Source organism: Halomonas sp. AOP43-A1-21 (assembly GCF_052376775.1).
Classification (GTDB): domain Bacteria; phylum Pseudomonadota; class Gammaproteobacteria; order Pseudomonadales; family Halomonadaceae; genus Vreelandella; species Vreelandella colorata.
Window position 1 is genome coordinate 1 of record NZ_JBQSWC010000014.1, and the last position, 57,358, is coordinate 57,358.

Consider the following 57,358-nt stretch of genomic DNA (forward strand, 5'->3'; position numbering starts at 1 on the left):
CTAGTTTAAATTCGATAGTTAATGCAATAAATGCATCGAGCCAAGACAACCTTGATAAAATTTACGAAGGGCTGATTGCTTTACTTGGTGAATCTAATGCAAGTAATAATCTAATGAGCATCGTTGGGCGTTGGAAGGAACCGTTAGCGGCTAAGATTTTAGGTGATATGGTAGTTATATCTACGATAGACCAATATAAAATTGACGGATTTATTCTTTTTTTTGGCTTGGATACCGAATCCCTTATATCGGCCTCTTATGACTTTGGGTTAGGGATTCAAGCAATAAAAGTTTTTGAAACAAAGCAATCATCACCTGAGTATTTAGTAAGCGTAAAATACATGACCCAAAGTGGTACTGGATTATATGGTGAGTCAGTCAGAATTTACGCATTAGGTAACCAGATAGTCACTGAAGCACTTGACAAACCATACTATGAATACATAGATGGTTCGTGGGGGGCTTATAAGTCAGATGTCAAATTCGAACAAAACAATAAAATAATAATGGATGGTGTTTTTCCAAAATTGACCACTATAGGGCGAGTTACGTATACAAAAACAGATAATCAAGAAATGCAGGTTGAACTACCAAAAGAAGAATATACGTGGGATTCTAATAGATCGATATTTAAGCAAGTATCTGGAAGGCAAGCAGCAGACCGAAAAACGATGTCAGGGATGTATGCCGACTATGCTGAGCCGAATGGTGATTGGTTTGAGGTGCCTCGTGATTCCAATGAAACCGATTTTAGCCCGGAGCAATGGTAGGTGAATTGAGATTTAACAAAGCTCTGCTGTCGGACCAATTTTCCGTTGTGCTCCAAATTAGCCGCAGAGCGCAATGTTAGGCAGCGTCCATAACGGAGATGATTATGAGTGAAACTGCCTCAACAATAATTAAACTTCTTTCAGCATTAACTTCACCGAAAGCGGCAGTGAAGTACCTTTCAGTTTCTGTGTCCATTGTCATATCTTGGAAATACTTTAGTGAGCTTGCGAAGTCCTTAGGAACGCCAGAGGAAAATATCTCTATCGTAGTCTTACTTGCAGGCGTAGGTTTAGGATCAATAGTCGGGCAAATCATTATCTGGTTAGGTGAGATGGTCTGGAGCTTTGTGTCAGGAAAGCTGGAGGCTAGAAAACATACTCAGAAAGAAATTAAGCATAAAGCTGAAAGCGACCTAAAAACGGCCAATGATAACGAGGCGCTTTTGCGAAAATATACAGAGTCATTTGAACATTTGGGTTGGGAATCAAAAGAAAAACTGCGCGAATTGACTCTACGGGACATCACGCTAGATTTTTCAAATTTGGCTTTTAAAGCATTACTCGAAAATAAATACGTCAAACTGATTTCACAAATATCAAATAGGAATTATCTAGTTGCTCTTAATCCAGTTATTGTTGAGGTAACGAAGGCCACCTGGGAGCAAGAGATTAAAGCGAACGTAGATGACTATTTCCTTGAAATGACGTCAGAAAAGAGCAAAGTTTTGGAACTCATGGAATTCAGGAAAGCAGATGATGATTCGCTAATAGATTTCGACATTAGCTCTACGATCTTTCCGTATTATTCTTGCATCAGGAGAGAGGCTAAAGATGAGAACGGGTTCTGGTTGTGCTTCCGTTCATATTATCTCGATGAGTTCTCAAACAGAACGGGAAAGGAGTACCAAGAAGAAACTTGGATCGACAAGGGTAGAATTTTGCCCTCAGCAGAAAGCGAGGCTGAGAGTGCCTAACAAAGCCAGTCAGAGGAACCAAAAAACTGTCGCTTGCTGTGGTCTTTCGGCACCTGCTGGCGGCGTTATATCAGCATTCCCTCAATGGCCGCTCTTGGCCGAAACCAGCCATTTAAAACTTATGCTTATTCACCCCGTTTCCCCTCCAAAAGCCTGTACCTACGCTTTCTTATGGCAGTAGCTGAAAACTGTTCTGTCCCATGTTGTACCCGCCGCTAGCATCCTGTATTTCTCTAACACCTTGGCGCAATCAGCCCATAACCCCTATGTTGTTGTAAAGACAAAGGGAACGCACATGCTCAATAATCTCGCCAAAAAGCTTGGACTTCGAACAGATCCGACCATTTTTTTCACTTCCGCAGGCATCATGGTGCTGTTCCTGGTGGCGCTGTTAATTGCACCGGACGCGATAGGTAACGCCTTTGGTGCGGGGCGAGAGTGGGTGGTTACTAACCTTGGCTGGTTCTTTATTTTAGGGGTGACCAGTTGGGTGGCGTTTTTGCTGTGGGTAGCGATCAGCCGTTACGGGGCGATTCGCCTGGGCGGCAATGATGCCAAGCCGGCTTATAGCAATATCTCCTGGTTCACTATGCTGTTTGCGGGCGGTATCGGCACCGTGCTGATGTTCTGGGGGGTTGCCGAGCCTATTTCCCACTTCTCTACGCCTCCTAGGCCGGGTGTCGAGCCTTTTTCGGTGGAAGCCGCCGACGATGCCATGAGCTTTTCGATCTATCACCTGGGGCTGCATACCTGGGCGATTTTCGCCATGCCGGGGCTGGCGTTTGCGTACTTTATCTATCGTTACAACTTACCGATGCGTTTTAGCTCGGTATTCTATCCGCTGCTGGGCGAGCGCATTCACGGGCCTATCGGTAAAACTCTGGATATCTTTGCCATTCTGGGTACGTTGTTTGGTGTGGCAGTCTCCCTTGGCTTGGGCACGCAGCAGATTAATGCGGGGCTAACAGAGCTGTTGGGTGTGCCGGATTCGGTGTTTATCAAAGTGACCATTATCGCTGTGCTGACAGCCGTTGCCGTTGGATCGATCGTGGCGGGGCTGGATTCCGGCGTCAAGCTGCTTTCCAATATCAATATCGGCATGGCCGTTGGCCTGCTGATGTTTGTGCTGTTTACCGGCTCGACCGTTTTTCTGCTGCGTGCCGTGGTCGAAACCTTTGGCCTCTACATTACCAACCTGCTGCCGATGGCGTTCTGGAATGACACGCTGGCGCGCTATACCAATACTGATGGCAGCGGTTGGGGATGGCAGGGCAGTTGGACGGTGTTCTATTGGGCCTGGACCGTCACGTGGTCGCCTTTCATCGGCATCTTTGTGGCGCGAATCTCCCGCGGGCGCACCATTCGAGAGTTTGTGCTCGGTGTACTGTTCGCGCCGTCTATCTTTACGCTGGTGTGGTTTGCAATCTTTGGCTGGTCGGCCATGGAGATTGATGGGATTGGGGCTGCCGCACGGGAAGCAATGGGGGATCAGGCCGGGGTTTTGTCCACCGCCGTGGCGGAAAGCATCCCGCTTGCCATGTTCGCGTTTTTTGATAACTTCCCGGCGGCTACGTTAATCCAGGGGTTGGCGGTAGTGGTCGTGGCGATCTTCTTTGCCACCTCATCGGATTCTGCGTCGTTGGTGGTCGATATGCTGTGTACCGGCAGCGCAGACCCTGGCCCATGGCAACAGCGTGTCTTCTGGGGTGTCTCAGAAGGCATGCTGGCGGCCATGCTGATTGTGCTGGCGGGCGATGCGGGGCTTACCGCCTTGCAGGAGGTGATCACCGTTGTTGGCCTGCCGATGTTTATTCTGGTGTTTATAATGATGTTCTCACTGTTGCGCGGCCTGTCTCATGAGGATCTCAGCGAAGTGAGAGTAGGTGCCCCACCCAAACCCGAGAAGCTGAACGAATAGTTGGGTAAGCGAAAAGGCCACTAACCAAAAAGCCCGCTGAGAAAAAATCAGCGGGCTTTTTTGGTGGGCGTAGGAATTCGAGTCTTCCCATCCGCCGCGTGTCATTTACCGAGTAGAAGTGGCGGCCATGGCGTATAGCCACTATTCAGGCTGGGACAGGATCGCCTCCAGCAGGCCTGGGAATCGGCTATCCACATCATCTTTACGCAACGAGTTCATATGGGTCGTGCCCACGGTCTGGGTGTTTACCAACCCGACATCGCGCAATATCCGGAAATGATGCGACATGGTGGATTTCGGGCGGCCACCGTCCAGCTCGCCGCAGCTTGCCTCACCTAATGTGGCAAGGCGCCGTACAATCTTCAGACGAACAGGATCACTCAAGGCGTAAAGCAAACGCTCAAGAACGAACTCGCTAACGGGGGGATGTTTGAAAGGGCGCATGGATAAATCATACACGAATTTGCCCTTTGCCCATAGTTCGAATATTATCGAACTTAAGTAATAACCCCTTTGGAGAAACCTTAATGTCTGCGCTGTTCCAACCCTTCACACTTAAAGACGTCACCCTGCGTAACCGTATCGCGATTCCTCCCATGTGCATGTACTCAGCGGAAGATGGCCTGATTAACGCCTGGCACCGCGTGCATTATGCTTCCCTGGCTCGCGGTGGAGCGGGGCTGGTGGTGGTCGAGGCAACTGCCGTGTCGCCGGAAGGCCGTATCACTCCCGGCTGCGCCGGTATCTGGAATGATGACCTTGCCCAGGCCTTTGTGCCGGTAGTGCAGTCGATCAAGGCGGCGGGTTCCGTGCCGGGTATCCAGATTGCCCACGCCGGGCGCAAGGCCAGCGCAAACCGCCCGTGGGAAGGCGATGACCATATTAGCGAAGATGATCCGCGTAGCTGGCAGACCATCGCCCCGTCAGCGGTTGCCTTTGGCGCCCACCTCGATAAACAGCCGAAGGCCATGACGCTTGAAGACATTGCCCGGGTGCGCGAGGACTTCGTGGCGGCCGCTCGTCGTGCGCGCGATGCCGGCTTCGAGTGGCTGGAGCTGCATTTCGCCCATGGCTATCTGGCCCAGACGTTCTTATCTGATCACTCCAACCAGCGTGATGACGCCTACGGCGGCAGCTTCGACAACCGTAGTCGCTTCCTGTTGGAGACCCTGGCCGCGGTTCGCGAAGTATGGCCGGAGCACCTGCCGCTGACCGCGCGTCTGGGGGTTATCGAATACGACGGGCGCGACGAGCAGACCCTGGGCGAGGCTATCGAGCTGACGCGTCGCTTCAAAGATGGTGGGCTGGATCTGCTTAGCGTGAGTATTGGCTTCACCATTCCTGATGCCAACATCCCTTGGGGCGCGGGCTTTATGGGCGATGTTGCCCAGCGGGTAGGGCGCGAGGCGGGAATCCCCGTGGCCTCCGCATGGGGCTTCGGTACGCCGAGTGTTGCTGAAGAAGCCATCAAGAGTGGCCAGTTGGACTTGGCGATGATTGGCCGGTCGCATCTGGTTAATCCTAACTGGCCCTACCTCGCTGCCCAGGAGCTGGGGGTAGAACGTGCTTCCTGGACCTTGCCAGCCCCCTATGCTCATTGGCTAGAACGCTACAAGTGATGCGTTGAGTCGCTGCTTCTTCGGAACCCGGCGATTTAGTACTCATCGAAGCACCGCTTCTACGAAGAAAAGCAAAAAGCCCGCTGATTTTTTTCAGCGGGCTTTTCTTTTGTAGGCGGGGAAGGTTGGAGTCTCTCCCCGCCTTATAAACCTGATTGTTGTCGATTGCTTAGAACGGCAGGCCGCCGCTGAAACCGATACCCAGTACGGCAATGACGACAACAACAACGACAATAACGGTAGTAGAAGGCATTTTACATTCCTTGTAAGTGGCTTGGATGATCTCTCAGCTTAGCGCATCGGGTTCGTTTTCGCACGATAGCAAAGTGATATCGTTCAAGCGCCGTGAAATGCAGGGGGGATACCTTAAAAAGAAAGCGCCCGGCAGAGGCTGCCGGGCGCGATCGCTTAACGAATAAAATTGCTTTGCTAAGCGGTTACTTACCGCAGCTGCAGTTATGGCCACAGCCTGTTGAGCCATCCGTATGGCCAATGGCGCAGGACTCGGAACAGAATTTTTGACCATTTTTCTCTATGGCTTGGCTATCCACTGCGCAATCGCACTTGGGGCAAGCACACTGTTGCTGAGACATATTGCACCTCCTATGTTGGTACTCATCAGCATAGACCCGACCCCCAGTGTTATGTAATTGCGTTGTCGGCTTAGCTATAGCTTTAGCTTGGCGTAGCGTTCGGCCATGAAGTCCAGCAGCACGCGAACAGAGGGAAGTAGCTCCCGGCGGGCCAGATAAACTGCGTGAATCACTTCCTGGCGAAGTTCCCATTCCGGTAACACGAGCACCAGCTGGCCGGATTCAATGGCGCCGGGGAGCACCAGCTTGGGCAGCTGCACAATGCCCACGCCTGCCAGCGTGGCATGGTATAGGGCGGTCATATCGGTGGTGATTAAACGCGGCGAATGCTCGATCACCTCAATTTGCTCATCGCGCTGCAATCGCCAGGAGTGTTGCTCGATGGGCCTTGCCCGGCTAATGCTTGGGAAGCGGGTAAGGTCGCCAGGCGCTTGCGGGGTGCCATATTGGCTAAGCAGTTTGGGGCTCGCCACCAGGCACTGGCTGCTATCAGATAATACTTTGTGAAATAGATCGCTATCTTCAAACGGCAAAGGGCGGGCACGAATGGCAATATCGACCCCTTCGGTCAGCGGGTCGACATGGCGATTGGCCGCTTCTAGATGAATATGTACCTGGGGGTAGAGCACCATGAACTCCGCCAGCATGGCACTAACATGGAAGTGGAGTAACCCTGTGGGGCAACTTAGCCGAATGGTACCGCAGGGGCCTGTCTGGCTCTCTTCAATCACCTGCTGGGCGGCCTCGACCTCTTTCAGCATGGCTTTACAGTGCAGGTAATAGCGCTGGCCGATATCGGTCATGCGTAAATGTCGCGTCGAGCGGTGCAGTAATAACACGCCTAGCTGTTTTTCGAGCTCTCCAACGTGCCGGCTAAGGTTTGACTTGGCAATACCCAGGGCGCGACCCGCCGGTGCAAAGCCTTCGTGGTCCACCACTTGTACAAAGTAATAAAGGTCATTGAGATTGGGAATTGTCATTATCGTTCTCAAAATGAAACGGTGTGTCGTGATTTTCCCATCTAATCATCGGGCTGGCGACCGCTTACACTCAGTTTCGTAAGTCGCAAGGCCAACCGGAGCTGCCAATGCTGATGGCTCCATTAACTGAGTATCAGGAGTGGATCATGTCAAAACCTTACGTTCGTCTCGATAAAGATAACGCTGCCGTACTGTTAGTTGATCATCAAGCAGGCCTGCTTTCACTGGTTCGTGATATTGAACCTGACCGCTTTAAAAATAACGTGCTGGCCCTGGCCGATATGGCCAAATATTTCAACCTGCCGACTATTCTCACTACCAGTTTTGAAAATGGCCCCAACGGCCCGTTAATGCCCGAGTTAAAAGAACTCTTCCCGGACGCGCCTTATATCGCCCGCCCTGGCCAAATTAACGCCTGGGATAATGAAGATTTCGTGAAAGCCGTAAAAGCGACCGGTAAGAAGCAGCTGATTATTGCCGGTGTCGTGACGGAAGTATGTGTTGCCTTCCCAGCCCTTTCCGCCCTGGAAGAAGAGTTTGACGTGTTTGTGATCACCGATGCCTCGGGCACTTTCAATGCCATGACGCGTGATGCCGCCTGGGATCGTATGTCCAACGCCGGTGCGCAAATGATGAACTGGTTTGGCGCTGCGTGTGAGCTGCACCGCGACTGGCGCAACGATGTTGAAGGCCTGGGCACCTTGTTCGCCAACCATATTCCCGATTATCGCAACCTGATGAACAGCTACAGCACGCTGACGAGCAAGTAATCACGGAGAGCCACTGGCGGCGCGTGTTTCCGGTGGCTTGTTTTCCGTTGGGGCAGCACGGTGCGTTTATCTGCACCGATAACGGGAGCTTCATAATGTCACAAGAGCCTGTTTCAACAACTGTTTCAAGTACGGGTTCAAGTACGGGTTCCAGCCCAATCCAAGCTGCGAACAGCGTTACGCTGAAAATTTGTCATCGCGTCAAGCCCAGCGCGCGAAGCGAATATGAAGCCTGGCTACGAAGAATCATCCAGGCGGCTAGCCAGTACCCTGGCCACCAAGGGGTACATATTTTAAGGCCCACCGAAGGCCAGCACGATTTCGAGATTGCCTTGCGCTTTGCGTCTTCCGAAGAGGCTGCACGCTGGCTTGAATCGAAAGAGCGTCAGGCATTGGTGCGCGATATCCTGCCGGCGTTTCGTCAGGAAGAGGAAATCGAGATCAGTAGCGGGATCGATTACTGGTTTCATACCGCTGGGGCGGCCCCAAGCAAGCAGCCGGTTCGCTGGAAGCAGTGGGTGGTAACGACCGCGGTGATCTGGCCGCTGACCATGTTAGTGCCGTTTTTATGGGCGCCTATCTTTGAAGCGTTTCCACTATTGAGTACGTGGGGAATCCGGCACGGATTTGTGGCCGCCACGATTGTAGGGCTGGTGGTGTATGTCGTCATGCCACGCGTTGTGCGACTGGTAGCGCCATGGATGTTTCGCTGAGCCTGGCGTAAGAAACAAGTAATAAGCAATCACTAAAAAGCCGGGCCGCCTTGCCCACGCTATCATTGAGGAGTGCAGCACATGAGTTGGATGCCGACGATTGAACCCCAATGCCCATCAGCGGGTAACCTTAAGGATATCGAAACGCTGATTATCCCTCGCGCGCGTGATCTGGGCGGCTTTGAAGTGCGCCGTGCGCTGCCTGCACCCAAGCGGCAGATGGTGGGTCCGTTCATCTTCTTCGATCAGATGGGACCAGCTGAGTTCTTGACCGAAGGCGGGATCGATGTTCGCCCCCATCCGCATATTGGACTGGCCACCGTTACGTATCTTTATAAGGGGGAATTTCAGCACCGCGATAGCCTGGGCACCAACCAAATGATCTACCCAGGAGAGGTCAACTGGATGGTGGCTGGCAATGGCGTTACCCATTCAGAGCGCACGAGCCCCGTCACGCGTCAGCAGTCACCGCATTCACTGTTTGGTATTCAAACCTGGGTGGCGCTACCTGAAGAGCATGAAGACAAGCCTGCCACCTTTGAGCATCAAGGCCAGGAAGCCCTGCCGCTATTGCAAGGCGAAGGTAAAGAGGTGCGTTTGATTCTGGGCACGGCCTGGGGCGAAAAGGCCCCCGTACAGACCTTCTCGGAAATGTTTTACGCCGATGCCACCCTGATGCCGGGCGCTAAATTACCGCTTCCTGATGACCATGAAGACCGCGGGATTTACATTACCTCGGGCAGCGTGATCATTGCAGGTGAAGTCTTCGAGGAAGGCCGGATGATGGTGTTCCGCCCAGGCGACCCGATTACCGTCACGGCAGGCGAGCGCGGCGCGCGGTTGGTACTGCTGGGTGGCGAAACGCTCAACGGCCCACGCTATGTGTCCTGGAACTTCGTCGCTTCTTCCAAAGAGAAGCTTGAAGCCGCCAAGGAGGCTTGGATTGAAGGCGATTTTGAACATGGCCGCTTCCAGCTTCCGCCTGATGACAATGCCGAGTTTATTCCTTTTCCAGGCCAGCCGGGCAATTAAGCGGCTGGTTGGCCCCGTTGTATTTCAAGCGGTTCAAGGCACTGCCCAACTGGCTAAAATACTCTTGAAAAGCTGTATTGATAGTCTTGCGGGCGCTGCCTTGTGGATAAAGGCCAAGCTCGGCCTCTGGCGTGGCTTTGGTGCCCTTGACCAGAAAGTGATTCTTGATTGGGGCATCCTGCACAAAGGCTTCAAACGCTCGGGCGCATAGCTCTTCGGGTTTGCTGTAATACACTTGCCCCAGTTTGCGATCCATCGCAGCCGAGTGTTGGAAAAGCTCGCTGGGCTGTTTGCCGCCGGGCTGTAGCAGAATGGCCGTAAAGCAGTCCATCAGGCGTTGGTTAAGAGGGTGGGGAATAGGAGGGGCATCAGCCAGCCAGGCGGTCGAGGCAAACATATCGCGAGATAGGCCCTTGAAACACTTCTGCGCAATGTAGTGATCAAAGGCGTGGAACCACTCGTGCGCGATGCTCCCTGGGCCTGCATTTTTCGCTAGCGCAAAGCTGCGCTGGCCAGGGGCATAGTGGGCCGCGACCCCTGGCCGACCGCCGCTGCCATATTGCAGCGCGAGCGAGCCGCGTAACGACACCAACGTCTCTGGCCCCTGTAGAATCAACATCAAATCGCACAATGCATCATGAAACAGCGTTGCTGCGCGGTCGCGCTCATTAGGCGTTACCCAGCGGCCAATCTCGATGGAGCGAAAATCAAACTGGCGCCGAATAAGCGCAAAGTTGCTGGGCTCATGCTGACGATGGGCTGGCCCGTTGCGATAAAACGTTCGTGCATCGATGTTCACGGCACGCTCACTTAATAGCTATCAATCAAAGCGGCCATGATAGCGCAGATCGAGCGTTTTTTTGCTTTTGGGAGAAGGGCGGCAGATGGCTACGCACAAAAAAAGCGCCCTCAGCTGAGGACGCTTTTTTGTTACCTTGCTCTTCCCTGATGTTGCGTTGCTCTTCCTGAGCCGTCATTCCCTTGTGTGCGGTTTCCTTGCCGCGAACACTACAAACAATAGAGAATAGTTAAACAATGTACAAGTAAAAATTGTAACATTGTTGTACGAAAGCGTTGCGATACTGCGTCAAAGCGAAAATAGGGCGTATCATTTGCAAAATATGATCCTTATCTGTGGGGGGGATTTTTTGTTTGGCCTCACAGCGCTCTATGATACCAAAGCATAGGGTGCTGGGCGGTGCGAGGGGCAGTGCCGATCAAAGAAATGAGGCGTTTTTATAAACAGGCGGATACATCCGCAAGTCAAGAAAAGCCGTTACAAAAATTAATTTACGGATACCTAACTATATTGCAGATATTCATTATAGCTAGCATTCAAACGCTGGTTTGATTGCTAATTAGTTGATTGAACAACTTTTTAATGAGTCTTTTAATATACCTTGACTTTTGGTAATTATTTTTTAATATGTAACTGTATGACTAAGCATAATGTTAGTTTTACCTAGAAAAAAGTATTAAGTTGATTTTTCTAGTTAGTTGTAAGATCAAAAAGATATAAATTTTAGCTATCTTTTTTTATTTAAATAATTTTAGCAATGTTGGCTTAGCTAATGGGTTTTGTTTCGAAAAACAAACTAGTTAGAATGTGAATTATATTTTTGTAAAAAATTATTATTTTTAACTTTTCATAACCTGGGTTAGATAACTTAAACGCTTTAAGGTCCATTGTAAGCACATGACGCAAGGAAAGCGTATGACGGAAGAGCAGATAAGGATATTTGCGGTACACAGGGAAGCATGAACAGGATGTTCATGGAGCAGGATTAAGGACGAACTAATCACCCCCGGCCAAGCATGGCCGGGGGTTTTTTTTGCAGTTAAAAAATTGTAAACCGTACCCTATTATTTAAGGCGAAGGCAGTAGTAGCGGCATAATAAAATAAACAAACAGCGTAATAGCAATGGCGCTTACTATATTCATGGCAAAGCCTGCTGTGGCCATTTGCTTAATAGTAATACGCCCTGTTGAGAAAACAGCCGCGTTGGGTGGCGTTGAAATGGGCAGCATAAACGCACAGGTCGTCGCCAGCGCAACCGCCACCATTAAGCCTAATGGGTTGCCGGTAGTAATGGCCGCGGCCATGCCTGCGGTGATAGGTAGCGCCATATTGGCAGTCGCTGTATTCGAGATAATCTCGGTCAGGAACAGCATCAACAGCACCATAATCAACAGTAGCCAGAAGTAATTCACCCCATCCAGCAGTTGAAGCTGATTGCTGATCCAGCCGGTTAAGTCGCTTGCGACAAATGCCGCGGCCAGCGTCATGCCTCCACCCCAGAGAATGAACAGCCCCCAGGGCAAGCTTTTCATATCGTCCCACACCAGCAGGGCGCGCTTTTCGTTGTGAGCGGGAATTACAAACAGCGCAATGGCGGCAGTTACCGCGATCAATGTATCGTTAATGGGTAAATCAAAAAACGGTGCCAGCCAGCCGCGTAACGCCCAGGCAAGGGCGGTTACCACAAATACGCCTAAGACGCGTTTTTCTTCCTGGGTCATGGGGCCTAGAGACGCCAGTTCCTGAGCGACAAAATCAATCTCAAGCGGCGTATTAGGCACCTTGGCATACAGCCGGGTGAGATAGACATACAGCACCGCCAGTAGAATCAGGGTTAACGGCAGCGCAAATATCATCCACTGTAGAAAGCTGATTTCCACGCCTTCAAAAAACTGGGGAATCATAGCTACCACGATGGCATTGGGTACCGAGCCGATAATCGTTGCTAGCCCACCAATGGAGGCGGAGTAAGCAACGGTTAGCAGCAAAATACGCGCAAAACTATCGCGCTGATCACGATCAAATTGGTCGCGTTCGTCGAGCTCATTGGTAAGCGCGACCGCAATAGGCAGCATCATAAGTGCCGTAGCGGCGTTTGAGATCCACATGGATAAAAAGGCCGAGGCAATCAAAACCCCCAGTACAATGCTGCGCAGGCTGTTGCCAATACGATTGACAATGGCCAGCGCAATGCGCCGGTGTAGGTTCCAACGTTCAATGGCAATCGCCAAAATAAACCCGCCCATGTACATATAGATAACCGGGTTGGCATAGCCGACGACGGCTTCATCCAGCACCATCACGCCACTTAGGGGCAGTACTAGCATGGGTAAGAACGATGTAATGGGAATCGGGACGGGTTCGGTTACCCACCAGGTGCCCATCCAAACCGTTAAGGCGAGAACTGTCCGCGGCGCTGGATCAATCAGCGTGTCGGGCAGTATTAGCTGAATCAATATAAAAAGGAGTGGACCTGCTAGTAATGGTACCCAGTGGCGCCAATTCGATAATGACATTCCCATCCGCCTCTCCTGGCGCTACAGCATGAATTTATTAGCAATTTGCTAATCATAAGGAGAGAGCATGCTACCACTTTCGTTTATAAGCCGTTGGTCGTATGCTGTAGACTTTAGTATGAATTGGCGGCGCGCAGACCGCCTCGGTTTTTTAGCAAGCGTGGGGATAAAAAAGCGAAGCTAGCTGATTTAGCGGTAGCGATAATACGGTTTGGCAATTTAAACAGCGTACGGTGGTGGTGTTTTTGCCGGTGCCTTCCAAGCGGAAACGCTTAAAATAAGGTGTAGTAGGTGACTCTGAATTACCGCAGCGCCTGCACATAATATCTAAACCGTTGACTTTATGGCTCACCATAATAGTGTGCATATTGACGTCCTCCCCTGGGGATTATTGTCGTTGGGTAGGTAGTGACATCCATGTGGTGTACCAATAGTGGGTACGTTAAAAGTATAAGTAGTAAATTCTATCTGCGCTATTCATTAAAGATTAATTAGATAATTTGTCTTGTGCTCAGTTTGGCTTATCTGATGGCGCTTTTTTTTTAATTTATTATCCTGCATTAATGTGTTTGACACATTTAAGGTTCAAGGTAGGTAGTACCACAAGGAAGGTACTCAGGAAGAACAAGCAAGGATTGCTTGAGTTGCCCAAGGATGCACGAACAGGATGTTGGTGAGGAAATATTAAGGAGGACCTGATAAAGCCCCGGCCGGTGATTGGCCGGGGCTTTTTTTTATGCTAGAAGCACTGACGTTAAAACATTCTTATTCAATATAAAACGCTTATTTCTCGTCACTGCTTTCAGTCTTTACGTCCTCAGGTTTTGCATGACCCTGATGGCTAAGCGGGCTTGCTTGATCAAGACGCGGGTGGTTATCCAAAAACTCACGCTCAAGGTTAGGCAGTTTGTCCAGCGCCAACAGCGTATGGGTAAGCGCATGGATCGCCGCCAATACATCTTTCGTGTTGCCGGTTTCCGAGATGGTGTGCATGTTACGAATCGGGAAGCCGATAGAGGTGGCGGCGCTATCAATAGAGGCCAATACGCCCGCCATGCCGTCAGTACCCGTATCTACCCCCACCATATCGCGCTGAATGGGAATATCCTGCTCTTTGGCGGCACTGGCGATGATGCGATTCAACTGCTCGCTGGCAATGGAGCCTACTGACATCGTAAAGCCTTTGCCCATTTCCAGCGGCTGCATACGCTTATCGCCGATACCTGGGGCGGCTACGTAGTCGTGGTTCACGTCCACGCCAATCAGCGCATCCGGTTTTAGCTCACCGGCCATAACTCGGCTACCAAAACGGCCAATCTCTTCGTAGCTTGCAATGGCGAACATAACGCGCACCTTATCAGTGCCGCCTGCTTCGGCAATCAACCGCGCGACTTCAGCGGCCACAAAGCAGCCCAGGCCGTTATCCAGGTAGGCGCCGTAGAAGGTATCGGGGCTGAAACCGGGGCGAATAGGGCGATCAAAAATAATCGAGTCGCCCGGGCGCACGCCTAGATTAAGCACTTGCTGCTTTTTGTTCTCGCCGTGAATTTGCAGGTCCAGATAGATCTGCTCTTTCTTGATGCCCTTGTCGCCGGTGCGCGCCGCCGGATCGGAAAAGTGAATGGCGCCTAGCGCTTCAACGGTACCGCCTTCAATCGAACGGTAGCTGCCGGGTTTTTCAGGGTCTTCACTGAAAAGCTTCACTTCATGGCCAATCAGTACGGAAGGCAAAAACGAATCGGTGTTGATCCAGATTTTGCCGTCTTCGCCAATTGAGCGTACCTGCATGCGTATCTTGTCTGCATGGCCGATAATCATGACCTTGAACATATCATCGCGGTCAGGGTGGGTATCCAGTACCACGCCTGCATTGCCCTTAAACTGGTGAAGGTGCCAGCTGTCAGGAGCAAACGTCTCGAAGTAAGGCTTTAAGACGCCGTAGGTCATTGCCCCTTCCAGGCCAACCGGGCTAGGGGCGGCCAGAATGTCGCGCATCAGCTTGAACTGTGCTTCCGGCATGGACTGCGTCCAGGGTTTTGCAGTATCGCTCATTTAAACTCTCCAAATGGTCATCTGTGTGTCTAGTCTGCCAGATTAATAAGGTTGTTCCACTATTAGACGATGTGGACCTGGCTATGCACACGTAATATGCAGGCTAATCATTTAGAAACAACGGCCAGCACCGTAATAAACAATACGTAATAAACAACAGGATCAGGAGAGAGCATGGTCACGGCATCGCTACGCGTTCAGCGCTATAAGGTATTGCTGGCGGGCGTTTTCAGTCAGCTTTTGTGTGTAGGGATCGCCCGCTTTGCCTATACGCCGTTACTGCCGGTCATGCAGCAGCACACCTGGATGGGCGATGCCGATGGTGGCTGGCTGGCGGCGCTTAACTACGCGGGCTATATGCTGGGTGCGGTGCTGGCGGCCTCTATCCGCAATATCTATCTCAAAGACACCCTGTATCGTATTGGTCTGGTGCTCGCGGTGCTGACGACGGTGGGCATGGCGCTGACGGATCACTTCTGGCTATGGGCGGGGCTGCGCTTTTTCGCGGGCCTTTCAAGCAGTGCCGCCATGCTCCTGGCGTCTGGGTTAATCCTTCACTGGCTGATGCATCACCAGCAGCGCGGCGAGCTGGGCATACATTTTGCCGGGCTAGGGTTGGGCATTGTGCTGGCTGCCGTAGCGGTAGAACTGATGCTTGCGCTCTCGCTTGACTGGCAGGCCCAGTGGTGGATTTTTGGCTTGTTGGGTGCTGTGCTGCTAGTGCCCGCCTGGCGCTGGCTGCCGCGCCCGGTCAAACCGGTTGCTGGTGCTCGTCAGGCTGAATTGCCTACCGCCATGCCGCCTTCACGTACCTTTATGCGCTTAATGTTGCCCGCTTATTTCTGCGCCGGATACGGCTATGTAATTAACGCCACGTTTATCGTCACCATTGTTGAGCGCGAACCGCTGCTTTCAGGAGCCGGTAACTGGACCTTTGCGGTGGTCGGTTTGGCGGCCGCTCCCGCCGTTATGCTGTGGGATTTGGTGGCGCGGCGGATAGGTTATTTAGGCGCATTGATTGTGGCCATGTCGATACAGGCGGTGGGGATCGTTTTGCCTGCCATTTCTTCAAGCTTGGCCGTTGTGCTGCTCAGCGCGGTGCTTTATGGCGGCACGTTTTTAGGTTGTGTGAGTTTAGTCCTGACCATGGCGGGAAGGCTTTACCCGTCAAGTCCGGCGCGTTTAATGGGCCAGATGACCTTGGCGTATGGGGCTGCGCAAATTTTTGCGCCTGCCTTAACCGGCGTACTGGCCGAGGCTTCGGGCCACTATACTGTGGGCCTTTGGCTGGCCGGGGGCTTTGTTGCTATGGGCGTGGTGCTATTGGCATGGTTACGGCGCGTAGATCAAACCGCGCAGCGTCTGGATGCCGAGGCAAAAGCGCTATCCGTGACGCGCTAACGGGGCAAGGCAAAGAAGCCGGGCAAACATTTTCAAAACTGTTAACAAGAGTTTTGTGCTTTTTAACCAAAATCCTCTAGGATAAGCGCTTTTTTTCACACCAGAAGGATCGTCATGGCGTCTTCCGAGCAACCTCGCGTCCAGTGGCTGGGCCGCTGGGGATTTATGCTAGCGGCAACGGGCTCTGCCGTTGGGCTAGGCAATATCTGGAAATTTCCGTATATCACCGGCGAGTATGGCGGCGGCGCGTTTGTACTGGTGTATCTGGCGTGCATTTTTGCCGTGGGCGTACCGGTAATGATGAGCGAGATTGCCTTTGGGCGGCGCGGACGCGGTAGTCCCATTGATGCGATTCGTCGGGTGGTGAATGAGTCCGGGCGTTCATCGGCATGGTCGCTGCTTGGCTGGATGGCCATGCTGTGCGGCTTTTTGATTCTATCGTTTTACGTGGTGGTGGCGGGCTGGTCGTTTTCCTACCTGTGGAAGATGCTAACCGGTGGCCTGGCGGGTACCAGCGTTGACGATATGGCCACCGTGTTTGGGGCCAACAACGACGATCCGCGCAATCTGGGCTTTTGGAGCACCCTGGTCACGCTGATCACCATGGTGATTGTAGGTAAAGGCGTTCAGGAAGGAATCGAGAAAAACGTCGGCTGGATGATGCCGGGCCTGGTTATCATGCTACTGCTATTGATTGTGTTTGGCATATTTTCCGGTGGCTTTGGCGATGCTGTCAGCTTCTTGTTCTCCTTTAAAGCCGGTAGCCTTTCAAGCGAGGGCATGTTGGCCGCCCTTGGCCATGCGTTCTTTACCCTGTCGCTTGCCTCCGGCGCTATTCTTACCTACGGAAGCTACCTGCCCAAGAGCGCTTCCATTGGGCGTACCACTATCAGCGTAGCGATTGCGGATACGGCGGTTGCCCTGATGGCCGGGCTTGCAATCTTCCCGGTGATTTTTGCCAACGGTATGGACCCAGGCGAAGGTCCGGGGCTGATCTTTATGAGCCTGCCACTGGCCTTCCAGGCGATGCCGTTGGGAACGCTGTTCGGGATCTTGTTTTTTGCCATGCTGTCGATGGCGGCGCTGACGTCTTCTATCTCGATGGTCGAAGCAACCGTTTCCTGGCTGTGCGATAACAAAGGGTTCTCGCGTCGCGGTGCCGCGTGGAGCACGGGGATTGTGCTGTGGTTGATCAGTACTGCGGCCATGCTGTCATTTAACCTGGGGGCGGATTGGACGCTGGCGGGTAAAACCTTTTTTGACTGGCTGGACTACATCACCTCACGCTGGATGATGCCGCTGGGCGGTTTAGGCACGGTGGTGCTGGCAGGTTTTGTGCTCAAGAATGAAACGTTCCGTGCTGAGCTGGGGTTGTCACCCTTGGCTTATACGCTGTGGCTTGCCATGGTGCGCTACGTAAGCCCGCTGGGCATTTTAGTTATTTTTGCCGATGCTTTAGGCCTTTATTCCGTTACCTTTTCAGCCCACTGGCCGTGGTTACTGTTGATCTTGCTAGCCATGATGGTGCTGGGTGAGCTTGTTAGTCCGCGCTTGAAGCAGGCGTTAACGACACGCTAACCTCTTCTCCCGACAGCCAGCGCTGCTGCTGAGTGATAACTGATTGTTCATGCAGCGGCGTTTGGCAGCGAGCATACACTTCCCGTAAAAACGCCTTGCGCGCCCCGCGATAAGGGCCGCTGAGAATAGCAGCCTGGGTCAGGCTTTCGAGTACAGCTGAACGCTCGTGTGTGTCCAACTGCGCATAGTCGCCTAGTGCCTGTTGCCAATCGATATCCACACTTTGCGGCTGTTCAGGTAGCGACGCTAAAAGCTGCGACAGTAACAGCACCAGATTGGGATGAGGATGGCGGTTACGCATCATGAGCTCGCCAATGCCTTGAACGATCAACTGGCGCTGGGCACGCGATAAAGTATTCAACTCATGCATTAGCGCGTCGATACGCGGCGGACCATAGGCCATCAGATGGGCTTGATGTAATACGCGCCAGGCAATCCAGGCATTCCAGATAGCGTATAGCGGCCCCATCAGCATGGGAATAAAACCGCGTAATGCCAGGCGGCCCAAGACACGCCGCATCACTACGCGCAGGATAAAACTGCTCAGGCTAATTTTTAAGCGGTACAGCAGCGCTTTTAGCGTCAGCTTCCAGCCATGCAGGTATGCATGAGGGTTAATGCCGTAAATGGTATTGCCTGAACTGGGGTATTCAAGCGCAGCACGTGCAACACCGTGAACGGTTAGCTGCAGAGAGGGCGTAAACGCATTGTGCTGTGAGTAAGCTAAACCGGCCAGGCGGGTAATATGGGTAACCCCGCGCAGTGAATTCCAGTACAAAAAGCCTATCTCAATCGCGGTGATGACACCTACTACGGCGTAGTAGGCGATCCAATAAGGTATCTGCTCGCCAAGGCTCATCCCGGACCAGCCATCAATAGCGATACGCTTCATCCACCACTCGCCACCCCCAATCAGCGTGCCGGAAATAATCCCGGCAATGGCGGCCCACACTATCGTCCAGCGTTTGATCCGCTTGATAGCGTGCGGGTTGGGCGCGGACAAGGGCGCGTTGCGCGTCAGCAGGTAGCTGATATAGCGGTGTGCTAGACGCTGCGCCAGGCCAGGAGAGGGAGCGTATTCTTGATCGGGCCTGTCCAAAGGCATAACAGCAAGATTTCCTTAGTTTAAGTCTCCCTAGGGTAACGGCTACTTGCGTGCAGCGCACTCTTGAATAGCACCGGGGTGGGTGCCAGCCTGCATCAGCTCGTCCCAGCGCGTGGTATAGCGGTTTGAGCGATGCGCGCAGCGCAGCTGCCAGGCGGCGTCCGCATCTGTCATGCCAAAGCTGATCGTGCCTTGCCCCATTCGCTGGTTGATAGTATCCAGCGTGGCCATTAAATACGGATGACGGTTGCGCGGTGGCTGATGCAACAGCGAGAGCTGGTACTGCTCAGCATCGACTAAATCAAGCAGCATCACGCCAGCTTTCATGAACTTGTAGCCTGGTCGGTACATCTGCTCGAGCCCTTGGTGGACGGCTCCAAGAATAGTGCGCGTGTCGTCGCTAGGTGAGGGCAGCGGCACCATGGCGTGGGGAAAGTACTGCGGCTGGTCGCGGCGGTGGCGGTTGGTGTTTAAAAATATCATCACCGCACGGGTTAGGCTGCGCTGTTCACGAAGCTTTTCGGCACTGCGCTGGGCATGGCGGCGCAAGGCATTATGCACTTCAGTTTTGACGCCGGTAGCCTGGCCGAACGAGCGCGAAGTCATGATGCGGTGGCGCGGCTGGTCGAGTGCATTCATATGCAGGCAGGGCGTGCCGCGTAGCTCAAGCGCTGTGCGGGCGATTACCACAGAGTAGCGTTTACGTAACTGCTGAATATCTGCCTCACGTAAATCCCAGGCGGTATGAATCTTGTTGATAGCCAGACGCTCAGCAAGCCTGCGGCCAATACCCCAGACGCTACCCACCGGCGTTTGTTTAAGCAATGCCGTCGTGGACGCACTTTGGGCACTCAGCAGACACACGCCTTGATAATGGGGCGACTTTTTGGCCAGGTGGTTAGCCAGCTTGGCCAGCGTATGCGTTGGTGCAAGCCCGACGCACACCGGTAAGCCTAAATGACGCCGGATACGTCGCCTCAGCCATTCGCCCAGGGTTTGGCACTGCTTGTCAGTGAACTCCTCCAGATAGATAAACATTTCATCGATGGAATAGGGCGATACTGCAGGGCACGTATCGCGCAGCAGCTGGCACAGCCTTGCCGACATATCACCGTACAGCTCGTAGTTGGATGACTTCAGGTAGATGTCGCCACGCCTGCGCAAGCTTTCAAGCTTGAAAGAGGGAATACCCATTGGGATGTCCATGGCTTTCATCTCAGCAGAGCGGGCGATGATACAACCGTCGTTGTTCGACATGACGCCGACTGCTTTACCTTCCAGGGTCGGGTCAAACACTCGCTCACAGCTGACGTAAAAGTTGTTGGCATCTACCAGGCCGATCATCGTAGGTACTCATGGATAACCGCGCGTACCACGCCCCATAGCTGGCAATCGGTACCCTCCAGAGGAAGCGGCGGGTAGTGGGGGTGTGCAGAGCAGAGATGGGGCGTGCCTAGGTAAAGCGCATAGCGCTTGATCAGCACTTCGTCTTCGAACATGGCCACCAGAATATGCCCCAGACGGGGCTTGATGCTGCGATCAACGACCAGTAAATCGCCGTCAAAAATCCCCCAGCCTTCCATGCTGTCGCCGGTCGCCGAGAGATAAAACGTTTGGGTAGGATTTTTGATCAACCGCGTATTGAGGTCGAGCGTACGTGGCTCGTAATCCTGCGCTGGCGATGGAAAGCCGCTAAAGCCAGCGCGGCCTTGCAAGGAGGAGTAAGGCAGCGGCTGAGAGGTTAACGGCAAGGTTGGCGCGACAGGCGATGGCGGAAACAGCATCGTCGGCATCCTCACTGAAATTAAATATGTATTTATATACAGTATTTATTCGTGAGGTATAAATTGCAAGCGCTGAGCGTCGATCAGACTAACTTAGCGTGCAAGCCACAGGCCAACGACTACCGCGCTAACCACCGCAATCAGGAAAACAAGGTTGCGGGCACGCGTATCGCGACGAGGTTTCATAGGGTCACCATTAATCGATAGAAGGGTATAAAGCGGCGGAAGAATTGCGCCTGGCATGGTAACGTTTGTCGCTTAGACCGTCATCTATGCATTGCTTGAAAATGCGCGACGCTTCTCCTATATCGAAAAACGGCTAGGCCACGCTTGCTCATTCGCAAGACTGTCGCTTGGCCAGGAAATGACTTATGTCTGAAACAACGTCTGCGTGGACGAATCGCCGTGCTGGGCAAGCGCTAGTACTTGCCCAAAGCCGCCTGGCGGCGCTGAGCTGGGGCCGCCAGGATGCCCCCGTGTGGTTAGCGCTGCACGGCTGGCTGGATAACGCGGCAAGCTTTACCCGCCTGGCGCCGCGACTGGCCGAAGTGCTGGATATCCGCATTGTAGCAATCGACTTCCGTGGCCATGGGCATTCAAAACATATTCCGGCGGGCAGTGACTATGCGCTGTGGGATTACTGCCATGACGTGCTTGATGCGATGGACACGCTAGGTATCGAGCAGGCGTCACTATTGGCCCACTCGATGGGAGCAGCCGTCGCTTGCCTAGTGGCGGCCACCATGCCGGAGCGCGTTGCTCAGTTGACGCTGATTGATGGGCTGGGGGCGTTGAATACGCCAGCAGTAGAAACCGCCAACCAGCTACGCAAAGGCTTGATGGCTTACCGACGGCCGCTTTCCCGTGCGCCGCGCTATGCCGATATAGAAAGCGCGGTTGCCGCTCGGGTCGCCGGCGGAGTAACCACACTGGATAGCGTAACGGCAATACCGCTGGTTGAGCGTAATACCGAAGCTACCGCCGATGGTTATATACAAATGCGCACCGATAGCCGGTTGCTAAAACCCTCGTTGGTACGCTTTACTCCAGAACAGGTGCTGGCCCAGTTGACCTGTATCCAGGCGCCGATGCTCTTGATTGAGGGCGAACGGGGTATTTTAGGCGAACGCGAGTGGGCTGTGCAGGCGCGCCAGGCGGTTAAGTGTCTTACGCGCCACGTGTTACCGGGCGGGCATCACCTGCATCTGGAGCCCAAGGCCGTTGCCGCCGTGGCGGAAGTCGTCGCTGCCCATTGGCAAACGGCCACGGCTTAGCGCAAGGCAGGTTATTGGGTATCGACGATTCAGAGCACGTATCAATACAACAAAGCGGGCAGGCATAAGAAAGACAAGGATAAGCAATGAACCAACTGACGCGCACTGGCAATGGCAAAAAGGTCGCCCTGGTATTGGGAAGCGGTGGGGCACGTGGCTACGCACATATTGGTGTGATCGAAGCGCTGGAAGCACGCGGTTTTGAGATTATTTCCATCGCCGGGTGCTCGATGGGCGCACTGATTGGCGGTATCTACGCCTCGGGAAAACTGCCCGAATACCGGGAGTGGGTCTGTACTCTGGATTATCTCGATGTGCTCAGGCTTATCGATATGACCTGGAGTCCCATGGGGGCCATGCGCGCCAACAAGGTGATGCACAAGTTGGAGGCGTTGGTGGGCGATGTACTGATTGAGGATCTGCCTATCCCTATTACCACGATTGCCACCGACTTGGTTCGCCAGCGAGAGGTATGGTTTCAAAACGGCCCGCTGTTGCACGCTATCCGGGCCTCCATTGCTATTCCTGGGGTGATTACCCCAGTCAGTACGGGTGATCAAATGTTAGTTGATGGCGGGCTGCTTAATCCCCTGCCCATCATGCCGGTCATCGCGGCTCACCGTGCTGACCTAGTAGTGGCCGTTAACGTGACGGCCCATAGCCCGCAGCCGGTGTCACTGGAGGAACTGCTGCCCAAGGAGCACGAAGAGAATGATAGTCGCACGGCCTCAGAGCGTGAACGCGACGCCAATATGGGGGGCTGGATGAGTGATATGCGCGAAGCCACCAAGCGGCTATGGGACGGTCTGGGGGGCAATGGAGTGGATGATGAAAGTGAAGAAGAGACGCCTGAAGCCCGTGGCAAGCGCGAGTGGAGCCGACTCGGCATGATTTTAGAATCGTTCGATATTACCCAGGCGGCGTTGGCTAAGTATAAAATTGCTGGCTACCCGCCGGATGTACTGATCGAGATACCCAAAACGGTGTGCAGTACGCATGAGTTTCATCGGGCCAAGGAGTTAATTTGCCTGGGGCGGCACTTGGCCGATGAAGCGTTAGAGCGACGCATGCCAAGCATTGCGTCGGATGCTGCGGAGTAAGTCGCGTGGGCCTACGGGCCTCGCTTACGTAACAGGATATAAACCGCACCGGTGCCACCATCGATATCAACCGCAGAGCAGAATGCCAGCACGCCCGGCCATTCACGCAGCCAGGTATTGGTATGGCTTTTAAGCACCGGGAAGTCAGAGGTGCTGCCCCACGCCTTGCCGTGAACGACCAGAACACAGCGTAAACCCTGACTTGCCGCATCGCGCAGAAAGCTTTCAAGTTCTGTACGGGCTTCTTCCAGGGTGTAGCCGTGCAGGTCGAGCCCCGCCTGCCACTCGGTTTGGCCGCGCTTTAGCTGGCTAAGGCTGCGCCAGGGTAAATCGGGTACGCTGAATTCCAGGTACTCGGAAGGGCGCACGGCTTCCACCCGGCCATCCGAGGTGCGCCCGCTGGTTTGCAGGGTGTTGCTCTCAACCGCGGCGTTGCGCCTTGCCTGGTGGGCGTTATTATCCCGCTTGGGCTTACCGGGGTCTGCCTGGTTGGTCGCAATACGGCGCACGCCTGCTGCTTGAAGCGCCTGGCGAAAGGCGCTGATATCGTCATCATTGGGCAGGTGGCGTCGCGTCATGTCAGGCTCAACGTGTGAAAAGTAAGTAATGATATAAAAGAGGCGACAGTATAGCGAGCTGAGCGCCGCTGTGAACCGGGCGGCGTCAAAGGTACAATCTTTAAAGGTACAATTTTTCTTTATCAACTGAGTGTAGCTTCATAATGGCTGCATGGATGATTTTCGTTTATCAGGAGTCGCTGTGACTACGCCCCTCAATGCTGAGACCTCTCACTCAACCCTTTCATTGCCGGATACGGCGCTGATAAGCGATCTTTTTACGTTGCGCGACTATCTACGCTGGGTATCCAGCGAGTTCTATCTGGCGGGGCTGCACTATGGTCATGGCACGGAATCCGCCTGGGATGAAGCGGTCGCGCTCTGCTTAGGCGCGCTGCATCTACCCTGGAACGTCGACCCCAGCGTTCTGGAAGCACGGCTTCTGCCCGTTGAGCGCCAGCGTATTATTGCTCTGGCCCGGGAACGGGTAATCAGCCGCCAGCCGCTCCCGTATCTGCTAGGCGAGGCGTTTTTCGCAGGCCATCCGTTCAATGTCGATGAGCGAGTGTTAATTCCACGCTCGCCGATTGCCGAGTTAATCGAAGACGGCTTTAGCGCCTGGTTCCCTGAAGAGCCCCCGGCCAGCGTGCTGGATTTATGCACCGGCTCTGGTTGTATCGGCATTGCTACAGGCCTTTACCTGCCTACCTGTGAGGTCACACTTGCCGATATCAGCCAAGATGCGTTGGCTGTCGCCCGGGAAAATATTACCCGCCACGATGTGGGCGACCGGGTACGGGCGGTTGCATCCGATGTATTTGATGGCCTTGAAGGCCAACGTTTTGATTTGATCGTTTCCAACCCGCCCTACGTGGATGCGCGTGATTTGGCCACCATGCCCGCCGAGTTTCGCCATGAACCCGCGCTGGCGCTGGGTGCTGGCAAAGACGGCTTGGATATCGTGCGGCGTATTCTGCGCGAGGCGCGCAGTCATTTAAGCGACTCCGGCTGGCTGATTGTGGAAGTGGGCAATTCTGACCGTCATGTGGAAGCTGCGTTTCCTGACGTACCTTTTATGTGGCTTGACTTCGAGCGTGGCGGCCAGGGCGTATTTGCCTTGAGCGCTGCTGAACTCGACGCCTATGCGGCGTCTTTTGTGTAAGGAATGAACGCCCATGTCTGGCAATAGTTTTGGCAAACTGTTTACCGTAACCACCTTTGGCGAAAGCCACGGCGTGGCACTTGGTGCCATCGTTGATGGCTGCCCGCCGGGGCTTGCGCTGTGTGAAGAGGATCTGCAGCGCGACCTGGACCGCCGCCGCCCGGGTAGCTCTCGGCATACCACGCAGCGTAAAGAGCCTGATCAGGTGAGGATTTTATCCGGCGTGTTCGAGGGTAAAACCACCGGCACCTCGATTGGCCTGTTGATCGAGAATACCGACCAGCGCTCCAATGATTACTCGAAAATCAAGGACCAGTTCCGTCCGGCGCACGCGGACTACACCTATCACCATAAATATGGCCATCGCGACTATCGCGGTGGTGGCCGCTCAAGCGCTCGTGAAACCGCCATGCGCGTGGCGGCAGGTGCGATTGCCAAGAAGTATCTGGCCGCCCAGGGCGTTCAGATCCGCGGTTACATGAGCCAGCTTGGCCCCATCAAGATCGAATTCAAAGAGTGGGAAGCCGTTGAGCAGAACGCCTTTTTCTGCCCCGACCCTGCCAAAGTAGCCGAGCTTGAGACCTATATGGATCAACTGCGCCGCGATCAGGATTCCGTGGGCGCAGAAATTACCGTGGTGGCCGAAGGCGTGCCGGTAGGCTTGGGCGAGCCGGTGTTTGACCGCCTGGATGCTGAGCTGGCGCATGGCTTAATGAGCATTAATGCGGTAAAAGGCATTGAGATTGGCGCAGGGTTTGGTTCGGTGGCTCAGCGGGGCAGTGAACACCGCGATGAGATGACGCCGGAAGGCTTTTTGTCCAACCATGCGGGCGGCGTCTTGGGTGGGATTTCCAGCGGGCAGCCTATCGTGGCAAGGCTTGCCCTTAAGCCCACCTCCAGTATTACCACGCCGGGGCGCTCCATTGATGTCAACGGCCAGCCTGTCGAGGTAATTACCAAAGGTCGCCACGACCCGTGCGTAGGCATTCGCGCAACACCCATCGCCGAAGCCATGATGGCCATTACACTGTTAGATCATTGGTTACGCCAACGGGGGCAAAATGGCGACGTGAGCGTTGATACGCCGCGCCTGAATCAGGTTTAGCGCAGATTTAACGTGGAGTTAGCGCAGCGTTAAAGCCATATACGGTTCGTTTAACGCTGCTACACTCAAGGGGAGATGGTTAAGGAGTAACCCCATGAAGATTAACGTTGAGTTTGATCTGACCCCGGACGAGTTCCGCCAGGCGCTTGGGCTGCCTGATATCGAGGCGTTTCAGCAAAGCCTGCTGGAAAATATCCAGCGCCAAATGGAGTCAGGTGTTGAAGGCTATGACCCCATGAGCCTGATGCGGCCTTTCTTACAGCAGCCGATGATGCAGCAAGGGTTATCGCAGGGGCTGGCTAATTTCGGGACGTACCAGCAAATGATGCTGGATATGCTGCGCCAGGCGGGTAGTTCCAGCAGCGCCACTAACCAGAGTCAGGCAGCGGACAGCGACACACCTAGCAGAGGAAGCGCCAAGGCAAAAGCTCCAGCGTCCTCACGCTCGCGTAGTAAGGGAAAAACCGAGTAACGCGGCAGGGTGCGTAACGGCCAAAAAATCACGGCCGTCATCTAAGTGTTATTGTAATGCACCATACTAGCGCTTACTCTTTTTTTGCAGTGCAACAAAAATATAACATACAGTGCAGCACATTACGTTCATAAGGGCCTTCGGGCTCACCTTAGTAACGCAATAGGAGCAGACACCATGCAAGACAAGATGACGGACGCCTTTAACGCCCAAACCCGCCAAATGTTTGAGCCGATGCGCAAGATCAACTCGCTGATGCTCAACAACATGGAAAAAATGACCCAATACCAGCTGGAAGCGATGAAACGCTATAGCCAGATGGGAACAGAGCGCATTCGTAGCGCCACGAACATTCAGGATGCGGAAAGCCTGCGCGATTTCGGTACTCAGCAAGCCGAAATGATGAATGAGATTTCGCAGCAGATGCAGGAAGACGCTCGCGCCATGAGCGAAATGAGCCTTCAGTTCAAATCTGAAATGGAAAAGCTGTTTAGCGATGCTGGTCAAAAAATGACTGAGCAGGCAACTTCAGCGGCCCAAGGCGAAAAGCCGGGTACTGCATCCAGCCAATCTTCACGTAAAAAATAAAACGTTGATTGGCTCACGGCGCCTGATGGCGCCGTATTTTTATGTCGATGCCGTTAGGCGTGATGGCGCCTGCGAGTAGGGGGAGTCAATATGCAAAGGTGGACATCAGACAATATGGCGCCACAGGGCATGTCCCAAGAGGATATTGAGGCATGGCATGCGCAGCTCCAAGAGATGGGCGGGCAGTATCAGGGCCTGATGCAGGATCTGCTCGCGCGAATAGCGCCTAGCGAAGCCGCCGATTCGATACAGGATGATATGCGCAAAAGTTTCGAAGCGGGCGCGCAGTCATTAATGAATAACCCGACCTTGCTCTGGCAAACCCAGACGCGCCTGCTGCAAGATCAGTGGCTTCTTTGGCAACAGAGTATGCGTGCTTTCTCGGGCGAGCAGGTAGCACCGGTTATCACCCCTTCCAAAAGCGATCGTCGCTTTAAAGATGAAGCCTGGACCAGCGACCCTCACTACACGGCTATTATGCAGCAGTACCTGCTGTTTTCTCAGATGGTGGAGGAGTTAATTGAGCGCCTTGACGGCATGGATAGCACACAAAAGCGCAATCTTGAGTTCTATGCCCGCCAGTTAGTCAGCGCCATGTCACCGACCAATTTCGTTTCCACTAATCCGGAAGTGGTGCGGCGAACGTTGGAAACGCGCGGACAAAACCTGGTAGAAGGCCTGGCCCGGCTACGTGAAGACCTGGCCAACTCCGCCGAAGGCATTAACGTGTGCATGACCGAGCGCGACGCGTTTGATATCGGTGAAAATATTGCCGTTACTCCCGGTGCGGTGGTTTATGAAAATGAGCTCATCCAGCTTATTCAGTACACTCCCACTACCGAGAAAACCTTTAAAACGCCCCTGCTTATCGTACCGCCATGGATCAACAAGTATTACATCCTGGACCTGCGCCAAGACAACTCCATGGTTAAATGGATGGTCGATCAAGGCCATACGGTATTTTTGATCTCGTGGCGCAATCCTGATTCTGAGCAGCGTGATATTACCTGGGCCGACTATATGCAGATGGGGCCGATTAGCGCTATCGGTGCGATCGAGCAGGCCTGCGGAGAGAAGTCGGTTAACCTGGTAAGTTACTGTGTGGGAGGCACGCTGACCGCCTCGACGGTTGCCTACCTTACGAGTACACGCCAGGGGCGCAAAGTAAAATCGGTAACCTATATGGCCACCCTGCAGGACTTCCGTGACCCTGGCGATATTGGCGTATTTCTTAATGAAGGCGTTGTGAAAGGGCTAGAGCAGAGCATGAAGCTCAAAGGTTATCTGGATGGCCGCTCCATGGCCTATACCTTTAACCTACTGCGTGAAAATGATCTTTTCTGGTCGTTTTATATCAATAACTACCTGAAAGGTGAGATGCCCGCCGCCTTTGATCTTCTGCACTGGAATACCGATGGTACCAATCTACCGGCAACGACCCATGCCTGGTATTTACGCCATATGTACCTTGAGAACCGTTTGGTACAGCCGGGTGGCATTGAGTTAGACGGGGTGAAAATCGACCTGCGTAAAGTCTCGACGCCGAGCTATTTTGTTTCCACCAAAGAAGATCATATCGCTAAGTGGAACAGCACGTATTACGGAGCACTTTTGCCGAAGGGACCCGTTACCTTTGTACTCGGTGGTTCAGGGCATATCGCGGGGATCGTTAACCCGCCCCAGAAGAACAAGTATGGCTACTGGAGTAACGACGCGCTGCCAGAATCCCACGAGGAGTGGCTGGAGCAAGCCACGTTCAACGAAGGGTCCTGGTGGCCACACTGGCAGGCATGGATGACCCAGAATGGCTATGCGGATAGCCAAAAAATGGTGTCGGCACGCAAGCCTGGCGAGGGCAAGCTCAGCGTCATTGAGCCTGCGCCGGGGCGCTATGTAAAGGTCACCATTTCTCAGTTATCCGGTGAGCTTTCCTGATCCTGGATCAACACCGTTTAAAATGCATGTCTTGAACGTACAAAGCCCTGAATTGTTGTTCAGGGCTTTGTGGTTTTCAGGTATTTATAAAAACGTAATAGGTAAAATGAAGGGGCGGTACCCAAGAGCGGCATGAGGGATTGCCCCCAGCGGTTGACATAATGTCGCAGGTGGTTTGTAGAAGCACGTAATAGAGCTATGGTAGGCCTACGATTAATACCGGGTGCACGCCACAGGCTGGCTTTACGATTGAGCTATGCGCGCGCCTGCATCATTACATTCCCCCTAACGAGAGTTGATATGGCGTACCTAATGCACAAAACGATGATCAAGCGAACCTGCCGCCAATTAGCATTCACGACGTGCGCGCTGTTATTAACCGCAGGCGTTGCCCAGGCGCAATCACTAGACGTCACCAACGCGCGGCTGAGTCTATTGCCCGGCAACACCCCGGGGGCTGGCTATTTTGAGTTGCATAATACTGGTGATGAAGGTGTGACGTTGGTGGGGGCGGAAAGCCCGGCCTTTGAAAGTGTTGAAATGCATATAAGCTCCGAGCATAACGGCATGGCGCACATGCACGCCTTTGAATCACTGGATATCGGTCCTGATGAGCGTATCGAATTTGCGCCCAAGGGGCAGCATTTAATGTTTATGCGCCGCGTAGCGCCTTTAAACGAAGGTGACGAGGTGGAAGTGGTGCTTACCTTTAGCGATGAGCAGCGCTTGCCCGTGACCTTCAATGTTGTCTCCCCGGCATCTCTGTAAAAGCAATGATAGGACGATTACGCATGTACAAGGTGTTGCTTGCAACGCTAGCTGCGCTGCTGCTGGTAGGCTGCAGTGATCAAAGTTGGCGCACCACGGATGTCGCAGATATCATGCCACCGCTGGATTTTGTACTGGTGGATGAAAACGGTGACAGCGTGCAGGCCGAGGAGTATCTGGGTAAACCGACGCTCGTCTATTTCGGCTATACCTACTGCCCCGATGTTTGCCCGATTACCCTTGCAAGACTGGGCGATGCGATAAGAAAACTTGATGATGAAACGCGCGATGAGATCCAGGTGCTGTTTATCTCGGTCGACCCTGCCCGCGATACACCTGAGGTATTAAAACGTTATACGGATGCTTTTGGGCCTGAGTTCGTCGGTTTAAGCGGTGATAAAGCGGCTATCGATGCCGTCACCAACCGCTATCGGGTGGCTTACGAGTATGGCGAAGAGAATGAAAACGGCGATTATCTGGTAACCCACTCCAGTGCCGTTTTTGCCTTTGACCGGGAAGGCCAAGCGCAGTTCTTGGTGCGCGATAGCCATCCAGTAAACGACGTTGAAGCCGATATCAAACGTTTGGTGGCCCAAGGTTAAGGCTATTTAGAGAGCTACTGGCGATCACAAAAGGGGGCGACTGAATATCAGTCGCCCCCTTTTTCATACGAACATCTTTAATGGCTAATAGCAGGCTGAAGCAGGCTGAGTAAGCTGGTTTAGCAAACCGATGAAAGGCCACAGCGCGACTTGTACAGTCGAGAGTTAATATCTAGCTCAACTTTGTCGCTGTCTTTATCGTAAAAGAAGGAAGCATAGCCGTTTTCGGAGGACGCGGTGCGGTATAAGCCACAGATGCCATAGCCGTACTGTACTTCTTGTAGCTGGGAAAGCTCGATCTCATTGGACGTATCAAGCTCTTTGGCCAGAGCATGTTGAATATCGCTGCCAACGTTGCTGTCAGACATGGCCTGACCACCAAAAATAGCGACTCCTAGAACGACGATCAGCGCCAGCGGAAGCACGACAAGCAGTAGAAAAGGCCGAGATTTAAGCATGGCGTTACCCTCTGTCAGCCTGAATAAATGCGTTAAAAGAGCCGTATTGTAGCGCTACTCGATGGCGCCCGCCTACTTACTGCGACAACGTGTCAAGCGAAGGCCGGGAAGTAGCATAAGCGCTGCTAGTAACCAAGTAGGCCAGCTGCCGGTACGGGTGAACGGCGTGAGACCTTCCATCGCATAAAATTCGCCTACCAGCGCTGTCGTTTCAAACTGCGGAGCACGTGCCACGATCTCTCCGTGGGCATCAATAATGGCGGTAATGCCGTTGCTGGTCGCACGTATCACATAGCGGCCGTTTTCCAGTGCTCTAAGCCTTGCCATCTGCAAGTGCTGATGAGGGCCGATTGAGGCGCCAAACCAGGTGTCATTGGAAACGGTAAGCAGCACATCGCTTTCTTGAGCGCGGCGGGCGACAAGCTGCGGATAGATGATTTCATAGCAAATCGCATTACCCAGGCTTACGCCTGCCGCAAGCATTGGCGTCTGCTCAGAAGCGCCTTTGGTAAAGCTTGACATCGGCAGGTCAAAAAAGTCGATAGCACCGCGCAGCACGCTTTCCAGGGGCAGGTATTCGCCAAACGGCACTAAGTGCTCTTTTTGATAGCTGCCTTCAACACTGCCGACGCCAATCACTCCATTATAGTAGCGGTTGGCCTCATCCAGCTGAACGATCCCCGTGACCAGCGCAACACCTGGCGGCAGGTTGGACTGCACGCGCTCCAAAACCGGGCGTGCCTGGGCTTCCATCATGGGCAGCGCCGTTTCCGGCCAGATCACGATATCCACCTCATCGGCCACTTCAGCGGTCAAGCGGCTATACGTGTTGGCGGCGGTGCGCTGGCCTTCGGGCGTCCACTTTAAAAGCTGGGGCAGGTTGCCTTGAAGCAGGGCGACGCGGGTGGGCGTCTCGGCGGGGGTCGCCCACTGTTGAGGAAGTGCCAGGGGAATAAGCCAGATAGCCGCAAGTGGCGCGAGCGCCCACCATTGGCGGCGTAGTACGGCTTCAGCGGCGAGCGTGCCGCTAAGCATCACCAGCAGCGAGAGCAGGTACACACCACCGATGGGGGCCCAGCTGGCCAGCGGCGAGTCGACATAGCCTGAGCCCAACAGCAGCCAGGGAAAGCCCGTAAACAGATACGTGCGCAGCACTTCGCCTAATACCCAAATGCCTGCAAAGGTAAGCAACGCCAGTTTGGGCGTAAAAAAGCGTCGATAAAGCCAGAAGATACCCGCATAAAAAAGCGCTAACACACCCACAAACAGGGCTGTCAAAAAGACCGCCAGCGGTACGCCGGTGTAGCCATAGTCATGGATAGAAACATATACCCAGGACGTGCCGCTTGCGAAAAGCGCCACGCCATACAACCAGCCTTTAAGCGCTGCCTGGGCGGGCGTTAGGGTATGTAGACCCATGTAAAGCAACGCGATCGCGATCGGACCAAGCCACCATAATTCAAACGGTGAGGCCGTCAGCGTGGTAAAGCCGCCCGCCACGAGGGCGAATAGCAGTTGCAGCATAAAAATGGGCGTCGGCCCCATGGTGATGTCCTATCGGCTAATCATTTGATAAGTCTGTAGGCGAGCAACGTGTTAATCAGCGTCTTGCTCGTCGGTACTCTCGGTGTTGTTATCGCGGTAGGCTTCCAGCAAACGAATGCGTCGGTTATCGGCATTCAGGATAACGAAACGCCAGCCGCCAAAGCGGGTATGTTCACCGCGGCCGGGCAAGTGACCAAACTGCTGCATGACCAGGCCGCCAACCGTATCGAACTCGTCATCGGAAAATTCGGTGCCGAAGCGATCATTAAAATCTTCGATGGGGGTGAGGGCGCGAATGGCAAAGTGACCGTTTTCAAGCGTGCGGATATCGTCTTCTTCGTCGGTGTCGTGCTCATCTTCAATATCACCCACGATCTGCTCGAGGATATCTTCGATGGTGATAATGCCTGCCGTACCGCCGTATTCGTCCACCACAATCGCCATATGGTTATGGGTGTCACGAAACTCTTTCAACAGGCTGTTCAGACGCTTGGACTCGGGGATGAACATGGCCGGTCGGAGGATGTCTTCAAGCTTGAAAGCGTCACGGCTCTCCTGGGTTTGCGAAAGTAGCGGTAGCAGGTCTTTAACCAGCAGAATGCCTTTTATATCGTCCAGGTTCTCGCCGATCACCGGGTAACGGGAGTGACCGGTTTCCTGAATAAGCGGCAAATAGCCGTCGCTGGTTTGATCCAGGGTAATCGCGGAGACCTGGGAACGGGGAATCAGGACCTCGCGGACCTGCTGATCGCTAATCTCAAGCGCGCCCTCGATAATCATGATGGCGTCCTGATCTAGCTTCAACTTCCCTGCAGTGTGGCGTAAAAACGTCAACAGCTCATCGCGTGAACTGGGTTCGTCACTATCTCCGGTTAGGGCGCCAAAGAGTTTCTCGAGCCAGGATTTTTGATTAGGGTTGCTCGATCGGTCTTCGCTCATGCGTCAAATCTCTTGTTTATGGGGCAGACAACTGTCTTGGCGTGCATAAAAAGGCCACATCGCAAGCTAACGTTTTATCACTGACTTAGGGCACTATGCCAGCTGCGGTAAGCCAATGTTACGACTCATGCTCAAACGACGTGATAAGGATCAGGGATTTCAAGCTCAGCAAGCAGTGTACGCTCAAGCTGTTCCATCTCTTCCGCCTCCTGGTCTTCAATATGGTCATAGCCCATTAAATGCAGCGTGCCGTGAACGACCATGTGAGCATAGTGGTGGGCCAGCGGCTTTTGCTGTTCATCTGCCTCGTTTAACACCACCGTATGACAGATGATCAAATCGCCCAGCAGCGGTAACGTCATGCCGGGCGGATTTTCAAACGGAAACGATAAAACGTTGGTTGGCTTGTCCTTGCCGCGATAGTCACGATTCAGCGCCTGGCTTTCCTGCTCATCGACAAAGCGAATGGTAAGCTCTTTACGTTCATCATCGGGGTGATGCGCAAACACGCAGCCCACCCAGTGGGTGAGCTGCTCAAGAGTAGGTAGTGTCGGCTCATCAATCGCGGCTTGGCGATCAATCACGATAGCGTTCAACGTGACGTATCTCCCCAGCGTTCCTGCGCCTGAAGGCGTGCTTCGCGCTCTTGCTGGCGTGCATCGCGACGGGCACGCTCTTCGACTTCCTGCTGCGATTCAAAGTCGTCGTACGCTTCGATAATGCGCTGTACCAAGGGGTGACGTACCACGTCTTTAGCGGCAAAGTGAGTGACGCCGATTCCCGGGGTGTCTTTTAATACGTCAAGCACTTGGGACAGGCCTGAACGCTGCCCACGGGGTAAGTCGACCTGGGTAATATCCCCGGTGATCACCGCCGTTGAACCAAAGCCGATCCGGGTCAGGAACATTTTCATCTGCTCCGGCGTGGTGTTCTGGCTCTCATCCAAAATGATGTACGAATTGTTTAGCGTGCGGCCACGCATATAGGCCAGCGGGGCTATTTCAATCACCTGACGCTCAATGAGCTTGGCCACTTGTTCAAAGCCGATCATCTCGTACAGCGCGTCATACAGCGGGCGCAGGTACGGGTCGATCTTTTGTGCCAGGTCGCCGGGCAGGAAGCCGAGTTTTTCACCCGCTTCAACCGCTGGGCGTACCAGCAGAATACGCCGAACTTCCTGCTGATTAAGCGCTTCCACGGCAGCCGCAACGGCAAGGTAGGTTTTGCCGGTGCCCGCCGGCCCAATACCGAAGTTGATATCGTGCTCGCGGATACTTAACACATAGCGCTGCTGGTTCAGGCCGCGCGGTTTGATCATGGTGCGCGGGGTGCGCATGATCACTTCATCGCTGCCGCCTTCACCATCCTCTTCGTCCTCTAGCGCTTCCATGCCAGATTCCTGAAGGAACAGGTGCACGGTATCGGCAGAAAGCTCATCAGCCGCCGTTTCACGATAAAGGTGCTCGAGTACGTTCGCCGCTGCCTTGATGCGATTAGCTGGCCCTGCAAGCTGAAAAACATTGCCCCGGTTGCGTAATGTCACATCCAGTCGGCTTTCAATCAACTTCAAGTGCTCATCCTGCTGGCCGCAAAGGCTTGCAAGACGCTGCGGATCATTGGGTTCAAGGCTTAGGGTAATGATGCGATTGGCCTGAGTTGATGGTTGGCTCAAGAGTAGGAAACCCGTCAGTTGATGTATGTAGGTCTCAGCTTACTGCCCCGACGGGTGTCGGGGCAATTACCTAAGATAAGAGAGCGTTCAGTAACGTTCTGGGGAAGCAAGCTCGCCGCGCAGAGAGTTGGGGAATGCCTCGGTAATTTCGACATCCACAAAGTAGCCAATCAGCTCGGTCGGGTTGGCCGCACGGAAGTTCACCACGCGGTTATTCTCGGTACGTCCGGAGAGTTGTCCTGGATCTTTCGGCGAGAAGCCGGTGACCAGAATACGCTGAGTGGTACCTACCATGCGCCGGCTGATCTGGGCCACATTCTGCAGGATGCGCTCTTGCAGAATCGCCAAACGCTGCTTTTTGACGCTTTCCGGCGTGTCATCGGGCAGGCCAGAGGCGGGGGTGCCTGGGCGCGCCGAGTAGACAAAACTAAACGAGTGGTCAAAACCAATCCGGTGGATCAGGTTCATCGTGGCTTCAAAGTCTTCCTCGGTCTCGCCGGGGAAACCAATGATAAAGTCAGACGAGAAACTGATATCCGGACGGTTGGCGCGAACGCGCTCCATCTTCTCAATGTACTCTTCCGCCGTATGGCCACGTTTCATGGCGCTCAGGATACGGTCAGAGCCTGATTGAACCGGCAAATGCAGGTGGCTGACAAGCTCGGGGATATCCGCGAAGGCATCAACCAGACTGTCGGTAAACTCAACCGGATGCGAGGTGGTAAAGCGTATGCGGTCAATACCATCCACAGCGGCGATACAGGCAATCAGTTCAGCAAGATCAATTTCATCGCCATCGTCGTTATCGCCTCGGTAGGCGTTAACGTTTTGGCCCAGCAGGTTGACTTCGCGCACCCCTTGATCGGCCAGATGGATAACTTCATCCATGACCTTTTCAAACGGACGCGAGACCTCTTCACCGCGGGTATAGGGCACCACACAGAAGGTGCAGTACTTGGAGCAGCCTTCCATGATCGAGACAAAGGCCGTTGCGCCGTCCGACTTGGGCTGAGGCAGGTGATCGAACTTCTCGATTTCCGGGAACGTTACGTCTACCGCAGCAATTTGGTTATTGCTGCGTGCATCCAGCATGGAAGGCACACGGTGCAGCGTCTGCGGGCCAAAAATCATATCCACAAAGGGGGCGCGCTTGCGCAGCGCTTCGCCTTCCTGGCTCGCCACGCAGCCGCCTACGCCAATCACTAGGTCGGGGTTGGCATCTTTAAGCTTTTTCCAGCGTCCCAACTGATGAAACACCTTCTCCTGCGCCTTCTCACGAATCGAGCAGGTGTTAAGAAGGATAACGTCGGCTTCCTTCTCGTTATCGGTTAATTCAAGCTGGTGAGATTCACCGAGCAGATCCGCCATACGGGAGGAGTCGTACTCGTTCATTTGGCAGCCGTGCGTTTTGATGAAGAGCTTCTTCGCCATCGGTACCTGTCATCTATGAGTCGTCGGGGGACGAGGGATGAATGAAATGTCGTGTCAGTGGTTTAGGCCACTGTTGAATAACCCTATTATACGGACACACGAAACCCGGGGCTAGCGTTCAGCTATAATCGATACTTGACCTTCGAGTCTCAATCAGTATACTACGCACCGTGTTTGAGCAGTTCCTCGATAGCTCAGTTGGTAGAGCAAATGACTGTTAATCATTGGGTCACAGGTTCGAGTCCTGTTCGAGGAGCCAACACTTTACAAGTTGGTTCTGCTTGAAATACAATAGCTTAAGATGTTCCTCGATAGCTCAGTTGGTAGAGCAAATGACTGTTAATCATTGGGTCACAGGTTCGAGTCCTGTTCGAGGAGCCAAGCTTTCTACTTTACTATCTGTTTCGTTCAGCCGATATAGATAGCGCGTTATTCCTCGATAGCTCAGTTGGTAGAGCAAATGACTGTTAATCATTGGGTCACAGGTTCGAGTCCTGTTCGAGGAGCCATCTTATTGTCTTTCTAGATGTCTTTTAGTGCACTTCTTCGTGTGCGATTCTAGATTGATGTGCCAGGCTTATTTAAATCTCCTTGCTACTTTAACGCCCACTGCTTAGCCGCATTTTGGGTAATTTCGCGTGTCTGGCGGTTAGTAAAATGTTGCGTTATAAAAAACGCCGACCTTCAAGGCCGGCGTTGCAGGGCGGAAGCTTGGCGCTTAGCGCGCGGCCATCCGCTGAGATTTTTGCATATGGGCGTAGTCGAGCAGGATTTCTGCCGCTTCTAGCACTGGTGCGCGGTCAACCGGCATATCCTCATCTTCGTTCTCGTCCGCCTCGGCACCTTCCTCGGGCTCGCCGCTGTCAAGGCGCGCGTCCATCCATTCGTCAAGCTCCGGAAGATTTAGTGCTCGGCGGCGCTGGTTTTCAAGCGAAAGCTGCTCGGCTTCCTGAGCTTCAAGCTCGCGCTGGCGCTGCTCGCGGTTCAGGCTGACCGTCGTGTGCTGTTCGCGCAGCTGGCGGGCTAGCGCCGACTGGCTTTCAAGATAGCGGAAGTTGGGGTTCGTTTTGGCACGCGCCGTATGTTCAGCCGCTAATGCATCGATAAAGGTTTCCGGCGTACCGTAGCGACGATACTGAACATTTTGAACCGTATCCCAGCCTAGGGCGTTATCCAGGCTGCTTTCGCCGATGCGTTCCGGGTCGATCAGGCTTGGGAAGCTGATATCCGGATCAACTCCGCGATTTTGCGTACTCTCGCCGGAAATGCGGTAAAACTTGGCGCGGGTCAGCTTTATTTGCCCATGGCTTAGATCGTTCAAGGTTTGAACGGTGCCTTTGCCAAAGGTTGAAGAGCCAACCACTAGGCCGCGACCGTAGTCCTGAATGGCTCCCGCGAAAATTTCTGAGGCAGAGGCAGAGAGGCGGTTCACCAAAACGGTCAACGGGCCATCGTAAGTAGTCCCTGCATCCGTGTCGCCGTAAAGCTGAATGCGGCCTTGAGCATCGCGCACCTGGACGGTGGGGCCGCGGTCAATAAACAGGCCGATAAGTGAGTTGGCTTCCTGTAGGGCGCCGCCGCCGTTATTGCGCAGGTCCAGCACGATACCTTCAACGCCTTCTTCTTTCAGGCGCTCAATTTCACGGGCTACGTCGCGCGTAGTGCTGCGATACTCTTCTTCGCCTGCCTGCCATGCGTCAAAATCAACATAGAAAGTGGGGATATTGATTACCCCGACCGGGTGAGGTTCGCCATCACGCTCAATGTCGATTACTTCGCCGTGGGCCGCCTGGTCTTCAAGGCTTACCGTATCGCGGGTAATTTCGACGATATGCGAGCGGGTCATATCAACGGCCTGGGCGGGAACGATGTCCAGGCGTACCACTGAACCTTTGGGGCCGCGAATCAGGTCGACCACGTTATCCAGGCGCATGCCTACCACATTAACCATTTCGCCGTCTTCCTGGCCAACGGCAATAATGCGATCGGCTGGCTCCAGAACGTCAGCGCGATCAGCCGGGCCTCCGGGTACCAGGCTTGCCACTTTGACGTATTCACCGTCGGCCTGCAGCAGTGCTCCAATACCTTCAAGTGACAGACTCATCTGAATATCGAAGGATTCGCTTTGGCGCGGAGAGAGGTAGCCGGTGTGGGGGTCAATTGTGCTGCTAACAGCAGCCATCAAGAGGCCAAACACATCTTCAGATTCGGTCTGCCGCAGGCGAGAGAGCTGGCCTTCATAGCGCTGGCGCAGGTTGTCCTCGATCTGCTCGTCATCCTGGTCGGTGAGGGCGAGAGTCAGGGCGTCGTTTTTCAGGCGCTTGCGCCAAAGCTCGTCCAGTTCGCTTTCGCGGGTGGCCCAGGGGGCATCTTCGCGGTCAATCTCAAGGCGCTCGTCGCTATCGAAATCAAACGCTAGGCCTTCGTCCAGACGCGCTAACAGCCACTCCATACGCGCTATATGACGCTCGCTTAGCTGATCATAAAGTTTGAAGGCATCGTCCAGGTCGCCTTCAAACAGCGCATCGGCCATACCATCTTCCAGATGACGGTAGGGCTCGATATCACGGCTCAACAAATAGGCGCGCTGACCATCAAGCATATCCAGGTAGCGTTGAAAGGCCTCCTGTGACCACTGCTCATCAAAGCTAATATTAGCGTAGTGGCCGTAGCGGAGCGCATCCGCAATTTCTTCTGCCGCTTGGCGTTGTTCGTCGGTCGGCGCGATTTGTGCCATTACTGTCGGGCTGGTAACTACCAGCATGACGGCAAGGACGACCGAGCGCGAAAGCGTTGCAAACAAGCTCATCAGTCAAGCTCTCCCGGATTTGTGTACACTCATTCTTCCCTAGACCCGCAGGTGACCTATGAGTTGCGTAGGCCAGGGGAGCATTGTAGCAGGTCGTCTGCTCTATGAGACTCAATCATTACTGTTATGAGGATTTCCATGTCCGAAGCTTTCAACGCCGATCGTTTAACGCGGTTATGTGATTTTCTGCGCCAGTCGCCCACGCCGTGGCATGCTACGAAGACAATGGCTGAGCGTTTAGAGAAAGCGGGTTTTCAGCGCTTGAAGGAAACGGCTAACTGGCAGCTTACGCCTGGGAAGCGCTATTACGTCACGCGCAATGATTCCTCGATTATAGCTTTTCAATTGCCCAGCGATACGCTTAAGAGTCTGCGCATGTTGGGCGCGCATACCGATAGCCCGGGGCTGCGCTTAAAGCCTAACGCGACACAGTACTCGGCTGGTTGGTTGCAGTTGGGTGTGCAGGTGTATGGCGGGGTATTGCTGGCACCCTGGTTTGACCGTGATTTAGGCTTGGCTGGGCGAGTGCACGTGCGTCATGCCGGCGGCCAACTGGAAAGCCTGCTGCTTAATGTTGATCGCCCGGTCGCCATGGTGCCAAGTTTGGCGATCCATATGGACCGTGAGGTGAATACAGGCCGGGCGATTAATCCGCAAACGCAGATGGCGCCGGTGTTGCTACAAAGCGATAGTGCCAAGCTTTCAGACTTGCTGGCCGTGTGGCTTGAAGAGCAGCACGGCATGCGCTCGGTTGAAGTAGTGGATTTCGAGCTGGGTTTTTATGATGTGCAGCCGCCTTCACTGATTGGGGTCAAGCAGGAGCTAATTGCCAGCGCACGCCTGGATAATCTGCTGTCGTGCTTTATGGGCCTGGAGGCTCTGCTTGAAAGTGATGGTAGCCAAGGGGCGCTGTTAGTGGCCAATGATCACGAAGAGGTGGGTAGCGCTAGCGCCTGTGGTGCACAGGGGCCTTTCCTGGGTGACGTGCTTAAGCGTATCAATGGGCAGGTGGGTGGCGGATCCGAGGAGTCGCTGATTCAGCTGATTCAGTCGTCGCTGATGATCTCCTGTGATAACGCCCATGGCCTGCATCCTAACTTTAAGGATAAGCACGATGAGCGCCACGGTCCGGCATTGAATGGCGGCCCGGTTATTAAGGTAAATGCCAGTCAGCGTTATGCGACCAATAGCGTGACCGGTGCGCTATTTCGCGATGTGTGCCGCGAGGCGGATGTGCCGGTTCAGTCGTTTGTAACCCGTGCGGATATGGGCTGTGGCAGCACCATAGGCCCGATAACCGCCACTGAAGTGGGTGTGCCTACGCTGGATGTCGGCGTGCCGCAGTGGGCGATGCACTCCATCCGCGAGACGGCCGGTACGCGCGATGTGGAGTATCTTACCCGAGCGCTAACGGTGTTTTTAAATCGGCCAGCGTTGAGCTGATGCCTAGCTATTGGGCCTAGCGCTGAGCATAAAAAAAGCCCGCTGACGAAGTCAGCGGGCTTTTAGCTATTGCTAGCTTAAATCGGTGTTGGTGGCTACGCCCTGATTTGAACAGGGGACCCCATCATTATGAGTGATGTGCTCTAACCAGCTGAGCTACGTAGCCTTTCAACGGGGGCGTATGTTACTCAGCGAACCGCCACCCGTCAAGCGCTTATTGCTGAAAGCGCTTACACGTTGAACCGGAAGTGCACCACATCGCCGTCTTTAACAATGTACTCTTTGCCTTCCAGGCGCCATTTGCCCGCGTCTTTCGCGCCTTGCTCGCCGCCCAGTGTGACAAAGTCGTCATAGGCGATGACTTCTGCGCGAATAAAGCCTTTCTGGAAGTCGGTATGAATAGCGCCAGCAGCTTCGGGCGCTGTTGCGCCTTGCTTGACGGTCCAGGCGCGGACTTCTTTTACCCCGGCAGTGAAGTAGGTCTGCAGGCCGAGCAGGGCATAGCCTGCGCGAATCACGCGGTCCAGGCCGGGTTCGTCCATGCCCATTTCGCCGAGGAACATGGCGCGTTCTTCGTCTTCAAGCTCAGCGATTTCCGCTTCAAGCTGGTTGCAGACAGGTACCACGACTGCGCCTTCTTCAGCGGCGATTTCTCTGACAATCTCGAGATAGGGATTGTTTTCGAAACCGTCTTCATTGACGTTGGCGATGTACATGGTGGGCTTCAAGGTCAAAAAGCCAAAGCTTTTTACCTGACGCTTTTCGTCTTCATCCAGGCCAAAGCTGCGCAGTGGCATGCCTTCGGCCAGGTGTGGCTCGATTTTATCCAGAATGGTTTTGGTGGCGATGGCGTCTTTATCGCCGCCTTTCACGGAGCGTAACAAGCGCTGGCTGGCTTTCTCAACGGTATCCAGATCGGCAAGTGCCAGCTCAAGGTTGATCGTTTCGATATCCGCACGCGGATCAACCTGGTTGGCTACGTGAATAACGTTGTCGTTATCAAAGCAGCGCACCACGTGGGCAATCGCTTGAGTTTCACGGATATTGGCCAAAAACTTGTTGCCCAGGCCTTCACCTTTGGAAGCACCCGCTACCAAGCCTGCGATATCCACAAACTCCATGGTCGTAGGCAGTATTTTCTGGGGTTTTACAATGGCGGATAGCTTGTCCAGACGCGGGTCAGGCATGGGAACGATACCCACGTTGGGTTCGATGGTGCAGAAAGGGTAGTTTTCGGCATCAATACCTGATTTGGTCAGCGCATTGAAAAGCGTGGATTTGCCTACGTTGGGTAGACCGACGATACCGCAGTTAAAGCCCATAAATTCATTCCTAGCCGCTAAGCAAGCGCCGCCTAAATGCCTTATCCAGCGCTGGCCTAAAGTGAAAAAAGATCAGTGTTAGCTATTTTACGCTATGCAGGCGGTTCATGGCTTTCGCCCAGTCGCCTTCTAGTACAAGAGGGAGCGTGGCCTGGCACTCGTCAAGGGTGCGGTCGATCGCTTCCTGTTCGGCTTTGCCGGGGCGGCCAAGTACATAGTTGGTAACCTGGCGTGCCTCACCGGGGTGGCCGATGCCGATACGGATGCGATGAAACTGCTTTTGATTGCCCAGCGCGCTGATGATATCGCGCAAGCCGTTGTGGCCGCCGTGGCCTCCGCCTGTTTTATAGCGTCCTTGCCCCGGAGGGAGGTCGAGCTCATCGTGAGCGACCAGCAGGTTTTCAGGGGCAAGTTTAAAAAACTGGGTAAGCGCTGCTACCGCGGCACCGCTGCGGTTCATAAATGTAGTCGGGTTGAGCAGATGAAGTTCATGGTCGCCAATGCGTGCCTTGGCATAAAGGCCAAGGAACTTCTTTTCCGGGCGTAGTTCGGTATGGGCGCTGCGCGCAATGGCGTCAATTAGCCAAAAGCCCGCATTATGGCGGGTGGCGTCATACTCGGCGCCGGGATTGCCTAGGCCTATCAGGGCCGTTACCTGGCTCATTTACCTACCTCCAAATTAGCTACCTCAAAAAAGTTTCCGGTAGAAATTTTTGGCGTCGCATCAAAAGCGGCTCGAAGGGCGGTTGCCAGGAAGGCAAGCCGCAAAAAAAATCAAGCGCCGAAGCGCTTGATCTTATCATTCTTGGGCCATGCAGGCATGGCCCAAGCAAAGTACGTGTTAGCCGTTATGGCTTTGCGTACTGATATCAGGCTTATTCAGCGCTGGTACCTTCTTCGTCTTCACCTTCGTCTTCTTCTTCGCTACGTACCTTCACTTTAGTGATGCTCAGCACGGCGTTGTCGTGCTCTTCACCGTGAGATAGGTCAACGGAGGTAACGCCTTTCGGCAGAGTCAGATCGGACAGGTGCAGAGTCGTGCCCAGCTCAACCGCTGAAATATCAACTTCCAGGTAGTCAGGCAGGTCTTTCGGTAAGCAGCTGATGGCAACTTCGTTGGCCAGTACGTGCAGTTCGCCGCCCTGGTCTTTGATGCCCACACATTTTTCTTCGCCAGTCACGTGCAGCGGTACGTTCATGGTGATTTCATGAGTAGCGTCAACGCGCAGGAAGTCAGCGTGGGTCAGAAGCGGCTTGAAGGGGTGACGCTGAAGATCACGTACCACTACCTGCTCTTCTTTGCCTTCGATAACCAGCTTGATTACTGAGGAGAAGAAAGCTTCGTCTTCAATCGCTTTGTAAAAAGCAGTTTTTTCTACAGAGATTGATTGCGCGCCTTTTTCGCCGCCGTAAATAACGGCCGGTACTTCTTGGTTCGCACGACGCAGGCGGCGGCTCGCACCTTTCCCCAGGTCGTTACGAACGGTGGCTTTCAGGATAAAATCAGACATGTAATTTGCCTCTTGGTTTAAGTAAGGAAACGCCGCCGACCGCGACCAGACGACGACGTTTCCAAGGCCCCAGAAGGGGGCTATATCGTCAGGCGGTTAGTGGAACATCGCGCTGACAGATTCTTCGTTACTAACCCGGCGGATAGCTTCCGCAATCAGGCCAGCAACGCTCAACTGGCGAATTTTTCCACTGCGACGCGCATGGTCGGCAAGCGGAATAGTGTCGGTCACGACAACTTCATCCAGTACAGAGTTGGTGATGTTGTCAACGGCTGGGCCGGACAAGATCGGATGTGTAGCATAGGCCACGACGCGTGCAGCGCCATGATCTTTAAGTGCTTCACCGGCTTTGCACAGCGTGCCGGCGGTGTCGATCATGTCGTCGACAACGACACAGGTGCGGCCTTCGATTTCGCCGATAATATGCATTACCTGGGCCTGGTTGGCCTGGGGGCGACGCTTATCGATAATCGCAAGGTCTGCGTTAAGCTGTTTGGCGATGGCGCGCGCACGTACTACGCCGCCTACGTCGGGAGAGACCACGACCAGGTCTGCATAGTTTTGGCGCTCGATATCATCCAGAAGAATTGGCGAGCCGTAGACGTTGTCTACCGGTACGTCGAAGAAGCCTTGGATTTGATCGGCATGCAGGTCCATGGTCATCACGCGGTCAACGCCGGCTTTTACCATCATGTCCGCAACCACTTTAGCGGAAATAGGTACGCGGGCGGAACGAACGCGACGATCTTGGCGGGCATAGCCGAAGTACGGCACCACCGCCGTGATGCGAGTCGCCGAGGCACGACGCAGTGCGTCGACCATCAGGATCAGCTCCATCAGGTTGTCATTCGTCGGTGCACAGGTGGACTGGAGGATGAACACGTCCTTACCGCGCACGTTCTCATTGATCTCGACTGCGATTTCGCCGTCGCTAAATTGACCAACCGTGGCATTACCCATGCGGCTGTCTAAGCTCTCGGCAATCTTTTGAGCGAGTTCGGGATTGGCATTCCCGGTGAAAACCATCAATTTTGACACGCGCAGCCACCTTTGCAGTGTTTGGAATCAGGGGAGAAAACGCAGATCATACTTAGGCCATATCTGACAACTAGGTTTCTAATGACTAAGTTGGCTGGGGTACCAGGATTCGAACCTGGGAATGCCGATACCAAAAACCGGTGCCTTACCACTTGGCGATACCCCAGCAATAACCTAATGCGATGACCGGGCGCTTTCAGCAGCCCAGAGCATCTTGTAGGGGAGAGGTGTTGAGTCCGCGTGCGACCCACGTCGGCCAGCGTTGACCTGCCAATTCAGCGATTGTTTGCGCTGCTTTTTCGGACTCAAAAGCGGCGAACAAACAGGCGCCAGTACCGGTCAGCCGACTAGGTGCATACTGTGCGAGCCAGTCAAGCGCTTCCGCGATAGGCGGATAGCGTTTTCGAACAATAGCCTCACAGTCGTTACGCCACTCAGGCACTCCCCCCTGCAGTGCGCGCGCCATAGTAATGGGGCGGCTGTCGCGTGTCAATTCCGGGTCTTGGAAGATCAGGGGCGTTGAGACGCTAACCTGCGGATGGATAATCACAAACCAGGGAGTGTCGATAGTGACCTGCGTGAGTTTCTCACCAATACCCTCCGCCCAGGCGCTGTGCCCATGAATAAATACCGGAACGTCCGCACCAAGCTGCAGCCCCAGCTTGGCTAATGCTTCCCGCGTCAGCCCCAGCTGCCACAGCTTGTTCAAGCCAAGCAGGACGGTAGCCGCGTTAGAGCTGCCCCCGCCAAGCCCGCCCCCCATGGGGAGCTGTTTTTCAATCGTCAGGTTTACCCCTTGGGAGGTACCGCTTGAACGTTGCAGCAGGCGGGCAGCGCGGACGATTAAATTATCCTCGTGAACCACGCCATTGACAGGCGTGGTGAGCGAAACCTCGCTATCTTCACGCAGGGTTAGCGTGAGCTGATCGCATACATCGATTATTTGAAACAGCGTTTGAAGCTCGTGATAGCCGTCATCACGACGGCCCACGATATGCAGCATACGGTTGAGCTTCGCAGGGGCTGGCAGTGTTAAAGAAGCAGACATTCAAGCTCGCTCACGGTGACTTGGGCTAATCGCTACTTGGGCTAATCACTATGGATGGAAAGCTTAAGAGCGCCACTCGTTAACGACAAGGGTAATGCGCACATCGTCATAGTTCATGACTAGGCGACGCGGTAGCCACATTCCTTCAATTTCGTTCCAGTCGCGGTAGTCGATTTCCCAGCCGTCCTGCTCTAAATGAAGCGGGAAGCCCAGCTCATCGGTTTCCAGCTGAAAGCTTGCGTGATCGCCCGGCAGACCGCGCACCCAGTCGGGCATGGCGCTAACCGGCAATGACCAGCCGAGCTGTTCTTCCATCAGCGCTTCGGGCGTTTCTGCTTCAAAGCGGCCTTCACCGGTGGTGAGTGAGAAGCGGCCTTCGCGGCCTTCAAGCACGCTGCGCCCACCGCCAAAGGGGCCGCTAATTAGCATGCGGAAATAGTGCGGGTGCTGGCTCCAGTCCAGATTGGCGCTCTGGTTCTCTTGCGGTGTGCGAAGGCCTGCTTTGCCAATCAATGTCCAGGTGTCAAAAGCTTCTACATCCGCCTGCTGGCGCTCCCACTGGCCTGCCTGACGGCCACCTTCTTCCATGGGAGCTTGGGCGGCGCAACCAGCGAGCAGCAGCAGGGCCAGGCTTGCAATCCATAGCCGTGAAACGTGTGCTGCAGTGGTAAGGCGCTTTAAGGTGGGCATTGTGGTCAACATAACTGGCTCCATGTCAAAGTGTTGAAGGGGTGCTGGATAAGCGTATTAAAGCAATATTTCTTGAAACAACAGTTCTTGAAATAACAGTTCTTAAAACAGTGTTTCTTAAAACAAGAGTTCTTAAAACAAGAGTTCTTAAAACAATAGCTCTTAAAACAGTATTTCAAGCAGGATCGTAAAGAGCGCGCCCGCTTTAGGGCGCGCCTGCAGGTGTTAGTTCAGGATGGCGCTCAAGTAAGTCATCAATCAGCGGGTGCTGAGAAGTTCTTTGCATAATCCGGCTGATTATATCGCGGGCTTCATCGCTACGCTCTAGGGCGTGTAAGACTTCAGCCAGATGCGCGGCAATTTCCTGATCAGGCATTTGCTGGTAGGCGCTTTCTAACCAGGCAAGCGCTTCGTCGGGTTTGCCAAGCCGAAAGTGAATCCAGCCCATGCTGTCGAGTACGGCCGGGTTGTTCGGGGCTACTTCGTAGGCGCGCTCGATCAGCATGCGGGCCTCTTCGAGACGGCCGGGCAGGTTAAGATCCGCCAGGGTATAGCCCAGGGCATTTAACGCATTGGCGTTATTGGGCTCAATGCGTAATAGCTTACGTAGGTCCTGCTCCATGCCCGCAAGGTTGCCGGTTTCCCAGGACCGCATCGCCCGCAAATAAAGCAGGTTAATATCATCCGGTGTGCGGGTCAGCTCACGATCAAGCAGTGCCGAGGCTTCTTCATGCTGATTCATTTCATCAAGCAGTTGAACCTCAAGGGCCACCAGATCGCCAAAATAATTTTCATAACGCATGCGCTCGATGCGCAAAAAAGCCCGCGCGTCGATCAGCCGGTTATCTTCAATCAGCATTTTAGCGGCGGTGGCTCGGGCAGGTAAGAACTCGCTGCCTTCACTTACCTGGCGATAATAAAGTAGGGCGTTATCGATATCGCCTTGCGACTGGGCGATGCCGCCCAGTAAGTAATAGGCAAAGTTGGGAACGTTATCCTGACCAATAAGTGGCTGCAGCAGGCGGTACGCGGGTTCGCTGTGGCCTTCTTCCAGATAGAGCTGGGCAAGCGCCAGGCGTAACTCCTGATTGCCGCCATGGCTTTCAAGCAGCGCATTGGTCTGAACTTCTGCCGCAGCGATGTTGTTTAAACGAATTTCGGCCTGAGCTAGCAGCAAGATGAAGCGTACTTCGTCAGGAGCAATGCTGAGGCCCTTTTGAGCGGCTCGTCTGGCAGTTTGTACATCACCGGCCTCAAGTGCCAGTCGCGCCTGGGCAAGCCACAGCGCGGCGGATTCCGGCTCACGCTGGGCAACGTCGTCCAGGTGTGTTTGCGCTTGGCGGGTATTGCCTAATGCCGCCTCAAACAGAGCAGTGGCCAGTAAAGCATCGCTATGGTATTCAAGCTGCTCGGCGCCTGGCTGGGCGAGATGCTCACGCAGTAGCCCCGCCAGCAAGCTCAGCGGAGCAGTATTACTGTTAGTGCCACTTTCAGCCACCGCCAACTCGGCAAAGGCGGTTAGCTCGCCATTGCCTCCACCTTGGGTAATCGCCAGGCGCTGCTCCAGGCTATCCAGCCAGTCACCCCGCTGTAGAGAGATCGACGCTAGCAGCCGGTTGGGCGTTTCTGCCTGGGGCGCCAATTCACGCCAACGCAGGGCAGACGCCTCCATTAGCGCCACATCTTCGCCAAAACGCGCCGCAAACGCCGCCCGTTCTGCCAATGCCGGCACGCTATAGCGCTGTGATGCCTGTAAATAGCCTTGGCTGGCGTAGCGATAATCGCCACGCTGGCCCGCAAGCTCCGCTGCAAGCAGAGTGCGCAACCCTTCGGCATCCAGCCCACGCGTAATGGGCGGTGCCGAGCGCATAGGATCGCCTGACAACAGGCTAGGCGAGCCGCCTTGAAAAGTGGACGATGACTGGCAGCCGCTCAGAAGTACCACGGTGGCGGCCAGGGGCAGCAGGGGCGAACCCGATAATAGTGAGCGAAAGGGCATGCGTCTCTCATTTAAGTGGCCGAATGCTCAGCATAGCGGCTTGACTGGCTGCGGCAAAGTGGTGTGCGCCAGATGTTGGTGTGCTGTGATAGAATAGTTGGCCTTGAAAGGCAGGCAGGTAAGCGCAATTGAGTATTCAGAGCCGCTGCCAAGGCTTATGTTAGTCAGCGTAAGACGTAAAACACCGACACTTCAAGACCGATAGCGACGTGACGACCGAACCACTAGCGAAGACGCATACCGCATGACGCTTCTTGCCCTGGGAATCAACCATCGTACTGCCAGCGTGGATGTACGCGAGCAGGTAGCCTTTACTCCGGCGCAGTTACAAAACGCGCTGGAGCAACTGCGTGGCTTGCCACAAATCAGTGAAGCCGCAGTGCTCTCAACGTGCAACCGCACTGAACTCTATTGTGTAACGGATGCTGCCGGTGAGCGAGCTGTTCTTGAATGGCTGAGCCGTTTTCACAATTTAAGTATTGATGAGCTGACACGCTGTGCATACCACTATCTAGACAACGACGCCGCGCGCCATTTAATGCGTGTGGCCGTTGGGCTTGATTCCATGGTGCTAGGCGAGCCGCAAATTCTCGGCCAGTTGAAAGACGCTTATCAGCAGGCTCGTGAAATGCAAGGGTTGGGCGGCGAGCTTGAGCGACTTTTTCAGCACACGTTTGCTGTTGCCAAACAGGTGCGCACGGAAACCGGAATCGGCAAAAATCCGGTATCTATAGCCTATGCCGCGGTAAGTATGGCCAGCCGGATTTTTGATGACTTCAGCCGTGCCCGGGCGTTATTGATCGGGGCTGGCGAAACTATTGAGCTGGTAGCCCGTCATCTACACGAAGCTGGCGTGCGCGAACTTACCGTGGCTAACCGGACGCGCGAGCGTGCCGAGCTGGTTTCCGCCAAGCTGGGCGGTAAGGCGATTACGCTGCCTGAAATTCCGGCCGCGCTGGAAGAGGCTGATATCGTTATTTCTTCCACCGCATCGCCCCTACCGATTCTGGGCAAGGGGATGGTGGAAAGCGCACTCAAAAAACGTCGCCATCGCCCGGTCTTTATGGTGGATATCGCCGTACCGCGCGATATCGAGCCCGAAGTAGGTGAGCTTGCTGATGTGTTTCTCTATACGGTCGATGATCTGGAAGAAGTCATCGAAGAAAACATGCGCTATCGTCAGGTCGCGGCTGATCAGGCAGAGTCGCTGATTGAGCATGGCGTCGGCAGCTGGCAGCATGAAAAACGCATTCGTAATGGTGGTGAACTGATTCGTGACTATCGCCAGCACGGCGAAAACCTGCGTGATCAGTCGCGTGACCAGGCGCTAGAGCGTCTGGCACGTGGCGAAGACCCGGCTAAAGTGATTGAGCGCCTGGCCCATCAATTGACCAACCGCTTAATGCACGCACCTACCCAGGCAATACGCGATGCGGCCTCACAAGAGCACCATGAACTGCTAGACGCCGCGCCGCGCCTGCTATTGCCTGTTAAACCCGCCTTTGAAAAAACCGCGCCCAAGGCTAACCGTCAGAAGGATAATACGCCCGCATGAAAGATACCTTGCGCCAACGTCTCGACAGCTTTACTGAACGTTTTGAAGAGCTGGCGATGCTGCTGTCTGAACCTGAGGTCATTAATAATCAGCAGCGCTTTCGCGATTATTCACGTGAGTACGCTGAGCTTGAAGAGCTTGTGGCGGCCTGGCAGCGCTATCGCAGTGTAGAAAACGATATCGAGGCGGCGGAGCAGTTAAGTCGGGATGATGATCCTGATATGCGCGAATTGGCTGAAATGGAAATTAGCGAAGGCCGCGAGCAGCTCGAGATGCTGGACGCTGAGCTAAAACGCTTGTTAGTGCCTAAAGACCCCGATGACGGCCGTGGCGTGTTTTTGGAAGTGCGCGCAGGCACCGGAGGCGATGAAGCGGCTATTTTTGCTGGTGACTTATTTCGTATGTACTCCCGCTACGCTGAAAAGCGCGGCTGGCGCGTGGAAATCGTCAGTGCTAACCACGGCGAGCATGGCGGCTATAAAGAGGTTATCTCCCGTGTGAAGGGCGATAGCGTTTACGCACGTCTGAAGTTTGAGTCGGGCGCGCATCGGGTGCAGCGCGTGCCGGCGACGGAGTCTCAGGGGCGTATTCATACCTCAGCGTGCACGGTGGCGGTGATGCCGGAAGTCGACGACGTCAGCGATATCGATATCAAATCATCGGATCTGCGCGTTGATACCTACCGCTCAAGCGGTGCCGGTGGTCAGCACGTTAACACCACCGATTCGGCCATCCGGATTACCCACTTGCCCACCGGCGTTGTGGTTGAGTGTCAGGAAGAGCGTAGCCAGCATAAAAACCGCGCGAAAGCCATGTCGCTGCTGGCTGCCAAGCTGAAACGCAATGCCGTTGACACCCAGCGCCAGGAGCAGGCCGATGCCCGCCGCTCGCTGGTGGGCTCGGGAGACCGCAGCGAACGTATCCGCACCTATAATTTCCCACAAGGGCGGATTACCGATCACCGCATCAACCTGACGCTTTATAAGCTCAATGAAGTGGTTAGCGGCGAGCAGTTAGATGACGTCATCGAGCCGTTGATTCATGAGTATCAAGCTGAACAGCTTTCGGCGCTTCAGGACGCGTAATGACCTTTGATGCGCTATTGCAGGCAGCGGCTATACGCTTGAAAGCCGCCGGGTCGACGTCCCCACGTCTGGATGCCGAAGTGCTGCTTGGGCATGTCATTGCGCGTGACCGCACATGGCTTTATACCTGGGGCGACCGTGACTGCCCATCCTGGGAGCATGCCCGCTTTGATGCCTTGGTGGCTGCGCGTGCTCAGGGCCAACCGGTGGCTTACCTAACCGGTGAGCGCGAGTTTTGGGGGCTGCGGTTAGCGACCTCGCCTGATACGCTAATCCCCCGGCCAGATACGGAAACACTGGTAGAAGCGGCGCTCAACCGCGTCACCTCGAAAACCGGGCGACTGCTGGACTTAGGCACCGGTACCGGCGCCATTGCGCTTGCCTTTGCAAGTGAACAGCCAGAGTGGCAGGTGGTGGGCGTCGATCTTCGCCCTGAGGCCGTTGCCCTGGCCCAAACCAACGCTGCGCACTTGAATATTGCCAATGCGCAATTTATGCAGAGCGATTGGTTTAGCGTTTTTGAACAAGCCAGCGCTCCCGCTGAACGATTTGACCTGATTGTCAGCAATCCACCTTATATCGCGGCTGATGACCCGCACCTGCGCCTTGGCGATGTGCGCTTTGAGCCGATGAGTGCTTTAGTGGCCGATGCCGATGGCTTGGCGGATCTGGCGCATTTAATAGTCACGGCGCCGCAGTATTTGGCTCCCTCGGGCTGGCTATTATTGGAACATGGCTATCGTCAGGCGGCCGAAGTGCGCGCAGCGCTTAGCCAGGCGGGCTATCAAAACGTTGAAAGTGTGCGCGACCTGGGTGGGCATGAGCGGATTACGCTGGGAAAAATTTAACTCGGTTATTATTGTACAAAGCCGTTTCTGAAACGCCTTTACTAATCGCCTGATTCATCAGCAATGGATCCTGCCATGAAACCTAAAAATAGAACGCTGGATCGAATCGATCTTAAAATACTGCGCTGCCTGCAAGAGAATGCACGGATTTCCTATGTGGATCTGGCATCCGAGGTTGGGTTATCCACAACCCCTTGCCTGGAGCGTGTGAAACGGCTGGAGCGGGCGGGCGTTATTCGGGGCTACCAGGCAATTCTTGACCCGCAGGCGCTGAAAGCCAATTTGCTGGTCTTTGTGGAAATCAGTTTGGAAACTCAATCGCCCGCTGTGTTTGATGAATTTCGGCGTGCCGTGGAAAAACTGCCGCAAATTCAGGAGTGCCATTTGGTCTCCGGTCAGTTTGACTACATTCTGAAATGCCGCATTCCGGAAATGGCTGCTTATCGCCAGCTGTTGGGGGATGTAGTGCTGACTCTACCCGGCGTTAAAGAATCCAAGAGTTATGTGGTCATGGAAGAGGTTAAAGAAAGCTTTAGCCTGCATGTGCCTGACTTCGATGAATTTGAGGATAAATAACCCGATGATGGATGACCAGGCGCTGCTGCGCTATAGCCGCCAGATTATGCTTCCAGAAGTGGATATTGAAGGGCAGGAGCGCTTGCGTCGCGCCCATGCATTAATTATTGGAGCAGGTGGGCTAGGCTCCCCGGTAGCGCTTTATTTAGCCGCGGCAGGCGTTGGACAAATTACGATTGCCGATGCCGATACGGTCGAACTATCTAACCTGCAGCGCCAAATTGCCCATCAGCAGGCAAGCATTGGAGATAATAAAGCGGCTTCTGCCAAAGCGAGCATGCAGGCGCTTAACCCTGAATGCCATATTATGGCGATTGAAGAATACGCAGACGGTGATACGTTGGCGCAGCTAGTAGCTTCTGCCGATGTGGTCTTGGACTGTACCGACCGCTTTTCCAGCCGCTATGCGATTAATGCCGCCACGCAAAAAGCAGGGGTTCCGTTAGTCTCAGGCGCCGCCATCCGTTTTTCAGGGCAGCTAGCCGTATTCGACCCTCGTGACCCTGACAGCCCCTGCTATGCCTGCCTTTATCCGCCGGACGATATGGGGGACGAGGCGCTTAGCTGTGCTGAAAGTGGGGTGATGGCGCCGCTGGTTGGGTTGATCGGCTGCTTTCAGGCTGTGGAAGCTTTTAAGCTTCTTAGTGGAGCAGGGCAAACCCATCAGGGGCTTTCTACGTTTGACGGTCTGTGTGGTCAATGGCGGCACTTTAAGGTACCGCGTGACCCGGCGTGTTCTGTTTGTGCGCCTTAACGTAATGATCTACTTCCCACGTTAATGTTTTATTGGTTGCTATATCCTCCCTCTTAGAGCGTTCACTAAACGTTGTGGGCGCCTCTTCTTCATTAGCCATGATGTAGTATTCTGCTGGTAAGCTGTTCGCTTTGCTTGGCTATAAGGCGAAGCCTTTGTGTGCTCTACTTTTAACGGTGTAAACGGCAAGCAATAAGGAACGTCAGATGGCGAAATCGTTCGGCTCGAAAAGCTTAAAATTGGCGCAACGTGCACAGCGCAGACATAAAAAGATGTCAGCTAAACCTGCATTGCAGGTGCCTAAAGCATCAATGCTTCCATCCGAGCCAGCCAACGTACCCACAATGCCTCTGAGTGAAATTCTGCTAGCTGCCCGCCAGGCACTTGATGAAGCATTAAAAAACGAGCCGCCCGGCCAAACGTTACATGTGTTTATATCGCTGACCGATGGCGCTCAACGTGCAAGCGTTGTTAATGCAAGCGGGGACAAGCTGGAAGATATCTGGTTAGCCCTCACGCAGAAGCTACAGCATTACGCGGCAAACACCCAAAATGTGCGCTGGTTAAGAGTTGACTGGGCCAACCAACTTGAAGCGCATACCTGGCAGACGTTAGCGGTAGTGCTTAAGCAGTATAAGCGTAACTATTTTCGTAAAGGTATCGCTTTAGATCCGCAGGGCAATATCGCCTTCCTTGAGCAAGAGCTAAATGCAAACGCGATGCTCTATGCTGGTAGCCAGGTGGCCCATGCGCACGTCAACGAAAACAACTTTTCCCGCTATGCAAGAAAACGCTATGGAAAGAGCGTAGCGCTTGATTTTACGCCCGATCATCCCGTGTATACGTTCACTACGCAGGCACTATTTATAGAAGCAGGGAAAAAACCGTTGCGACTTTACGAGCATACGGGAGGAAAAGAGGGGCGCCACACCGGTCGGCGAATGATTGAGCCGTTGGACGCGCCGACAGCGCACACGCTAATCGACGATGCTAGCCAGTTTTTGGCTGCTCAAGTGCAAAGCGATGGGCAGTTCGTTTATGGCTTACATCCGTGTTTTGACCGTGAAATCAATACCTATAATACCCTGCGCCACACCAGCAGTATTTACAGCATGCTGGAAGCCTGGGAAGTTACGCGCAGCGAAACACTTAAAGGTGCCATTGATAAAGCGCTTAACTATTTGACCACGCAACTGCTGCGTACCTGGGAGCATAAAGGGGAAAGCGTTACTTATCTGGTCGAGGTCAATCATGAAATCAAGCTGGGCGGCAGCGGTGTCGCACTGCTGGCACTCAGCAAATACACCGAGTTAACCCAAGACAAGCGCTATTTACCTTTAATGGAACAGATAGCCCTCGGCGTTCGCCAACTGCAAGATCCTGCCACCGGCGGTTTTACACACGTGCTTAACGCAACCGACTTAAGCGTTAAAGATGCCTTCCGGATTATTTATTACGACGGTGAAGCCGCGTTTGGTTTAATGCGCTTATACGGTTTAACCAAGGATGATCGCTGGCTTGCGGTGGTGGAAAAAGCCTTTGAATACTTTATCGCTAAGCAGCACTGGAAGGCCCACGACCACTGGCTGAGTTACTGTGTTAATGAGCTGACGCTTTACCGGCCTGAAGAGCGTTATTATCGGTTTGGTATTCAAAACGTGGCCGGGTATCTGGCGTTTGTAGAAGAGCGGATTACCACCTTTCCCACTCTGCTTGAGCTCATGATGGCCGCGCATAAGATGATCACCCGCTTGCAGCAGCAGGCGGAGTATCGCCATCTGCTTGAGCTAATCAATCTAAAACGCTTCTATCACGCATTAGAAACCCGTGCGCACTATCTGCTCAACGGGCATTTTTGGCCTGAATACGCCATGTACTTTCAAAACCCCCAGCGTATCGTAGGCAGCTTTTTTATTCGCCATCACAGTTTTCGTGTACGCATTGATGATGTTGAACACTACTTGTCGGGCTTTGTGGCATTTTTGCAGCACTACCTGAATGTCGATAGTGTGCAGGCCCAATTGAAAGGCACTCCGGTGGAGAAGATGCGCCCTGAGCCGCGCTCTTTGATAGCCGGCAATATAGTCGCGCGCTGTTTTGTGAGTGCCGATAACTGGAAGGCAATAGATTTACAACAGGCTACGCCTGGGGAGTGGCTAAAGAGGCCATCATCAGTTAACTGGCGAGCTACGGGTCTAAGCTTTACCCAGCTTACTATGGCGCCTGGGCATATGACGGTGGTAAGAGCTGAGGAGGGTAAGCTGGGCGTACCTGCATTGCTGCTTGACCGGCTGCCTTACAAGCCCCAGCTTTTGTTGACCCAGTCGCCCTCTAATAAAGCACTGTTGGATGCGCAAGGTGTGCCCGTTTATCAGGTGGCCGACCTCAATGAAGCGGTACTGGATCTGGGGCGCTACGCGCGCCGCCAGTTAACGGGCAAGGTGATTGGCGTGACCGGCAGCGCGGGTAAAACAAGCAGTATCAGCCTGTTGCAAGCGCTGCTTAACCCATGGGGGCAGGTGGGTGCGACCACGCATAGTGCTAACCTGCCTCACGGTATCGCCTGGACCTTGGCCTCTGTACCCTGGCAGGCGCCTTTTCAGATCATCGAGATGGCCATTGGCCGTATGCGCCAGAACGCAGCGCTTACCCGCCCCGACGTCGCGGTCTTTCTGAACGCCGGGCCGAGCCATCTTGAGTATCACAAAACGGTGGAAAACGTGGCGATTCGCAAGAGCCGCATTTTCGAAGGCATGCAGCCTGGGGCGTACGCCATTATCAATCGGGATATGGACGCCTGGCCAACGGTTTCCGCCGCGGCGGAAAAATATGGACTCAACATACTTTCTTTTGGGCAGCATCCTGAGGCAAATATTCGCTGGCTGAATCCGGAGCAGAAAAACGCACTACAGATAGCGCTTGACGGCTCGCTTATCAAGGTTGGCTATAAGGGACAAGGCAGCCACTGGGTTATGAATGTGCTGGCAGCGTTGGGCGTTTTGAATGCCTTGGAACTGCCTGTGCAGGCGTCTTTGCCATTCATTGATCATGCCGTGATACCCGAAGGACGCGGGGGAGAGCGCTTGGTGAGCTGGCAAGCCGGTGAGATTACTGTGCTAAACGACGCTTATAATGCCAATCCGCTCTCCATGAGCGCCATGCTGGCGCGGGTAGCGGGTATTACATCGCCAGGTCATAAGCATCTGGTGCTTGCCGATATGCGAGAGCTTGGTCCGGACAGTGACCGCTATCATCAGGCGCTGGTCGAGCCCATCGTCGACAGCGGCGCACAGGCGGTATGGCTATTGGGCGAGCAGATGCATACGGTGGCTGAAGCGCTCAAACCGCATATCGAACGAGTTGCTCACTTTGCCGATATATCATCGCTTGAGACAGCGCTTAAGGCTGAGCTGCGAGCCGGTGATTGGATTGCCTTTAAAGGGTCTAACAAGTTTGGCTTGAGCCAGCTGGCCAAAGCGCTTGCAGAGTAATAGGCGCGCAAAAAAAGCCCGCTTTGCAGCGGGCGTGACGTCACGGTCTTTTGCGTCAAAAGCACTTACTATCAATAAGAACAGGGGAGGGTAGTGGTGCTCACAACCGGTCTTAATGATTAGTTGCGAATCAGGTAATCAAACGCGCCAAGTGATGCTTTAGCACCTTCGCCCATGGCGATAATGATCTGCTTGTAAGGCACCGTGGTGACGTCGCCTGCGGCGAACACGCCGGGAACCGATGTCATGCCGTGGGCATCGACAATGATCTCTCCGCGCGGTGTCATTTCGATCGGCGAATCTTTCAGCCACTCGGTATTGGGTACCAAGCCAATCTGGACAAAGATCCCTTCCAGCACGATGTTTTTAGTCTCATCGGTGTTGCGATCTTTATAGGTCAAGCCGTTAACGCGGCTGCCATCACCCGTTACCTCGGTGGTTTGAGCATTCAGAATGACATCCACGTTGGGCAGGCTTTTAAGCTTTTTCTGGAGTACCGCATCGGCACGCATTTCACCCATAAATTCGACCAGGGTGACGTGACCTACGATACCGGCCAGGTCAATCGCTGCTTCAACGCCGGAGTTGCCACCACCGATAACCGCTACGCGCTTGCCTTTGAACAAGGGGCCATCACAGTGCGGGCAGTAAGCAACGCCCTTGTTACGATACTGCTGTTCACCGGGCACGTTCATTTCGCGCCAACGTGCGCCGGTTGCGAGTACCAGGGTTTTGCTTTTAAGTTTGGCACCCGATGCAAAGGTTACCTCGTGAAGCCCACCTTCGATTTCTGCTGCTTTAAAGGCGTTGGCTAACTGCAGGTTCATCACGTCGACTTCGTACTCTTTGACGTGCTCTTCAAGCGCGCTAACCAGCTTCGGACCTTCGGTATGGGTTACCGAAATAAAGTTTTCGATACCCATGGTGTCGGCTACCTGACCGCCAAAGCGTTCTGCAGCAATGCCCGTGTTAATCC

Annotated in this window: 50 protein-coding genes and 5 tRNA genes (1 of these 55 cut by a window edge); 28 read left to right on the forward strand and 27 right to left on the reverse strand. The window is 54.0% G+C overall.

Annotated elements, in window-relative coordinates:
* The 3 genes from ACT3R7_RS09425 to ACT3R7_RS09435 all read left to right on the forward strand — a co-directional run.
* Nucleotides 1-770: hypothetical protein (locus ACT3R7_RS09425; RefSeq protein ID WP_496199021.1), on the forward strand; the 770-nt coding region annotated here is incomplete at its 5' end.
* A 104-nt stretch (nt 771-874) separates the two neighbouring features.
* Nucleotides 875-1,744: a hypothetical protein gene (locus ACT3R7_RS09430; protein WP_193092882.1), complete on the forward strand. Its 870-nt coding sequence runs from the start codon at nt 875-877 to the stop codon at nt 1,742-1,744.
* Between the two features lie 295 nt (nt 1,745-2,039).
* Nucleotides 2,040-3,662 carry a BCCT family transporter gene (locus ACT3R7_RS09435; protein WP_193092883.1) on the forward strand — a complete coding sequence of 541 codons (1,623 nt, stop codon included), beginning with the start codon at nt 2,040-2,042 and terminating at the stop codon, nt 3,660-3,662.
* 141 nt (nt 3,663-3,803) lie between these two features.
* Here the strand turns inward: ACT3R7_RS09435 and ACT3R7_RS09440 are convergent, their stop codons facing one another.
* Nucleotides 3,804-4,106: an ArsR/SmtB family transcription factor gene (locus ACT3R7_RS09440; protein ID WP_193092884.1), complete on the reverse strand. Its 303-nt coding sequence runs from the start codon at nt 4,104-4,106 to the stop codon at nt 3,804-3,806.
* Nucleotides 4,107-4,189: 83 nt separating this feature from the next.
* On the opposite strand from ACT3R7_RS09440, the gene ACT3R7_RS09445 reads away from it, so the two are divergent.
* Nucleotides 4,190-5,281 carry an NADH:flavin oxidoreductase/NADH oxidase gene (locus ACT3R7_RS09445; protein WP_193092885.1) on the forward strand — a complete coding sequence of 364 codons (1,092 nt, stop codon included), beginning with the start codon at nt 4,190-4,192 and terminating at the stop codon, nt 5,279-5,281.
* Between the two features lie 437 nt (nt 5,282-5,718).
* On the opposite strand, the gene ACT3R7_RS09450 is transcribed toward ACT3R7_RS09445, so the two are convergent.
* Complete coding sequence (locus tag ACT3R7_RS09450; protein ID WP_318782778.1) at nt 5,719-6,066, reverse strand: metallothionein; 348 nt, start codon at nt 6,064-6,066, stop codon at nt 5,719-5,721.
* Entirely contained in the window at nt 5,949-6,854 is a 906-nt protein-coding gene (locus tag ACT3R7_RS09455) for a LysR substrate-binding domain-containing protein (protein WP_192539283.1), read from the reverse strand. Before ACT3R7_RS09455 ends, ACT3R7_RS09450 begins: the two co-directional genes overlap by 118 nt.
* 146 nt (nt 6,855-7,000) lie before the next feature.
* Between ACT3R7_RS09455 and ycaC the strand changes: the two genes are divergently transcribed.
* From ycaC to ACT3R7_RS09470, 3 genes are all read left to right on the forward strand, one after another.
* Nucleotides 7,001-7,624, forward strand: a complete 624-nt coding sequence (gene ycaC / locus ACT3R7_RS09460) for an isochorismate family cysteine hydrolase YcaC (protein ID WP_192539284.1) — start codon at nt 7,001-7,003, stop codon at nt 7,622-7,624.
* Nucleotides 7,625-7,719: 95 nt separating this feature from the next.
* On the forward strand, nt 7,720-8,337 hold the full coding sequence (locus ACT3R7_RS09465; RefSeq protein WP_193092886.1) for an antibiotic biosynthesis monooxygenase: 618 nt from the start codon (nt 7,720-7,722) through the stop codon (nt 8,335-8,337).
* Nucleotides 8,338-8,418: 81 nt separating this feature from the next.
* On the forward strand, nt 8,419-9,369 hold the full coding sequence (locus ACT3R7_RS09470) for a pirin family protein (protein WP_193092887.1): 951 nt from the start codon (nt 8,419-8,421) through the stop codon (nt 9,367-9,369).
* On the opposite strand, the gene ACT3R7_RS09475 is transcribed toward ACT3R7_RS09470, so the two are convergent.
* The 3 genes from ACT3R7_RS09475 to ACT3R7_RS09485 all read right to left on the reverse strand — a co-directional run bounded on the left by ACT3R7_RS09475 (nt 9,338) and on the right by ACT3R7_RS09485 (nt 14,737).
* Nucleotides 9,338-10,168 (reverse strand): CLCA_X family protein, encoded by an 831-nt coding sequence (locus tag ACT3R7_RS09475; RefSeq protein WP_193092888.1) that lies wholly within the window; start codon nt 10,166-10,168, stop codon nt 9,338-9,340. The genes ACT3R7_RS09470 and ACT3R7_RS09475 overlap by 32 nt on opposite strands.
* 1,068 nt (nt 10,169-11,236) lie before the next feature.
* The gene (locus ACT3R7_RS09480; RefSeq protein ID WP_225736275.1) at nt 11,237-12,685 is read right to left on the reverse strand and encodes an SLC13 family permease; all 1,449 of its coding nucleotides are present in this window, start codon (nt 12,683-12,685) and stop codon (nt 11,237-11,239) included.
* A gap of 783 nt (nt 12,686-13,468) precedes the next feature.
* Nucleotides 13,469-14,737: a M20/M25/M40 family metallo-hydrolase gene (locus ACT3R7_RS09485; protein WP_192539289.1), complete on the reverse strand. Its 1,269-nt coding sequence runs from the start codon at nt 14,735-14,737 to the stop codon at nt 13,469-13,471.
* A 174-nt stretch (nt 14,738-14,911) separates the two neighbouring features.
* Here ACT3R7_RS09485 and ACT3R7_RS09490 point away from each other — a divergent pair, with 174 nt between their 5' ends.
* On the forward strand, nt 14,912-16,138 hold the full coding sequence (locus tag ACT3R7_RS09490) for a YbfB/YjiJ family MFS transporter (protein WP_193091859.1): 1,227 nt from the start codon (nt 14,912-14,914) through the stop codon (nt 16,136-16,138).
* Between the two features lie 114 nt (nt 16,139-16,252).
* Nucleotides 16,253-17,716: a sodium-dependent transporter gene (locus tag ACT3R7_RS09495; RefSeq protein ID WP_193091858.1), complete on the forward strand. Its 1,464-nt coding sequence runs from the start codon at nt 16,253-16,255 to the stop codon at nt 17,714-17,716.
* Here ACT3R7_RS09495 and ACT3R7_RS09500 read toward each other — a convergent pair.
* From ACT3R7_RS09500 to ACT3R7_RS09510, 3 genes are read right to left on the reverse strand one after another with little or no spacing between them, the layout of a single operon-like run.
* On the reverse strand, nt 17,679-18,821 hold the full coding sequence (locus ACT3R7_RS09500) for an LBF_2804 family protein (RefSeq protein ID WP_193091857.1): 1,143 nt from the start codon (nt 18,819-18,821) through the stop codon (nt 17,679-17,681). The two genes, ACT3R7_RS09495 and ACT3R7_RS09500, sit on opposite strands and share 38 nt — an antisense overlap.
* Nucleotides 18,822-18,863: 42 nt before the next feature.
* Complete coding sequence (locus tag ACT3R7_RS09505) at nt 18,864-20,165, reverse strand: Y-family DNA polymerase (protein WP_192539293.1); 1,302 nt, start codon at nt 20,163-20,165, stop codon at nt 18,864-18,866.
* Nucleotides 20,162-20,605, reverse strand: a complete 444-nt coding sequence (locus ACT3R7_RS09510) for a LexA family protein (protein WP_407648089.1) — start codon at nt 20,603-20,605, stop codon at nt 20,162-20,164. Before ACT3R7_RS09510 ends, ACT3R7_RS09505 begins: the two co-directional genes overlap by 4 nt.
* A gap of 371 nt (nt 20,606-20,976) precedes the next feature.
* Here ACT3R7_RS09510 and ACT3R7_RS09515 point away from each other — a divergent pair, with 371 nt between their 5' ends.
* Nucleotides 20,977-21,879 carry an alpha/beta fold hydrolase gene (locus tag ACT3R7_RS09515; protein WP_192539295.1) on the forward strand — a complete coding sequence of 301 codons (903 nt, stop codon included), beginning with the start codon at nt 20,977-20,979 and terminating at the stop codon, nt 21,877-21,879.
* 86 nt (nt 21,880-21,965) lie between these two features.
* Complete coding sequence (locus ACT3R7_RS09520; protein ID WP_192539296.1) at nt 21,966-22,979, forward strand: patatin-like phospholipase family protein; 1,014 nt, start codon at nt 21,966-21,968, stop codon at nt 22,977-22,979.
* An 11-nt stretch (nt 22,980-22,990) separates the two neighbouring features.
* On the opposite strand, the gene ACT3R7_RS09525 is transcribed toward ACT3R7_RS09520, so the two are convergent.
* Nucleotides 22,991-23,557, reverse strand: coding sequence for a Smr/MutS family protein (locus tag ACT3R7_RS09525; protein WP_192539297.1), 567 nt, complete (start codon nt 23,555-23,557; stop codon nt 22,991-22,993).
* 181 nt (nt 23,558-23,738) lie between these two features.
* Here ACT3R7_RS09525 and prmB point away from each other — a divergent pair, with 181 nt between their 5' ends.
* From prmB to ACT3R7_RS09560, 7 genes are all read left to right on the forward strand, one after another.
* A complete protein-coding gene (gene prmB, locus ACT3R7_RS09530) occupies nt 23,739-24,698 on the forward strand; it encodes a 50S ribosomal protein L3 N(5)-glutamine methyltransferase (protein WP_192539298.1) in 960 nt (319 codons plus the stop codon).
* A gap of 13 nt (nt 24,699-24,711) precedes the next feature.
* Nucleotides 24,712-25,803, forward strand: coding sequence for a chorismate synthase (gene aroC, locus ACT3R7_RS09535; protein ID WP_192539299.1), 1,092 nt, complete (start codon nt 24,712-24,714; stop codon nt 25,801-25,803).
* A 94-nt stretch (nt 25,804-25,897) separates the two neighbouring features.
* On the forward strand, nt 25,898-26,275 hold the full coding sequence (locus tag ACT3R7_RS09540) for a hypothetical protein (protein WP_192539300.1): 378 nt from the start codon (nt 25,898-25,900) through the stop codon (nt 26,273-26,275).
* Between the two features lie 177 nt (nt 26,276-26,452).
* Nucleotides 26,453-26,863 (forward strand): phasin family protein, encoded by a 411-nt coding sequence (locus tag ACT3R7_RS09545; protein ID WP_018916701.1) that lies wholly within the window; start codon nt 26,453-26,455, stop codon nt 26,861-26,863.
* A gap of 90 nt (nt 26,864-26,953) precedes the next feature.
* Nucleotides 26,954-28,798 (forward strand): class I poly(R)-hydroxyalkanoic acid synthase, encoded by a 1,845-nt coding sequence (phaC, locus tag ACT3R7_RS09550; RefSeq protein ID WP_225736255.1) that lies wholly within the window; start codon nt 26,954-26,956, stop codon nt 28,796-28,798.
* Between the two features lie 312 nt (nt 28,799-29,110).
* A complete protein-coding gene (locus ACT3R7_RS09555; RefSeq protein ID WP_225736254.1) occupies nt 29,111-29,566 on the forward strand; it encodes a copper chaperone PCu(A)C in 456 nt (151 codons plus the stop codon).
* A 23-nt stretch (nt 29,567-29,589) separates the two neighbouring features.
* Nucleotides 29,590-30,168, forward strand: coding sequence for an SCO family protein (locus ACT3R7_RS09560; protein ID WP_193091856.1), 579 nt, complete (start codon nt 29,590-29,592; stop codon nt 30,166-30,168).
* A 119-nt stretch (nt 30,169-30,287) separates the two neighbouring features.
* Here the strand turns inward: ACT3R7_RS09560 and ACT3R7_RS09565 are convergent, their stop codons facing one another.
* From ACT3R7_RS09565 to miaB, 6 genes are all read right to left on the reverse strand, one after another.
* Entirely contained in the window at nt 30,288-30,626 is a 339-nt protein-coding gene (locus tag ACT3R7_RS09565) for a hypothetical protein (protein ID WP_018916705.1), read from the reverse strand.
* Between the two features lie 72 nt (nt 30,627-30,698).
* Entirely contained in the window at nt 30,699-32,171 is a 1,473-nt protein-coding gene (gene lnt / locus ACT3R7_RS09570; protein WP_193091855.1) for an apolipoprotein N-acyltransferase, read from the reverse strand.
* A gap of 51 nt (nt 32,172-32,222) precedes the next feature.
* Entirely contained in the window at nt 32,223-33,110 is an 888-nt protein-coding gene (locus tag ACT3R7_RS09575) for a CorC family transporter (RefSeq protein WP_192539050.1), read from the reverse strand.
* Between the two features lie 131 nt (nt 33,111-33,241).
* Nucleotides 33,242-33,706 carry an rRNA maturation RNase YbeY gene (ybeY, locus tag ACT3R7_RS09580; RefSeq protein WP_192539049.1) on the reverse strand — a complete coding sequence of 155 codons (465 nt, stop codon included), beginning with the start codon at nt 33,704-33,706 and terminating at the stop codon, nt 33,242-33,244.
* Nucleotides 33,703-34,782, reverse strand: a complete 1,080-nt coding sequence (locus ACT3R7_RS09585; RefSeq protein WP_018916709.1) for a PhoH family protein — start codon at nt 34,780-34,782, stop codon at nt 33,703-33,705. The genes ybeY and ACT3R7_RS09585 overlap by 4 nt, the downstream gene beginning before the upstream one ends.
* 87 nt (nt 34,783-34,869) lie before the next feature.
* Nucleotides 34,870-36,213 (reverse strand): tRNA (N6-isopentenyl adenosine(37)-C2)-methylthiotransferase MiaB, encoded by a 1,344-nt coding sequence (gene miaB, locus ACT3R7_RS09590; protein WP_192539048.1) that lies wholly within the window; start codon nt 36,211-36,213, stop codon nt 34,870-34,872.
* Between the two features lie 183 nt (nt 36,214-36,396).
* On the opposite strand from miaB, the gene ACT3R7_RS09595 reads away from it, so the two are divergent.
* The 3 genes from ACT3R7_RS09595 (at nt 36,397) to ACT3R7_RS09605 (ending at nt 36,722) form a co-directional block, all read left to right on the forward strand.
* Nucleotides 36,397-36,472, forward strand: a tRNA-Asn gene (locus tag ACT3R7_RS09595).
* 46 nt (nt 36,473-36,518) lie between these two features.
* Nucleotides 36,519-36,594: transfer RNA gene (locus tag ACT3R7_RS09600), tRNA-Asn, on the forward strand.
* 52 nt (nt 36,595-36,646) lie between these two features.
* Nucleotides 36,647-36,722 (forward strand) — tRNA-Asn (locus ACT3R7_RS09605).
* A 209-nt stretch (nt 36,723-36,931) separates the two neighbouring features.
* Here ACT3R7_RS09605 and ACT3R7_RS09610 read toward each other — a convergent pair.
* Nucleotides 36,932-39,022 (reverse strand): carboxy terminal-processing peptidase, encoded by a 2,091-nt coding sequence (locus tag ACT3R7_RS09610; protein ID WP_193091854.1) that lies wholly within the window; start codon nt 39,020-39,022, stop codon nt 36,932-36,934.
* Nucleotides 39,023-39,160: 138 nt separating this feature from the next.
* Here ACT3R7_RS09610 and ACT3R7_RS09615 point away from each other — a divergent pair, with 138 nt between their 5' ends.
* Nucleotides 39,161-40,465 (forward strand): M18 family aminopeptidase, encoded by a 1,305-nt coding sequence (locus tag ACT3R7_RS09615; RefSeq protein ID WP_193091853.1) that lies wholly within the window; start codon nt 39,161-39,163, stop codon nt 40,463-40,465.
* 89 nt (nt 40,466-40,554) lie between these two features.
* Here ACT3R7_RS09615 and ACT3R7_RS09620 read toward each other — a convergent pair.
* The 9 genes from ACT3R7_RS09620 to ACT3R7_RS09660 form a co-directional block, all read right to left on the reverse strand.
* A tRNA-Met gene (locus ACT3R7_RS09620) sits at nt 40,555-40,631 on the reverse strand.
* A 64-nt stretch (nt 40,632-40,695) separates the two neighbouring features.
* On the reverse strand, nt 40,696-41,787 hold the full coding sequence (ychF, locus tag ACT3R7_RS09625; RefSeq protein ID WP_496199022.1) for a redox-regulated ATPase YchF: 1,092 nt from the start codon (nt 41,785-41,787) through the stop codon (nt 40,696-40,698).
* An 82-nt stretch (nt 41,788-41,869) separates the two neighbouring features.
* Complete coding sequence (pth, locus tag ACT3R7_RS09630; protein WP_192539044.1) at nt 41,870-42,451, reverse strand: aminoacyl-tRNA hydrolase; 582 nt, start codon at nt 42,449-42,451, stop codon at nt 41,870-41,872.
* Nucleotides 42,452-42,662: 211 nt separating this feature from the next.
* Entirely contained in the window at nt 42,663-43,298 is a 636-nt protein-coding gene (locus tag ACT3R7_RS09635; protein ID WP_192539043.1) for a 50S ribosomal protein L25/general stress protein Ctc, read from the reverse strand.
* A gap of 96 nt (nt 43,299-43,394) precedes the next feature.
* Nucleotides 43,395-44,336: a ribose-phosphate pyrophosphokinase gene (locus tag ACT3R7_RS09640; RefSeq protein WP_192539042.1), complete on the reverse strand. Its 942-nt coding sequence runs from the start codon at nt 44,334-44,336 to the stop codon at nt 43,395-43,397.
* Between the two features lie 91 nt (nt 44,337-44,427).
* Nucleotides 44,428-44,502, reverse strand: a tRNA-Gln gene (locus ACT3R7_RS09645).
* A 30-nt stretch (nt 44,503-44,532) separates the two neighbouring features.
* Nucleotides 44,533-45,384 carry a 4-(cytidine 5'-diphospho)-2-C-methyl-D-erythritol kinase gene (gene ispE / locus ACT3R7_RS09650; RefSeq protein WP_193091852.1) on the reverse strand — a complete coding sequence of 284 codons (852 nt, stop codon included), beginning with the start codon at nt 45,382-45,384 and terminating at the stop codon, nt 44,533-44,535.
* Nucleotides 45,385-45,447: 63 nt separating this feature from the next.
* On the reverse strand, nt 45,448-46,086 hold the full coding sequence (lolB, locus tag ACT3R7_RS09655) for a lipoprotein insertase outer membrane protein LolB (protein ID WP_226940154.1): 639 nt from the start codon (nt 46,084-46,086) through the stop codon (nt 45,448-45,450).
* A 193-nt stretch (nt 46,087-46,279) separates the two neighbouring features.
* The gene (locus ACT3R7_RS09660; protein ID WP_193091851.1) at nt 46,280-48,073 is read right to left on the reverse strand and encodes a tetratricopeptide repeat protein; all 1,794 of its coding nucleotides are present in this window, start codon (nt 48,071-48,073) and stop codon (nt 46,280-46,282) included.
* 244 nt (nt 48,074-48,317) lie between these two features.
* Between ACT3R7_RS09660 and hemA the strand changes: the two genes are divergently transcribed.
* From hemA to ACT3R7_RS09690, 6 genes are all read left to right on the forward strand, one after another.
* Entirely contained in the window at nt 48,318-49,628 is a 1,311-nt protein-coding gene (gene hemA, locus ACT3R7_RS09665) for a glutamyl-tRNA reductase (RefSeq protein ID WP_192539039.1), read from the forward strand.
* Entirely contained in the window at nt 49,625-50,713 is a 1,089-nt protein-coding gene (prfA, locus tag ACT3R7_RS09670; RefSeq protein ID WP_192539038.1) for a peptide chain release factor 1, read from the forward strand. The genes hemA and prfA overlap by 4 nt, the downstream gene beginning before the upstream one ends.
* On the forward strand, nt 50,713-51,561 hold the full coding sequence (prmC, locus tag ACT3R7_RS09675) for a peptide chain release factor N(5)-glutamine methyltransferase (protein ID WP_193091850.1): 849 nt from the start codon (nt 50,713-50,715) through the stop codon (nt 51,559-51,561). The genes prfA and prmC overlap by 1 nt, the downstream gene beginning before the upstream one ends.
* A gap of 75 nt (nt 51,562-51,636) precedes the next feature.
* A complete protein-coding gene (locus ACT3R7_RS09680) occupies nt 51,637-52,137 on the forward strand; it encodes an Lrp/AsnC ligand binding domain-containing protein (RefSeq protein ID WP_018916723.1) in 501 nt (166 codons plus the stop codon).
* 4 nt (nt 52,138-52,141) lie between these two features.
* A complete protein-coding gene (locus ACT3R7_RS09685; RefSeq protein WP_192539036.1) occupies nt 52,142-52,891 on the forward strand; it encodes a HesA/MoeB/ThiF family protein in 750 nt (249 codons plus the stop codon).
* A gap of 344 nt (nt 52,892-53,235) precedes the next feature.
* A complete protein-coding gene (locus ACT3R7_RS09690; protein WP_193091849.1) occupies nt 53,236-56,382 on the forward strand; it encodes a UDP-N-acetylmuramoyl-tripeptide--D-alanyl-D-alanine ligase in 3,147 nt (1,048 codons plus the stop codon).
* 119 nt (nt 56,383-56,501) lie between these two features.
* On the opposite strand, the gene ahpF is transcribed toward ACT3R7_RS09690, so the two are convergent.
* Nucleotides 56,502-57,358 carry the 3' portion of an alkyl hydroperoxide reductase subunit F gene (ahpF, locus tag ACT3R7_RS09695; RefSeq protein WP_193091848.1) on the reverse strand. Its footprint extends 700 nt past the window's final position, so 857 of the gene's 1,557 nt are visible here — the last part of the coding sequence; its start codon lies beyond the right edge, outside the window; its stop codon occupies nt 56,502-56,504.

Excerpts from the sequence above, each read along its gene's own strand:
- ACT3R7_RS09430 (WP_193092882.1), top strand. The coding sequence starts at position 875 with ATGAGTGAAACTGCCTCAACAATAATTAAACTTCTTTCAGCATTAACT.
- ACT3R7_RS09435 (WP_193092883.1), top strand. The coding sequence starts at position 2,040 with ATGCTCAATAATCTCGCCAAAAAGCTTGGACTTCGAACAGATCCGACC.
- ACT3R7_RS09440 (WP_193092884.1), bottom strand. The coding sequence starts at position 4,106 with ATGCGCCCTTTCAAACATCCCCCCGTTAGCGAGTTCGTTCTTGAGCGT.
- ACT3R7_RS09445 (WP_193092885.1), top strand. The coding sequence starts at position 4,190 with ATGTCTGCGCTGTTCCAACCCTTCACACTTAAAGACGTCACCCTGCGT.
- ACT3R7_RS09450 (WP_318782778.1), bottom strand. The coding sequence starts at position 6,066 with ATGGGAACTTCGCCAGGAAGTGATTCACGCAGTTTATCTGGCCCGCCG.
- ACT3R7_RS09455 (WP_192539283.1), bottom strand. The coding sequence starts at position 6,854 with ATGACAATTCCCAATCTCAATGACCTTTATTACTTTGTACAAGTGGTG.
- ycaC (WP_192539284.1), top strand. The coding sequence starts at position 7,001 with ATGTCAAAACCTTACGTTCGTCTCGATAAAGATAACGCTGCCGTACTG.
- ACT3R7_RS09465 (WP_193092886.1), top strand. The coding sequence starts at position 7,720 with ATGTCACAAGAGCCTGTTTCAACAACTGTTTCAAGTACGGGTTCAAGT.
- ACT3R7_RS09470 (WP_193092887.1), top strand. The coding sequence starts at position 8,419 with ATGAGTTGGATGCCGACGATTGAACCCCAATGCCCATCAGCGGGTAAC.
- ACT3R7_RS09480 (WP_225736275.1), bottom strand. The coding sequence starts at position 12,685 with ATGTCATTATCGAATTGGCGCCACTGGGTACCATTACTAGCAGGTCCA.
- ACT3R7_RS09485 (WP_192539289.1), bottom strand. The coding sequence starts at position 14,737 with ATGAGCGATACTGCAAAACCCTGGACGCAGTCCATGCCGGAAGCACAG.
- ACT3R7_RS09490 (WP_193091859.1), top strand. The coding sequence starts at position 14,912 with ATGGTCACGGCATCGCTACGCGTTCAGCGCTATAAGGTATTGCTGGCG.
- ACT3R7_RS09495 (WP_193091858.1), top strand. The coding sequence starts at position 16,253 with ATGGCGTCTTCCGAGCAACCTCGCGTCCAGTGGCTGGGCCGCTGGGGA.
- ACT3R7_RS09500 (WP_193091857.1), bottom strand. The coding sequence starts at position 18,821 with ATGCCTTTGGACAGGCCCGATCAAGAATACGCTCCCTCTCCTGGCCTG.
- ACT3R7_RS09505 (WP_192539293.1), bottom strand. The coding sequence starts at position 20,165 with ATGATCGGCCTGGTAGATGCCAACAACTTTTACGTCAGCTGTGAGCGA.
- ACT3R7_RS09510 (WP_407648089.1), bottom strand. The coding sequence starts at position 20,605 with ATGCTGTTTCCGCCATCGCCTGTCGCGCCAACCTTGCCGTTAACCTCT.
- ACT3R7_RS09515 (WP_192539295.1), top strand. The coding sequence starts at position 20,977 with ATGTCTGAAACAACGTCTGCGTGGACGAATCGCCGTGCTGGGCAAGCG.
- ACT3R7_RS09520 (WP_192539296.1), top strand. The coding sequence starts at position 21,966 with ATGAACCAACTGACGCGCACTGGCAATGGCAAAAAGGTCGCCCTGGTA.
- ACT3R7_RS09525 (WP_192539297.1), bottom strand. The coding sequence starts at position 23,557 with ATGACGCGACGCCACCTGCCCAATGATGACGATATCAGCGCCTTTCGC.
- aroC (WP_192539299.1), top strand. The coding sequence starts at position 24,712 with ATGTCTGGCAATAGTTTTGGCAAACTGTTTACCGTAACCACCTTTGGC.
- ACT3R7_RS09540 (WP_192539300.1), top strand. The coding sequence starts at position 25,898 with ATGAAGATTAACGTTGAGTTTGATCTGACCCCGGACGAGTTCCGCCAG.
- ACT3R7_RS09545 (WP_018916701.1), top strand. The coding sequence starts at position 26,453 with ATGCAAGACAAGATGACGGACGCCTTTAACGCCCAAACCCGCCAAATG.
- phaC (WP_225736255.1), top strand. The coding sequence starts at position 26,954 with ATGCAAAGGTGGACATCAGACAATATGGCGCCACAGGGCATGTCCCAA.
- ACT3R7_RS09555 (WP_225736254.1), top strand. The coding sequence starts at position 29,111 with ATGCACAAAACGATGATCAAGCGAACCTGCCGCCAATTAGCATTCACG.
- ACT3R7_RS09560 (WP_193091856.1), top strand. The coding sequence starts at position 29,590 with ATGTACAAGGTGTTGCTTGCAACGCTAGCTGCGCTGCTGCTGGTAGGC.
- ACT3R7_RS09565 (WP_018916705.1), bottom strand. The coding sequence starts at position 30,626 with ATGCTTAAATCTCGGCCTTTTCTACTGCTTGTCGTGCTTCCGCTGGCG.
- lnt (WP_193091855.1), bottom strand. The coding sequence starts at position 32,171 with ATGGGGCCGACGCCCATTTTTATGCTGCAACTGCTATTCGCCCTCGTG.
- ACT3R7_RS09575 (WP_192539050.1), bottom strand. The coding sequence starts at position 33,110 with ATGAGCGAAGACCGATCGAGCAACCCTAATCAAAAATCCTGGCTCGAG.
- miaB (WP_192539048.1), bottom strand. The coding sequence starts at position 36,213 with ATGGCGAAGAAGCTCTTCATCAAAACGCACGGCTGCCAAATGAACGAG.
- ACT3R7_RS09610 (WP_193091854.1), bottom strand. The coding sequence starts at position 39,022 with ATGAGCTTGTTTGCAACGCTTTCGCGCTCGGTCGTCCTTGCCGTCATG.
- ACT3R7_RS09615 (WP_193091853.1), top strand. The coding sequence starts at position 39,161 with ATGTCCGAAGCTTTCAACGCCGATCGTTTAACGCGGTTATGTGATTTT.
- ychF (WP_496199022.1), bottom strand. The coding sequence starts at position 41,787 with ATGGGCTTTAACTGCGGTATCGTCGGTCTACCCAACGTAGGCAAATCC.
- pth (WP_192539044.1), bottom strand. The coding sequence starts at position 42,451 with ATGAGCCAGGTAACGGCCCTGATAGGCCTAGGCAATCCCGGCGCCGAG.
- ACT3R7_RS09635 (WP_192539043.1), bottom strand. The coding sequence starts at position 43,298 with ATGTCTGATTTTATCCTGAAAGCCACCGTTCGTAACGACCTGGGGAAA.
- ispE (WP_193091852.1), bottom strand. The coding sequence starts at position 45,384 with ATGTCTGCTTCTTTAACACTGCCAGCCCCTGCGAAGCTCAACCGTATG.
- lolB (WP_226940154.1), bottom strand. The coding sequence starts at position 46,086 with ATGTTGACCACAATGCCCACCTTAAAGCGCCTTACCACTGCAGCACAC.
- ACT3R7_RS09660 (WP_193091851.1), bottom strand. The coding sequence starts at position 48,073 with ATGCCCTTTCGCTCACTATTATCGGGTTCGCCCCTGCTGCCCCTGGCC.
- hemA (WP_192539039.1), top strand. The coding sequence starts at position 48,318 with ATGACGCTTCTTGCCCTGGGAATCAACCATCGTACTGCCAGCGTGGAT.
- prfA (WP_192539038.1), top strand. The coding sequence starts at position 49,625 with ATGAAAGATACCTTGCGCCAACGTCTCGACAGCTTTACTGAACGTTTT.
- prmC (WP_193091850.1), top strand. The coding sequence starts at position 50,713 with ATGACCTTTGATGCGCTATTGCAGGCAGCGGCTATACGCTTGAAAGCC.
- ACT3R7_RS09680 (WP_018916723.1), top strand. The coding sequence starts at position 51,637 with ATGAAACCTAAAAATAGAACGCTGGATCGAATCGATCTTAAAATACTG.
- ACT3R7_RS09685 (WP_192539036.1), top strand. The coding sequence starts at position 52,142 with ATGATGGATGACCAGGCGCTGCTGCGCTATAGCCGCCAGATTATGCTT.
- ACT3R7_RS09690 (WP_193091849.1), top strand. The coding sequence starts at position 53,236 with ATGCCTCTGAGTGAAATTCTGCTAGCTGCCCGCCAGGCACTTGATGAA.